Below are 57,671 nucleotides of genomic sequence, written 5' to 3' on the forward strand. Positions count from 1 at the left end.
TACTCGTAATTTTCCATAAATTGCCTTTCTTCTATACTTCAGAATAAAGACAATATGATACTTACAGTTCCATCTTGTATGTGATAGACTTGAATCGTCATTGGATTCTTGCCATGACTTATCCTCCTATATTCTGAATTTTGGTTGTCTGCCTTATTCATTATAGGAGAACTTTTTTATTCTGTTCACCGCTTAAGCTCTTTGATTCCATACGCATAGCGTATGGTTTTTATAGCTAGACTTTGTCTAGCTATAATAAGAAACCCTAGCTGCTCGCTAGGGCTCTTTCCATAAAGCTATGCAATTAAACTGAGCATTTCTTCTGCATTGGCTAAGGCGCTTTCGGTAACTTTGGTTGAGCCAAGCAATCTGGCTAAGGCTTTCACACGCTGTTGCTGAGAAAGTGCGGTCATTTTTGTTTCAGTTTTTCCGTCAATGGTTTGTTTTTCTACGCAAAAATGTTGATGTCCGCAGCACGCCACTTGCGGCAAGTGGGTAACACAAATCACTTGGCATTTTTGCCCTAACTTGCGTAATAATTTCCCTACCACACTTGCGGTAGCTCCGCTGATTCCTACATCAATTTCATCAAAAATAAGCGTTGGAATGGCGGATTTATCAGAGGTCAGCACCTGTAACACTAAAGCGATACGAGAAAGCTCACCACCCGATGCCACTTTTGCCAAAGGCTGAGCAGATTGTCCAAGGTTCGCTTGTAGAATAAATTGCACCTGATCCATTCCGTGAGCGGTCAGTTTATTTTCCGCTTGTTCCACGCGAATAGAAAATTCAGCATTTTCCATTGCCAGTTGTTTAATCCCTTTGCTAACTTGCGCTGAGAGCTTTTCTGCCCCTTTTTGGCGGCTTGCACTCAAAGCTTGCGCATTTTCTAACAGCTGTGCATAAGCCTGTTTTTCCTGTTCAATGAGTGCATCTTCGCTATCCGCAAAATCTACCAGCTGATCGAGTTTCTGTCTTAAGGAGCGATGTAACGCAACCAATTCTTCGGCTTTTACATTGTGTTTACGCGCAAGTTGAAGGGCTTGGCTCATTCGGCTTTCTACTTCTTGTAATCGATAAGGATCCGGTTCTATGTTGCTAGATAGATGTTGGATCTCAGAACTGGCTTCTTGCACTTGGATCAGCGCTTCTTGCAACATTGTGAGTGCATCGTTGTAGTGTGGATTAAGTGCGTGTAATTCTTCTAAATTTTGCACCGCACGATAGAGTAGGCTATCTACGTTCAGCTCATCATTTTCACTCAATAAATTCAACACGGATTGAGAAAGGGCGGTAAGCTCTTCACTGTTGGCAAGGCGGTTGTATTCTTCTTCTAATTCAGCAAATTCATTTTCTTGTAAATTGAATTCATCAAGTTCTTCTACCTGATATTGCAAAAGTTGTTTTTTCGCTTCATTTTCGGCGCATTTTTGTTGGAAGTTTGCCACTTGTTGTTGTAGATCTTTCCATTGGCGATAGTGCTTTTGCACTTTGGTAAGGAGATCATTATGAGCGCAATAGTGATCCAATAAAGTGAGTTGATAGTCATTTTTTAGTAAACGCTGTGAGGAATGTTGTCCGTTCACTTGGATTAAAAACTGACCCAGCTCTTTCAGCTGGCTGGCAGAAACGGGAATACTATTAATAAAGCCTTTGGAGCGCCCATCTGCGCTTATCACACGGCGTAAAATACAGTTTCCTGGATTATCTTCATCTTGCAATTCTTGGGCTTTGAGCCATTTATCCGCTGGGCTGTTTGACTCAATGTGGAATGTGGCACAAATATCCGCACGGTTTTGCCCCTCACGCAGCATTGCGCTTTCTGTCCGTTGCCCTAAACACACGCCAAGAGCGTCAATGGCAATGGATTTTCCCGCACCCGTTTCACCCGTGATGACAGACATTCCCTGTGCTAATTCAATATCAAGATGATGAACAATGGCAAAATTATTGATTGTAAGTTGAGTAAGCATAATACACTCCCATTTAACTGTATGTATATCAGTTTATAACTGTTTTTATATACAGTAAAGCGTTTTGTGCAAATTTTTTATGCAGAATTTCTCAACCAACCTAATTTTGTACTTAACACATTGTAATAATTGTAATTTTTTAAGTGCAATAAACGCAGTTTATGTTTGCTTTTATAAATATGCACCACATCATCAGGGGTGAATGGCAGGGCAACTTGGCTATCACAACCCACTTCTAATTGCGGCGTGTTGTAATCGGCAAAGCGAATGGAAATCTTACTTTCGCCGTCAATAACCAAGGGGCGAGAAGAAAGCGTGTGCGGAAACATTGGCACAAGGGCAATGGCGTTTAATTGTGGGGTAAGAATAGGGCCACCAGCAGAAAGGGAATAAGCCGTTGAGCCAGTTGGGGTGGAAATAATCAAGCCGTCAGAACGTTGTGAAAATGCCAGTTTATCATCAATATAAACGTGGAAATCGATCATATGCGCAATTTTGGCAGGGTGAATCACCGCTTCATTTACCGCATTACTGGTGGCAATAATTTGCCCTTCGCGTTCAATCGAGGTTTCCAAAAGAAAGCGTTCTTCCACGAAAAATTCGCCACGATCTAAACAGGCTTCCAGCTGCGCATAAGCATTTTTTGGATCAATATCCGTGAGAAAACCTAAATTGCCACGGTTAATGCCAATTAAGGCAATATCATATTTTGCCAAGATTCTGGCTCGCCCAAGCATATTGCCATCACCACCAATCACGATAGCTAATTGCGCACGTGTACCAATTTCATCTAACCCTGCGAGATGTTGCGCAGGCAAGTCTAAACGCTCACCAACCCCTTTTTCTACTAGCACTTGATAGCCTTTTTCGGACAGCCACTGAAATAAATTTTTGTGCATTTGCAAATTCACATCATTGCGCGGACGCCCTACCAAGCCAATGGTATGGAAAGAATTATGCAAGGTTTTATTGTCGATTAAATGAGTTGTGGACATAATATTTATTTTTATGCGAAAAACAGACCGCACTTGAATTCAAGAAATTAGGGGCTATATTACACATAAACTGTGTCAGTGGCTAGTCTTAGGGTCTGTTGATAATTCATTTTGTATTTGAGTTATCAACAGACCCAGCAACTGTCAATTTTTATGTTTTTTGTTACAATAACGCAAACTTTTGAACAGATGGAGAAAACAATGTCAGAACAAGAACAACAAGTGGAAAAAAACGAATTAGATCAAGAACAAACGGAACAAGTGGAACAAGCAGAGAACGCACAAGAAACCGCTGAGCAGCAGGAAAACGCTGAAAATCTTGAGGGTGATGCCTTAGAAGAAGCCATTGCCCGCGTGCAAGAGCTTGAAGAACAGCTCGCTGAAACAGCAAAAAAAGAGCAAGACATTTTGTTACGCAGCCGTGCGGAAATGGATAATATCCGCCGCCGTGCTGAGCAAGATGTGGAAAAAGCGCATAAATTTGCTTTAGAAAAATTTGCTAAAGATCTGCTTGAAACCATTGATAACCTAGAGCGTGCGCTAGCAACGCCAGTTAGTACAGAAGATGAGAGCTTAAAAGGCGTGCTAGACGGTGTCGAATTAACTTTAAAAGGTTTATTGGCAACGGTTGCACGCTTTGGCGTGGAAGCTGTGGGCGAAGTGGGTGAAACTTTCAACCCAGATTTGCACCAAGCCATTTCAATGCAGCCGACAGAAGGTTTCGCAAGCAACCAAATCACCGCCGTATTACAAAAAGGCTATTTGCTAAACGGCAGAGTGATTCGCCCAGCAATGGTGATGGTGGCAGCGTAATAAAAGGTCATCATAATAAACAAATAAAAATAGGCGAGTGTATCGCCTATTTTTTTTCGTCTAAATTTTCGTTGATATTTTTCTGCGCGAGTTTTTCTTGCTTTTTTTGTTCACGCCGTTTTTGAAAGAAAGCGCTGAGCTTTTGGCTACATTCTTCTTGCAGTACCCCCCCTGTAATTTCAAGGCTGTGGTTCATTTTATAATCATCAAAAAAATGAAAGCGTGAACCCACTGCGCCAGTTTTTAGATCATAAGCCCCGAACACTAACCGTTTGATTCGGCTATGTAAAATCGCCCCTGCGCACATTGTGCAAGGTTCAAGGGTAACGTATAGCGTGGTGTTGAGCAGGCGGTAATTTTGTTGCGCTTGCCCCGCTTGACGCAGTGCTACAATTTCAGCGTGCGCGGTGGGATCGTGCTGAATAATGGACAAATTCCAGCCCTCTGCCACAATCTTTCCTTCATCATCAACTAGCACAGCGCCCACAGGAATTTCCCCTAAGGCTTCCGCTTTATCGGCAAGGCTTAGGGCGTAGCGCATCATTTTTTCATCAAAATCCGACCGCACTTTTGTTTTCCTTATATGCTGAAAGAATGTGAAAAATCAGCCATACATTGGCTGATTGAGAGAATAAAGTGCGATGCTTTTGGGCGCAATTTTTTCATTTTGCTCTTTTTATCTTACACCGAGAAAGGATATTTAATCGCAGGGTGAGATTCATAGCCAATGACCTTGAAATCATCCATTGTTACCCAAGTTTCTAGATCCTCAAGGGTTTTGATGTCAGGATTAATTTCTAACTTCGGTAGTGGCAATGGTTCACGCTTGAGTTGAACATTTTGCATAAGCTCAAGCTGATCTTCATAAATATGCGCATTGACGATTTTATGATACGCCATTCCTGCTTTTTTCCCTGTAATCTGCGCCATTAATGCTAAGAAAGTAAACACTTGAATTTGATTAAAATTCAGCCCGAGTGGCACATCGCAAGAACGCTGATAGCTGGTTAAATAGAGTGTATCACCAAGCAAAGAAAAGGTGTGGGTGTGCATACAAGGACGCAAACAGCCCAGTTCAATTTCACCTGGGTTATAAAAGGTGATGATTTCACCACGATCATCTAACCCTTTGGTTAAGTCATTCACTACCTTACGCAATTGGTCGAGGGTTTCACCGTTAGGTTTACGCCAAGCACGCCCTTGTACACCATAAACACGTCCCATATCGTCTGTACCTTTGCGATGCGGATTATTCAACCAAGCCTGATTTTCATTGGCGTTGGCGTCCCACGTTTTTGTGCCAAGCTGGCGGAAATCTGCGGCGTTGTCGTAGCCACGAATGTAGCCTAAAAATTCCACAATCGCCGCTTTCCAGTAGCTTTTTCGCGTAGTGATTAGCGGAAATTCATTGTCCGCCACATTGTAGGTCAGATCAGCGTTAATTAGGGTTAAACAGCGTTTTCCAGTACGTTCATTTTCCACCCAAGTGCCGTTATCAATGATGTTTTTGCATAAATCTAAATATTGACGCATTGTAAATTTCCCCTATTTTTTCACCGCACTTTTGTAAGCTATAAGCATAATCAGCGCACCGAGTAAAATCATTGGCAATGACAGAATTTGCCCCATTGAAATATGCTGTTGGAAGAATAAGCCGAGTTGCGCATCAGGCTCACGAAAATATTCAATAATAAAGCGGAATGTGCCGTAGCCGACTAAAAATAATCCTGCCACAGAGCCTGCTGGACGTGGCTTTTTGATAAACAGATTAAGGATAATAAATAGCACCAAGCCCTCTAACACTGCTTCGTAAAGTTGTGAAGGGTGGCGCGGTAAATAACCGCCAGAAGGGAACAATACCGCCCAAGGTACGTCCGTTACACGCCCCCAAAGCTCATCATTAATAAAGTTACCAATACGCCCCATTCCTAAGCCAAAAGGAATAAGTGGCGCAACAAAATCTGCTGTCGCCCAAAAGCCGCGATGTTGTAATTTTGCGGTGATAAACATTGCCAAAATCACCCCAATTAAGCCACCGTGGAAAGACATTCCCCCTTCCCACACGCGGAATAAATACATCGGATCTTGCAAGAAATAATCGAACTGGTAGAACATCACATAACCGATACGTCCACCAAGAAATACACCAAGAAAACCGTTAAATAATAGGCTGTCCACTTGTTCCGTTGTCCAGCCGCTATTTGGACGGTTAGCACGGCGAACCGCAAGCCAGCGTGCAAACACAAAGCCGATTAAATACATTAATCCATACCAACGCAAGGCAACAGGACCAAGTTGGAAAATCACGGGATCAAATTGGGGAAAAGTTAAAAATTGTGAAGTCATACAGTTCCTTTTATTTCATTAACATATTGATCGCAATACAGATCAATAGCACGGCAAAATAACGTTTTAGGGTTTTCACTGGCAATTTATCTGTGGTGCTAGCCCCGAGTTTTGAAGTAAAAAATGAGGTTGCCGTAATCCCCACCACAGCAGGTAAATACACATAACCTAATGAATAACTTGGCATATTTGCTTGTCCCCAGCCGCCCACAATAAAGCTTAGCATTCCTGAAAGTCCAAGCAACATTCCGCAAAATGCTGATGAGCCGATGGCTTTTTTCATTTCAATACCACGCCCATTCAAAAATGGCACAATAAAACCACCGCCGCCAATGCCTGCAATGCTGGAAGCTATCCCAATTAAGATTCCGCCAATCACAGAGGAAGTGGTAGTGAGCGCTTTTTTCACTTCTTTCGGTTTAATCGAAAGCAACATTTTCACCGCGAGATACACTACCAAACAGGCAAATAATTTGCTTGATACGCTTTTATCTAAATTACCGACAAAAAGCCCTGAAATAAAGGTGGTCACCATAATTACAGGGGCAAGCACTTTCACCGCGGGCCAAACAATATTGCCGAGCTTGTGATGACGCTGTGCCGAAGAAAACCCTGTTACTACGATGGTAGCGAAAGAGGTTCCCAATGCCGTGGACATCAAAAGTTCGCTAGGCACATCAACCATTGGCAATAAATAAACCAACACGGGAACGATAATCAGCCCGCCGCCAATGCCAAATAAGCCCGCTAAAAAGCCGACCACACAGCCGACAATTAAATAAATAAGAAAAAAGCTCAACATTATGCCCCCCTTGTTCGATGAAATGAACGTTTATGGAATTTGCCTGATGAATATTTTTTACCAGAATACTTGTTCGCCGTATTTGTTGCAGAATGGTTTGGCGAAGATTTCTGTTCTTGAGAATAGGAATTTGGCTGATTTTTCCCATTAAATAATACCGCTGCAAATTCCTTCATTGCCTTGCGGTACACTTCTTTTTTGAAAGGCACAACCTGACGCACAGGATACCAAAAACTCACCCAACGCCAGCCATCAAATTCTGGCGATTTGGTGGTTTGCATATTAATATCTTTTTCGTCCGAAACTAATTGCAATAAGAACCAACGTTGTTTTTGTCCGATGCACATTGGTTTGCTGTCGTAGCGTAATAAGCGTTTAGGAAGTTTATAGCGCAGCCATTGTTTTGAAACATAAAGCAATTTAACATCTTTACGGGTTAAACCCACTTCTTCAAAAAGCTCACGATACATCGCCTGCTCAGCCGTTTCATTATCGTTTATGCCGCCTTGCGGAAACTGCCACGAGTTTTGCCCATAGCGTTTCGCCCACAAAACCTGACCTTTACGGTTACAAATGACAATTCCCACATTCGGACGGTAGCCATCGAAATCGATCACTATCGTTCACCTTAGTTTTAAAAATTTTAAATTCTGAATTGGTGAATTGTTTCACAAACTCAAGGTTTTAACAACCCGCAAACACGCTTTTAAGGCGGTTTTCTATCAGAATTTGACTAGATAAAATCTTCCTACCTGTTAATAAATTGAATAAAAATCACAACGCTGTGTATAACATTGTGAAAAGTGCGGGAATAAAATCAAATTATTTGTGTATAAGGATAAAAAATGCTTTATTTTAAAATAAGTTAAAACAGATCCTTGTTGATCATTAAGATCTAAAATCAAGATCCAAGATCGCATTTTTTTACTCCAATTACCGCCTAGAAAAAAATCATACTGTATTTTTATCAGGATTTTCACCGCACTTTTATTGCCAAACTGTGAGTTATTCAGCATTTCTGTGGATAAAATTGTGGTTTTATACAGAATAGGTGGGAATTAAATGCTAAGTTTGTCATAAGCATAATGAGAAAAAAGAATAAAACCATTAAAAATCAAAAAGATAGCGCAATAAAAAAGCGTTTTCGCATTGTGAGTTAAAGGCTCAAAAAGGACTGATTATTAATTAATCGAAGATCAAAGTGCGGTGCTTTTTTCTCGCATTTTTTATAAAACCAGCCCCAAAACTTGACCTTTACCACCTGTTAAACCTATACTATGGCAAATTTTTATTTAGGATTATTTATGCACCATCACCAGCACGATCACGGCTCACAAAATCAACGCATTTTAGCTTTCAGTTTTGCCATTATCACCGCTTATATGGTGATCGAATTTCTTGGTGGCTATTATTTCAACAGCCTAACTCTAATGGCGGACGCAGGCCATATGGCAAATGATAGCCTCTCTTTATTACTTGCCTTTGTCGCCCTGTTTTTCAGCCATAAAACACAGAAATATTTTGCTCTGCTCAATGCGGTTTCTTTAATTATTGTGGCGATTTGGATTTTATGGGAAGCCCTTGAACGCTGGCAAAATCCTTTGCTAATTAATGCGTTACCAATGCTAGCCGTGGCGATTGTGGGGCTGTTAGTCAATATGATTGTGGCGTGGTTAATGCTAAAAAGTGATCACGAAAATCTAAATATTCGCGCCGCCTATTTACACGTTCTGGCTGATTTATTTGGCTCTGTTATCGCGATCATTGCGGGGCTAAGCGCCTGGCTGTGGCAAATTCAGTGGATAGATATTGTCGCCAGCGCTATTTTAAGTATGTTTATTTTGCGCAGTGGGCTGAGCATAATGAAAGCCACAATAGCGGGGCAGCATTTAGGGCATTCTCATTAAGCGAAATGTCAGCAGAATAGAAATTTGATGAAAACAAAGTGCGGTGGAAAAATTCAAAAAATTTCCACCGCACTTGTGTTTATAGGCTGTTTAAATATTTTTCCCAATCAAAATATTGCCCGGGGTCGATTTTTCTGCCGGGGGAAATGTCGCTATGCCCCACAATGCGATCTTTACGAATTTTGGGATAACGTTGCATTATGCTTTGCGTGAGCGTTGTTAGTGTTGCATATTGCTGCTCTGTGAAGGGCTGATTGTTGCTCCCTTCTAATTCAATGCCAATCGCGAAGTCATTACATTTTTCACGTCCTTGAAAGCAGGATACGCCCGCGTGCCAAGCACGATCATTGAAGCTGACATATTGCGTAATTTTTCCCTCACGATTAATCAGGCAATGCGCTGACACGCGGAGATCTTTGATTTCTTCAAAATAAGGGTGCTGGCTTGGATCTAAGCGCCCTTGGAAAAAGGCATCAATAAAATTTCCGCCAAATTGTTCGGGGGGAAGACTGATGTAATGAATGACGAGCAACGAAATATCTTGCGGATCGAGACGTAAATCATAGTGGGGCGAGGGGCAATGTTTTTGTTTTGCCAACCAGCCTGATTGATCAATGGAAAATGTCGATTTCATAGTTTTTTTGCGATCGTGATCGAGAAAAAGTGCGGTGCTTTTTGGCTTTATTTTTAATTTGCGCCACACTTATTCGCACGGGTTATTCATTGCCCATATTCTATCGAAAATTAATGTTAAGAGAAATCAACAAGGACAGCTTATGAACAGATTTTCTACTCGTTTGAAGAATCAAGAGGGTTTTACGTTAATTGAATTAATGATTGTAATCGCCATTGTGGCAATTTTGGCAACAATCGCCGTGCCGGCTTATCAAAACTATACGAAAAAAGCGGCAATTTCAGAGCTTATTCAAGCTGCAAGCCCTTATCGCTCTGAAGTGGAACTTTGTGTGTATAACACAAATTCAACCAACAAATGTAATGCGGGAACAAATGGCATTCAGAAAAAATTAGCCAATAAGGGCAAAGTGGGCTCGATTGATGTGCAAAAAGGGAAAATTACCGTTACAGGCAGAGAGAACTTGGCGGGGATAAGTTATTCTTTAAGCGCAAGTGGTGATGCTGCCAAAGGGGTTACTTGGACGGTGAAATGCGATAAATCTGCCGAATTATTCCCAGCGGGATTTTGTGGCTGATGGGGATAAATAATGGCAGAATATGCGTTACAGTCGCAAATGACGGTTTGTGCGGTAGATGGAAAATTTTTTGAAATTCCACCGCACTTATGGCAGCAAAACCAACAGCAAAAAGCCCTGCTAATTCGCTATTTTGCTGTGCCATTGCAAGAAAATGCGCAAACGCTTTGGTTAGGCATTGATGATTTGAATAATCTTTCTGCTTGCGAAACCTTTTCTTTTTTAACAGGAAAAGTGGTTGAACCCGTGTTGTTGCAAGGGCAAGATTTGAAATTGCTCTTGCAAAGCCTTGCACCAAATGTGGCGGAAGAACCTGCTGTACCCGATTTTTATCGCCCCACTGAGCAGATTAAAACGGAAAATGTGCAAGAAAAAGCCGATGAGCCCGTTATTCAACTCTTAGATCGGCTTTTTGAAAAGGCGTTGCAACTGAATGCCTCAGATATTCATTTAGAGCCGCAGCGCGAGCAGTTGCAAATCCGCTTTCGTATTGATGGCGTATTGCAGTGCCAGACGCCATTATCTACGCAAATTAGTCAGCGCTTAATTTCTCGCTTAAAATTGCTCGCTCGCCTTGATATAAGCGAAACACGTTTGCCACAAGATGGACGTTTTCATTTTAAAACCACCTTTTCTGATGTGTTAGATTTTCGCCTTTCCACCTTGCCCACCCAGTATGGCGAAAAAGCGGTGTTACGTTTGCAGAAAAACAAGCCTGTCAGCTTAGCGTTTTCACAGTTGGGAATGAACGCAGCGCAGCAAAAGGCTTTGCAGCAAGCCCTTTCCCAACCTCAAGGCTTGATTTTAGTTACAGGCCCAACAGGGAGTGGAAAAAGTATTACCCTTTACACCGCACTTGAATGGTTGAATCAGTCGGAAAAGCATATTCTCACCGCCGAAGATCCCATTGAAATAGAACTGCCGGGCATTATCCAAACGCAAATTAATCCACAAATCGGGCTAGATTTTAACCGATTGTTACGCACATTTTTACGCCAAGATCCTGACATCATTATGCTTGGCGAAATTCGAGATGCAGAAAGTGCAGCGATTGCTTTGCGTGCAGCACAAACAGGGCATTTAGTGCTTTCTACGCTGCATACCAATAATGCTCATTCAGCAATTTCTCGCTTATTGCAGCTCGGTATCCAACAGCACGAAATTGAAAGCAGTTTGCTGCTCGTTATCGCCCAGCGTTTAGTGCGCAAAATTTGTACGCATCACACCGAAAATTGCGATTGCTATCAAGGTTATAAAGGGCGTTGCGGAATTTATCAATTTTTACAACCGCACTTTAATAATGGGGAAATTTCCTATCAAACGGATTATGCTTCTTTACGAGAAAGCGGATTGGAAAAGGTAAAGCAAGGAATAACCGATTTCGCTGAAGTAGAAAGGGTGCTGGGGAGATTGATGGAGAGCGAATAAAAAGTGGGAGAAAAATAAATTATCTCCCACTTCAAAGGTGAGTTGATTAGAAACGATATTCTAATTTACCCGCAAAGTAAGTTTGTTTTAGTCCATAGTCAGAAAGGGATTTTCTATGGCTAATTTGGGCACTGATGTTTAGGTTTGGCGTAATATCATAACCTGCGCTGGCAGAGAATAATAAGGCATTGCCTAATTTACCCGTTTTGTATTGCTGGGTTGTTCCATCATTGAGAGTTAAGACAGGGGTATTTCCTGTATTGTGTTCATACATTGTACGGAATTTCAATGATTTCCACGCAATTTCACCCCCAATTTGTTGAGTGAAAATATATTGTCGATCATTATTGATATTCCAACTGAAGGTATGATCCTCAATATTGGCTTTGCTACTTTGATATTGCAACGCAATAATTGGCGTTAAACGGACTTCATTTAGCAAGAAATGATAGCCTGTTTCTGCACCAATGCCCCAAGAATGGCCTCTCACTTTGGCTAAATCTTTATGTTGTGAAGTGGAAATTTTACCGCGCACATATTGATAGTTTCCACTGAGATTAATATAGCTTTGTTCGGTCAGTTGATTTTCTAATGTGAATAATACCCCTACAGATTTATATTTTGCCGAGCTGCTGCCTTCAATTTCTGTGGTTTTTGGTTCAACCGAGAATTTGCTGAGAGCAAGCCCTAAGTGAAGACGCTGTTTATCGTTGAGATCAAGGCGACCACCAAATAAGGTACTATTCGTGGTGGATTTGTAGCTATAGCCATAATCACTAAAGCCAAGGTTGCTATCATAAGTGGCTTTACGATGTTGTTGTAAAACATAGAAATTTTTCGTGCCTTGCGTAATGTTTTGGGCAAAGGTTTGAGCCTGCATATAACTATGTTCTAACAAGGCTAAATTCGTCACCAAATAGGCTGGAACTTGGCTATTTAATGCTGGGCGATAGGTTGAGGCACTTGTGGCTGTCACATTTCCTGCTAATGGCGTAACTGTTGCATTACCTGTATTTGGATTGGTAGGTGCTGCTACCACCACAGCATTATCTACTGGGGAAGAGGTTTCACTGCTGTTATCCGTATTTTCTGCATTTGGATTGGCAGGTGGTGTTACAACTGCATTATCCACAGGGGACGTGGTTTCTGTGCTGTTATCCGTATTTTCTGCATTTGGATTGGTAGGTGGTGTTACCACAGCATTATCTACTGGGGAAGTGGTTTCTGTGCTGTTATTGGCATTTCCTCCATTTTGATCTGAAGGTGGTGCTACCACTGCATTATCCACAGGAGCGGTAGTTTCACCGCTATTGTCAGTATTCCCTTCATCTTGGTTTGCTGGAGGGGTTACTGTCGTGTCCGCGGTTGGTGGAGTCGGTGCAGCCGTGTCATCAGCTTTAGGGCTTTCCTCTTTTGGTGGTGTTGTTGGAGCTTTAATAATTGGTGATAACGGTTCGCCATCTTCATTAATTAGCAAGGTTTGCAAGCGGTAATCGTTGAAATTACTGTTGTTCTCACCAAAACTATTTTCACTTGCCGTAGTTGCTCCTTTTTCAATGCTAACTAAGGTGTAGCGATTAATATAGCTTTCATCATTATGAACAGCTTTCGCCAAATTGAACGCATCTATGCGGCTGGTTTCACCTTTCACTTGAATGAGTGAAATACCCTCATCAGCATCGTAGCGTTCGTTTTTATTCGTGTCTGAATTACCAATCTGGCTATTGAGTAAGTTTATATTTACCGGAATAGGTTGGGTGGTGGTTAAATCTCCATTAATCAGCACGCGATCCGCACGCCATTCTGTCATATTTTCGGAAACGTTATCCACATTTAATGTAATATCCGCCCCCTCGTTGGTTACACTCCCAAAGGATAGGGTTTTAGGTTGGAAACTGGCATTTCTGGATTTGCTGCCGTTTGCCGTATGATTTAAGTGTGGGGTATTATTCGGTGCAATATGGGCATTGGCTTGCCAATAAGTATGTGAATGAACGATCCCATTTCCTGTCAAACTCGCATTTTCTTTGATATATAACGGCGAATGGTTTAATTCCCCTTCTAAAATGGTTACCCCTTGATTTAACAAGGTTTTTCCTGTGTGATTGAATTGCCCAATTAAATATAATGTACCCTCTCCATTTTTGCTTAAACTACCTTGCCCTTGCGTATCAGCAAATAAACGGCTTGTTTGGTTGGCACTAATATCCGCATTAATTTGGCTTGTGTCATCAAGTGCAAGGGTATCAAAGCGAGCAATCACATTATCTTTTATGCTTAATGTGGCATTATTCGCTAAATTTGCATTTTGCGTTAAATGTGAAGTATCTGGTGCATAAATTATTTCACCTTGGTTGATGGTAAGCTCGTTTAAGGTTGAATTTGTTTCTAAGGTTAAGTGGTTATTATTAAGTGCGGTCGGTTTATAGGCAAAATTTAATTTACCTTGATCATTGCCAAGCATTTCACCCTTAATTTTTCTTACCCCAGATTGCAAATAGTTAAGCGTGCTAGCTTCGGTGGCATTGCTATTAATAATATTGCCGTTAATTGTTGCCGCTTGCAGCCCTTTATCTTCGCCATTTTCAATGGTGAAATTATTGCCATTTAAGTCAAACGTTCCTTTATTCAAGCTGAGATTTTCGGCTTTAATTTGGTTTTCACCGTATAATTTTACTGTGCCTTCAGGGTTTACAATAATGTCGGAATAGGCTTGAACTTGACCATCTTTTTCTTGCTGTTTTAAACCTAATGTGCCTTCATTAACCACCATTTTGGCAGGGTTTACCCCTTCACCGATTTTAATAATTTCCCCATCACCAATTTTATAGAATGTTTCAGCAACGGTGCTATTACGATCATATTCAAATGGCGTGTTCCGTTTATCACGATGCAAGATATTGTCTTGCCATACAAGCTCTTGAATATTTAAGCGAACAAAATCAATTTTTCCTTCCGCCCCTTCATAAAGCAAGCCAATATCGCCATTTGGCAATTCAGTTAAGCTGCTATAGGCGTAATTATTTGGTGTAATTGTGGTGGTATATTTCCATTCAATAGAACCATCTTCTTGCACTTCACCAAGCCAGACTTTACCATTGCTGCGCCCGTTAGAATGCGGATTGGCAAAAAGGATATGTTCTTTGCCATTAATACGTTTGGAATATTTAATTACTGAAAGTTGACAATAAGGTTCTAGTAACACGTCATCTAAAATAACGTCTTTTTCCCAAGTGTAACCACCGTCATAACTGGTGGAAATATGCACGCGATTATGTGGTGTTACACGAGAAAAGAGTTTTAATTGTCCGTTGTCTAATTCAATCACTTGGGATTCAGTAATTTCATAGCCATAAGTGCCGTTAAGCAGACGTGATCCACCTTGTGTCGCAAATCTGCTATCAATTGGTGATTCACCACGTTCCCAAGTTTTGCCACCGTCTTTACTAATGATAACCGCTGCTACTTGTTTATTATTGTTATTGGTGTAGTAAACCGGCATCACTAAAGAGCCGTCTTTAAGCTGAATCCCTGTTCCGGGGCCTGTTCCCATAAAACGCATCCAATCGGCTTTCACTTGAGAGTTAATGTTGACTGGGTTAGACCAAGTTTCACCGTCATTATCACTATAAGTGAGCCATAAATTGCTGGTGATGGTTGATTTAAGTGGGGCGCTATCATTATTTGGATTTTTCGTTTGTAAATAAATATTTCCTAAACGTGTATCGCCTTGATATAAATCACCGAGATCGTTAAATGCCAATTCAGGATTACCATTAATAACAACCCGATAATCTGTTGGTTTATTTTTATCATTATAAACAATGCCGTTTTCACGAATGGTGTAGCGATTATTATATTCGTCAGTTAATAATTGATAATATTTCCCACCGATATTTTTATAACCTGAACCTTCGGCATTTTGATTTTTGATTCCAAAGAAACCTTGCGTTTCAGGGAACATATCCACAATCATAAAGACACGCCCATTGCGTTTGTCTTGCACCATTAGGGGATCGATTAAGAACGCAGAGTTTTGACTGCCATAAGATTGGCTGGCAAGATCAATCACTGTTTGGCTTTTTTGCCAAGTTAAGCCACCATCAAAACTGCGGCGGATCGCGGTATCAATATTTCCCCAGTCAGCAGAATGTTGCCAGCGCTTGTCGATAGCGGCGATAACAACGCCGTTTTGCGTGGTGAGTAAGGAAGGAATACGGTAGTTTTTTGCGCCATCTTGATTTGGTTGAAAGAGCGATTCTTTTTCCGTTAGCATTGCCCCTGAAGCGCGATGTTTATCCGCATTCTCGCTTTCGTTTCGGCGATAGGTTTCCGCTAATTCTTGGTGTAGCGCTTTGATTTTTTCTTCTGACAATACTTGTTCGGTAACTCCCGCCGAATAAATATTTCCACTAAAACGCATTTCATTGCCAGAGCTTCTTGGCGTTTTTCCTAAATAAGCAATATTTAAGTTCTCAATATCTTTGAAGAATTTAGAATTATTATGTGTTTGTTTTAATTCGCCATTCACATAAATTTTAATTTGGTTATTTGTTTTATCAAACGTATAGGTAATGGTTTGATAATCTTTATTTTGATTATCAACATTTGCGGTAAGTGCTGAATTATTAATTAAATAGCTATTCTTATTTCTTAATTCTAAGCCAAAGGTATCCGTGCCTTGCTTCCTTAACATATAGAAATTAATATAGTGGTTGGTGTGTCCACCTAGGGTTGAAGCACCTAAAAGAGAATAAACATTATCACCACCATTGGTTTTAAAGCCAAAAGTTAAAGAACCGTTTTCTAAATTAAAAACATCATTTTTAGTGAAGGTTTCAGTGATATTAAGTGGCTTGAAAAATTCGGTATTTGATTTGAAATCTAAGATTCCTTCGCTACTCGCCATGGCATATTGGCTGATAAGACACGAGGAGATTAAAACTGCCAATGCTGTTTTTTTCATAGGGCATCCTTTGTTTGATGTGAAATTAGGAGTATCTCAGCGCTGATGATATTTTTGCTCCATAATGGAGTAAATAATGATAATTTCACTTCGTGATATTCTTCACAGAATCATTCTCATTTTCTATCAAAAATGAGAGATTTCTCGCATTTCTACAAAAAGAGAATTTCTCAAAGAGCATTAGAGCCTGTATTTAAAACGTGATAAGATGCCCACCAACAATCAAATGATTCTGGCAGTAGCAGGAAAAACCAAAATAAAAGGAACACAACTTGTCCAACCCAATGAGCGAACTAAGCGAAACCTTTACTCTTGAACCGCAAGATAATGCCCGTTTGCAGGCATTGTGCGGAGCATTTGATGAAAATATCCAGTTGATTGAAAAAGAATTTTTCTTGGATATTGCACGGCGTAATTTTACGTTTACGCTGAAATCGAAAGATCCCAATCCGAAATCTCATCACGCGAAATTGTTAAATAAAGTGGCGGCGTTGATCCAAACATTATATTTGGAAACCGCTCCCGTGCGTGGCGTGGTTAAGGAAATTGATTTGTCTGATGTGCACTTAGCCATTCAGGAAAATCGAATGTTATTACAACAAGATACTGAACAAGCAGAACAAAATGCGGTGCCAAAAGTGTATCAAACCACAATTAAAACCAAGCGTGGTTTAATTAAACCGCGTGGTGCAAATCAAATTCAATATTTGCATAATATTTTGCGTTATGACATCAGTTTTGGTATTGGGCCAGCTGGCACAGGGAAAACCTTTCTTGCTGTGGCCGCAGCGGTGGAAGCCTTAGAGCGACAAGAAGTGCGCCGCATTTTGCTCACTCGTCCTGCGGTGGAAGCAGGGGAAAAATTGGGCTTTTTGCCGGGGGATTTAGGGCAAAAAATTGAGCCTTATTTACGACCGCTCTATGATGCGCTTTTTGAAATGCTAGGCTTTGAAAAAGTACAGAAATTAATGGAACGCAATGTGATTGAAATCGCACCGCTGGCTTATATGCGTGGGCGCACGCTGAATGATAGCTTTATTATTTTAGATGAAAGCCAAAACACCACCACTGAACAAATGAAAATGTTTTTAACCCGTATTGGGTTTAATTCTAAAGCGGTGATAACGGGCGACATCACGCAAATTGACTTGCCACGTAGCCAAAAATCTGGTTTACGCCACGCCATTGAAGTGCTAGAAAATGTGCCAGAATTGAGCTTTAATTATTTTGACAGTAAAGATATTGTTCGCCACCCAGTGGTTGCCAAAGTGGTGCAAGCCTATGATAAATGGGACGAACAGGAAGAAATTCGCCGTCAAGAACGTGCCTTACAGCGTCAGCAAGAACAGGCCAAACAACAAGCCTTAGAACGAGAAGAAATAGAATGAAAGATGTCATCGTTGATTTACAAATCGCAGCAGAAAATAGTGAAAACTTGCCCACAGAACAACAATTCCAACAATGGGCAACCGCCGCTGTGCAAGCAGAGAACCTGCAACCTGAGATCACCATTCGCGTGGTGGACGAAGCGGAAAGCCAAAGCTTAAACGCCACTTATCGTGACAAGGATTACCCAACCAACGTGCTTTCCTTTCCTTTTGAATGCCCTGAAGAAGTGGAATTGCCGCTGCTCGGTGATTTAGTTATTTGCCGCCAAGTGGTGGAACGAGAAGCGCAGGAACAAGGCAAACCCTTAATGGCACATTGGGCGCATATGGTGGTACACGGCTGTTTGCATTTGCTGGGCTACGATCATATTGAAGATGATGAAGCGGAAGAAATGGAAAGCCTTGAAACGGAAATAATGCAAGATCTTGGCTTTGCCGCCCCTTATTTAGCGGAAAAAGCCTAGCCTTGCAGCCACGTCAGCTTTGTATCTTAGTAGGGGAAAATGCGTGGTTACAAACTCAACTTTCCCCCTTATTTTCTGGCTTAGATCGCTTTGAAAAACAAAGTGCGGTGCTTTTTTTTGATGAAAATTGCACCGCACTTTTTCCTGAGCAAAACATCACGCCAATTCCCTTTAGCAAAGCGAAAAATCAGCTTGGGCGCGAACATTCCCTGATTATTTACGATGCCAGACAAAGCCTAAATCTTGATGCCCTTGCCATTGCCGCAGGCGCTTTACAAGCGGGTGGAGAACTCTATTTACTGTTTAATCATTGGGCAGACTTGGCTTATCAAATTGATATGGATAGCCAGCGTTGGAGCGGTGTGCCGCAAGGCATTTGCACACCGAATTTTGTGCAATTTATACAGCAAAAAGTGCGTGAATATGGCTTTTCTATTTATCAGCAACAAAATGGCGATAGCTTTTTGCCAGCACCGCATAACTCAGCCATTGATCCGATAAAGCCCTTTCATTCTGCCACGCAGGATCAACAACATATTTTGCAGCAGCTATTAAATGCTCCGAAAGAAATTAATGTGATCACCGCCAAGCGTGGGAGGGGAAAATCCGCTTTGGCAGGATTATTTGCCGCCCATTTAGACAAGGTGATTCTCACCGCACCAAATAAAAGTGCGGTGCAAATTTTGCAAGATTTTGCTGAGAAAGAGCTGTTTTTTATTGCGCCCGATGATCTCGCTCAACAAGTGCAACAAGATCCCGATAAATTTAATGATCATTGGCTGATCATTGATGAAGCGGCGATGATCCCGCTACCTTTATTAATGCAGCTCACAGCGCATTTTCGGGCGATTTTATGCACCACCACGATACAAAGCTATGAAGGAACAGGGCGCGGTTTCTTGCTTAAATTTATGCAAAAAAATCACCGCACTTTGCAACATTTTGAACTCAGCACCCCGTTGCGTTGGCGAGCTGATGATCTGCTCGAACCTTTTATTTCTGATTTGCTTTTATTAGAGGCGGAAAACCAATTAGCTCAGCCTAATTTCGTCCCGAATACAGACTTGCATTTTCATTGGCATCATAGCCACAGCCTTTTTCAGCAAGGGGAATATGAAGATTTTTACGGATTGCTGACTCTCGCCCATTATAAAACGTCCCCTGTGGATTTACGCCGTTTGCTCGATGGCAAGCATCAGCAATTTTTACTGGCAAAATCCAATCAGGATTTATTGGGCGCGCTTTGGTTGCTGAATGAGGGGGGAATGCAAGATAGCGCGTTAATTGAAGGCATAATGCAAGGTGTTCGCCGTCCGAAAGGCAATTTAGTGGCGCAAATATTGTGCCAAATAAGCCTAAATGAAACGGCGTGCAAGCTGAGTTCAGCGCGCATTTCTCGCATTGCTGTGCAACCCAAATGGCAACATCAAGGAATAGGGCAGGCGCTAATGGCAGAAGTGAATGAGCCAAGTTTGCTGAACCAAGATCGCACGCAAGATTTTTTATCGGTGAGTTTTGGCTACACGCCTGAGCTTGCTCAATTCTGGCAAAAGTGCGGGTTTAATTTGGTTTATTTAGGCAGCCATAAAGAAGCCAGCAGCGGTTGTTATAGCGCGATTAGCGTAAAAGGAATAAGCCATGCAGGGCAAGATTTTTGTACAAAATTGTTAGCACAATTTGAGCGGGATATGCCTTTATCTTTTCACCCTTTAGTGGAGCAGCTTTGTCTACATAGGCAACAAGAAAGGGATTTTTCAGTTAATGGGCAAGACATAAAAGCGCTACATTATTTTGCTTATTATCAACGAAATTTAGCCAGCACGATTCCAGCTATCCGCCGTTTATTATGGGGCAATCAAGGGGAAACATTGCCTTTATTGTCGGCTTATTGTGAACAAAAAATCTTACCAAGCACGGGCAAGAAACAATGGTTGCAAGCTTGTCGCGAAGAAGTAAAACGATGGTTACAAAAGCAAAAAATTCTTTTATGATAAGGAATACATAAGGCAAAGAATAAATCGCAAAATAGGGGGAAATAATGGCAAATCAACAAAAAGGTGTGCTGCGCAGATTATGGGATAAATACAGCGAATTTTGCAAAGAATTGGGGATCGATCAAGGTGCTTGCCGTAGCTGTGTGCCAGTAGTGAAATTTGATGAAGATCCACCGAAAAAAGCGGAGCAAGAGAAAGCGGCTAAATCTTAGGAAATCTTAGGATCAGATCGCGATCTTTACATTTCTCATTTTTTAATCATTCCTTACAAAGCCATTTGGCGTGTTGCTCAAATGGCTTTCTTTTTGGGCAAAATATACAAATCTTTACATAGGATCCAGATCAAATTGCTTGCAACTTAGTCAAACTAATACTAAACTTACGAATAAGTGGTAAAAAGTGGTGTTTTGTGGTAAAAATTGCAAAATTCTGTAAAAAATAACCGCACTTATTTTTAACAAGAGATCTCAAACAATGTTTCGTGGCGCATCATCGGTAAATTTGGATTCAAAGGGACGGCTTGCCATTCCCACCCGTTACCGTGCCGAGATCCTAGAGAAAAATAATGGGCAGATGGTTTGCACGGTGGATATTCGCCAACCTTGCTTGTTACTTTATCCCTTAGATGAATGGGAAATCGTTGAGCAAAAATTATTAAGTTTGTCGAATTTTGATCCTGTGCAACGTAGTTTACAGCGTGTGATGCTCGGTTATGCCACGGAATGTGAGCTGGATAGCGTAGGGCGAATTTTAATCAGCGCGCCATTACGCCAGCACGCGAAACTAGAAAAAAGCACAATGTTAGTGGGCCAGCTAAATAAATTTGAAATTTGGAGCGATGTGGAGTGGCAGGCTCAAATTCAACAAGATATGGCTCTCGGTGCAAGTGGTCAGCTTGCCCAATCTCCTGAATTAATCACGTTGTCTTTATAAGAGAAGATTAACTTCCACCAAGACAGCGGCACTAGCAGAGATAAGCGGTGTACTTAGGTACACCGCATTATCTCATTTTAACATTTAATTTTTATTATTTAATAACGACTTATGAACGCGCAGAACCTTTTTTCTTCACCTGAACATTTCACCGTTTTATTAAATGAGGCGGTGGACGCTTTGGCGTTGAAAGAAAAAGGCATCTATATTGATGGCACTTTTGGGCGCGGCGGTCATTCTCGTCTGATTTTATCTCGCTTATCCCAAGATGGCAGATTAATCGCCATTGATCGCGATCCGCGTGCGATTGCGGCGGCAGCGCAAATTCAAGATCCGCGTTTTCAGATCGAACACAATAGCTTTTCTGCGATCCCTGAGATCTGCGAAAAATTAGGTTTAGTCGGTAAGATTGACGGTATTTTGCTCGATCTTGGTGTATCTTCCCCTCAACTAGATGAAGCTGAACGTGGGTTTAGCTTTATGAAAGACGGCCCGCTTGATATGCGAATGGATACCACCCAAGGTTTATCGGCGGCCGAATGGTTGCAACAGGTTTCAGAGCAAGATTTAGCTTGGGTGCTGAAAACCTTTGGTGAAGAGCGCTTTGCTAAACGCATTGCGCAAGCCATTGTTAATTATAATAAAAATGCACGTCAAAATGGCACAGAACCACTTAATCGCACCTTGCAATTAGCTGAGCTGATTGCGCAATCGGTTCCTTTTAAAGATAAACATAAACACCCAGCTACGCGTAGTTTTCAGGCAATTCGTATTTTCATTAATGCTGAATTGGAAGAGCTAGAACGCGTCTTGCAAGGGGCTTTACAAGTATTAGCACCGCAAGGACGTTTGTCGATCATCAGCTTCCATTCCCTTGAAGATCGTATGGTAAAACATTTTATGCGTAAGCAAAGCAAGGGCGAAAGTTTGCCGAAAGGCTTGCCATTGCGTGAAGATCAAATTCAGCGTAGCCAAACTTTAAAAACCATTGGCAAGGCGATTATGCCAAGTGAACAAGAAATTGCCCAAAATGCCCGCTCAAGAAGTGCGGTGCTGCGTATTGCGGAGAGAGTATAAAAATGGTTGAAAATTCAGAACGTTATCCATTGCGTAGCATTATTGCTGAAGATCTCTTTGCCTCAAATAAATTAGTGATGGCGTTAATGGTATTGGTGATTGTGAGTGCGTTAAGCACTATTTGGATTACTCACAAAACGCGTGGCTTGATCGCAGAAAAAGGTGAATTAGTGTTACAACACCAAGCCTTGGAAAATGAATTTTTAAATCTTAAGTTAGAAGAAGCAACCCAAAGCGATAATACCCGTGTTGAGGCGATTGCTACGGGAAAATTACAGATGAAACGTGTTGTGCCAGAACAAGAAGTTTTGTTATTGGAATAATTAATAGACCCTAAGGTGCAAAATGATCAAGAAGAAAAATCACAGAACAAAGCGTAGCACCAGCACAGGCAGTGCAATTAAACGCAATAAACCTAAAATTTCCTACCATAATAGTTTTTTGAAAGGTCGTTTTTATTGGTCGATCGCCGCTGTTGTACTTGGGTTAAGTGCCTTGATTGCACGCGCGGCTTATATACAAGTGGTAAATGCTGATCCCCTGGCTGATGAGGCGGATAAACGCTCAGTGCGAACTCAGCAAGTGCTTTCTGTGCGTGGTTCTATATTAGATCGCAATGGACAACTTCTTTCTGTTAGCGTACCGATGTATTCTGTGGTGGCTGATGCTAAATTCGTGTTTGAAGAAAATTCTTTGCAAGATAAAGAACGTTGGCAAGCACTCGCCAAAGCTCTTGGCGTTTCTTATAGCAATTTAATTAAGCGCGTGGAAAAAGATCCTTCTTCTCGTTTCGTGTATTTATCTCGTCAGGTTTCCCCAACCGTTGCTGATTATGTTAAGCAGCTGAAAATCAAAGGTGTAGTGTTAAAAACAGAAGCACGCCGTTTTTATCCAAGAGTGGAAGAAACCGCCCATTTGATCGGCTACACCAATATTGATGGTGAAGGCATTGAAGGCATTGAGAAAAGTTTTAACTCATTATTGGTGGGTAAATCAGGCTCTCGTACCTATCGCAAGGATAAATTTGGACACGTTGTGGAAGACATTGCCGATGTTAAAAAATATGACGCACACGATGTTACCTTGAGTATTGATGAAAAACTGCAATCAATGGTTTACCGCGAAATCAAAAAAGCGGTGGCAGAAAACAAGGCAGAATCAGGCACAGCGGTGTTAGTGGATATTCGCACAGGCGAAGTGCTCGCAATGGTCAATGCCCCTTCCTACAATCCAAATAACCGTGCTGGTGTAAAAGCTGATTTAATGCGAAATCGTGCCATTACCGATACCTTTGAGCCGGGTTCAACAGTAAAACCTTTCGTGGTTTTGACCGCACTTCAAAATGGTGTAGTAAAACGCAACGAAGTGATTAACACAGGGCCGCTAGTGCTAAATGGACACGAAGTCAAAGACGTTGCACCAAGAGATCGCCAAACCCTTGATGAAATTTTGGAAAACTCCAGTAACCGCGGGGTGAGCCGCTTGGCTTTGCGTATGCCACCAAGCGCGTTAATGGAAACTTACCAAAACGCAGGTTTAGGCAAACCAACAGATTTAGGCTTGATTGGTGAACAATCAGGGATCTTAAATGCAAATCGTAAACGTTGGGCGGAGATTGAACGTGCCAACGTTGCCTATGGTTATGGTTTGAATGCAACGCCGTTACAAATTGCACGCGCTTATGTTACCTTAGGCAGTTTTGGGATTTATCGCCCACTTTCTATTACCAAGGTTGATCCACCCGTGATCGGGCAGCGCGTTTTCCCTGAAAAAATCACCCGTGAAGTGGTGAATATGATGGAAAAAGTGGCAATCAAAAATAAACGCGCAATGGTGGAAGGCTATCGCGTTGGGATCAAAACAGGGACAGCGAAAAAGCTAGAAAAAGGTCGTTATGTGGATAAATATATTGCTTACACCGCAGGCATTGCGCCAGTCAGTAACCCACGTTATGCCCTGATTGTTTTAATTAATGATCCGAAAGCGGGGCAATATTATGGTGGGGCGGTTTCTGCACCATTGTTCTCAAATATTATGGGCTATGCGTTACGAATGAACAATATTCCGCCTGATGCGGTGGAGCAACAAAAAGTCGCCAAACGCACCGTTCGTTTAAATACTCAGAAAAAAGATGAAACAACGAACTAATTTTTGATGAAGGAAAAATAATGAAAAAACTCACCGCACTTTTGGGGATCGATCATTTGCCCCAAGAAGTTGAGCTGACCGAAATGACGTTAGACAGCCGCTCTGCAAAGACTGGCTGTCTTTTCGTTGCTATAAAAGGGCATCAAACGGACGGCAGAAACTACATTCCGCAAGCCATCGCTAATGGCGCAAGTGCGGTGCTTTTTGAAGCAGATTTTGCGCAGCAACACTTAACCGTCAAAATAGAACAAGGCATTCCGCTTATTGCCTATTATGAATTACCGCAACATTTATCGCGTCTTGCAGGGCAATTTTATAATGATCCTTCAGACCATTTAACCCTCGTTGGTGTAACAGGAACGAATGGCAAAACCACGGTGGCTCAGCTTGTAGCGCAGTGGGCGAACTTGCTTGGACATAAAAGTGCAGTAATGGGAACCATTGGCAATGGCTTGCTTGGGCAGATTAAGGAAGCGGTAAATACCACAGGTTCAGCCATTGAAATTCAATCCACCCTTGCAGAATTTGTACAGGCTGGCGCAGATTTTGCCGCCATTGAAGTGTCATCACACGGCTTGGTGCAACATCGTGTTGAAGCACTGCAATTTGCCGTGGCCATTTTTACCAACCTGAGCCGTGATCATCTTGATTATCACCACACAATGGAAAATTATGCTGCTGCGAAATACCGTTTATTCAGCGAGTTAAATAGCGCGCATCAGGTGATTAACGCTGATGATCCTGTGGGCGCACAATGGTTACAGCAATTACCCAATGCAATTGCGGTGAGCTGCAAAGCGGATTATCAACCAAACCATAAACAATGGCTCAAAGCAGAACAAGTTCAATTCCATAATCAAGGTGCGATTATTCATTTCACGTCTAGTTGGGGCGAGGGTGAATTACATAGCCCATTGATTGGCGCATTTAATGTCAGCAATTTATTATTTGCTTTCGCCAGTCTGCTTGCCTTGGGTTATTCTTTAGACGAACTTTGTCAAAGTGCGGGGCAATTACAAGGTGTTTGTGGGCGAATGGAACGTTTGAATGCGACAAATCAAGCCACGGCAATCGTGGATTATGCACATACGCCAGATGCCTTAGAAAAAGCGTTGCAAGCGGCACGCTTACATTGTGAGGGCGCGCTTTATTGCGTGTTTGGTTGCGGTGGTGATCGGGATACAGGGAAGCGTCCGCAAATGGCACACATTGCAGAGAAGTTTGCCGATTTTGTGATTGTTACGGACGACAATCCACGCACGGAAGATGCTGAAAAAATTATGCAAGACATTCGAGCGGGATTTGTGGATTTAAGCAAGGTGCAGATTATTCATCAGCGTGATCAAGCGATTCAACAAGCGCTCAAAATGGCACAACCGCAAGATGTGGTGCTGATTGCCGGCAAAGGCCACGAAGATTATCAAATTATTGGCACAACGAAATTGCCATTTTCTGATCAAGCGACAGTAAAACAATATTTTAGTGAAACAAAATGATTAAACTAACCACCCAACAATTGGCTGATATTCTCAATGGCACGCTTTATGGTGATGGGCGTGTCACGATTGAAAATATCAGCACAGATACCCGTCAAGCCAATCCACAAGGACTATTTTTTGCCTTAAAAGGTGAGCGTTTCGATGGTCATCAATATTTAGCCAATGCCGTGGAGCAAGGCGCATTGGCTGTGATCGTAGATCATCAATGTGAAATAGATGTGCCACAAATTGTCGTGGCGGACACTCGCCTTGCTTTAGGGCAGCTAGGTAAATGGCTAAAAGCACAAATTAACCCTTTAACAGTGGCGATCACGGGATCATCAGGCAAAACCACGGTGAAAGAAATGACTGCCGCCATTTTGCAACAAAGTGCGGGGGATTTTTCCCAAGTTTTATTTACCAATGGTAATTTCAATAATGATATTGGCGTGCCATTAACCTTATTACGCCTTACCCCGCAGCATAAATTTGCGGTGATTGAATTGGGCGCAAATCACCTAGGTGAAATTGCTTATACCACGGAATTAGTGCGTCCTAACGTGGCGATGGTGAATAATGTGGCTGCAGCGCATTTGGAAGGTTTTGGTAGCCTTGCAGGCGTGGCACAAGCCAAAGGCGAAATCTATCAAGGGCTTGTGCAACAAGGCATCGCCTTGATTAATTTAGATTGCAATTATCTGGCGGATTGGCAAAAGAATATTGGCGATCACCAAGTGCGGTCGTTTTCTTTAACAAATTCACAAGCGGATTTTTATGCCACGGATATTCAGCTCAACGGGCAAGGATCGCAATTTACCTTACACAGCCCACAGGGCGAGATTGCTATTCAGTTGCCTTATTTAGGCGAACATAACATCAGCAATGCGTTGGCAGCAGCTGCGTTAACAATGAATGTGGGCGCAACCCTTTCTGATGTGAAACAAGGCTTGGCAAAAGGTGCAAAAGTGAAAGGGCGTTTATTCCCGATTCAGCCTTGTGAAAAACTGCTGTTACTTGATGATACTTACAACGCCAATGTGGATTCATTGCAGTCGGCGATTCAAGTGTTACAAAAATATCCCGCTTTTCGCATTTTAATAGTTGGCGATATGGCAGAATTAGGCGAAAATAGTCAGCTTTGCCATCAGCAAGTGGCGGACGCGGCGAAAGCGGCACAATTAGATTTTGTGGCAAGTTTTGGTCAGGAAAGTGCGGTGATTTCAGCCCAAAATGGCGGAACGCATTTTACTGAACAAGCCGCCTTGGCGGATTTTATTACTCGCTTAATTAAAGAAAAATTAGCACAAAATCAATCCGTTGTGGTGTTAGCCAAAGGCTCTCGCCGAATGCAATTAGAAAATGTAATTGAATTATTAAAGGATAATTTCCAATGTTAGTTTGGCTCGCGGAATATCTCCAGCAATATCAAAGTGGCTTTAATGTCATCTCTTATATTACCGTGCGTGCGATCTTGGCATTATTGACCGCACTGTTAATCTCATTATGGATCGGCCCTAAGGTGATCCGCCGTTTACAAATTCTTAAATTTGGCCAAGAAGTGCGTAATGACGGGCCAGAAAGCCATTTAAGCAAAAAAGGTACGCCAACTATGGGCGGAATTATGATTTTATTCGCCATTACCGTTAGCACCTTGCTTTGGGCGAATTTAGCCAATCCTTATGTTTGGTTTAGCTTATTTGTGTTGCTCGGTTATGGCGCAGTGGGCTTTGTGGACGATTACCGCAAAATCACCCGCAAAAACACGGACGGCTTAATTGCACGCTGGAAATATTTTTGGCTATCGGCCATTGCGCTCGTTGCGGTATTTGGTATGTATGCCGTGGGGAAAGACACCGATGCCACGCGCCTTGTCGTACCATTCTTTAAAGAAGTGATGCCGCAGCTTGGCTTGTTCTATATCGTGTTGGCCTATTTTGTGATTGTAGGGACAAGTAACGCGGTGAATTTAACAGACGGCTTAGACGGCCTTGCCATTATGCCAACTGTCTTTGTGGCAGGGGCATTTGCTTTAATTGCGTGGGCAACAGGTAACGTAGAATGGTCAAATTATTTGTATATTCCGCATATTAAATACACTTCTGAACTGGTGGTGTTCTGTACCGCCATTGTCGGTGCAGGCTTAGGTTTCCTTTGGTTTAATACTTACCCAGCGCAAGTGTTTATGGGCGATGTGGGATCGCTCGCACTAGGGGGGGCATTAGGTGTGGTGGCCGTGCTAGTTCGCCAAGAATTTTTATTAGTGATTATGGGCGGGGTGTTTGTAATGGAAACCCTGTCTGTAATTTTGCAAGTTGGTTCTTACAAACTGCGTAAACAGCGTATTTTCCGTATGGCACCTATTCACCATCATTTTGAATTAAAAGGCTGGCCTGAACCGCGCGTGATTATTCGCTTTTGGATTATTTCCTTAATGCTTGTATTACTTGGCTTGGTTACTTTGAAGTTACGTTAAAAAGGTTAAGAGCAAACAATGAATCAATATCAAGATAAAAATATCTGTGTAGTAGGCTTGGGCAAAACAGGGTTGTCTTGCGTGGACTACTTGCTTGCGCAACAAGCTAAGGTTCGCGTAATGGATACCCGCCAATCACCAGCGGGTGTGGAGCAATTACCGCCAAATGTACCAGTGCATACGGGCGGCTTAAACCCACAATGGTTGCTGGAAAGCGATATGATTGTAATCAGCCCAGGGCTTGCAGTAAAAACACCAGAAATTTACACCGCACTTCAAGCAGGCGTTGAAGTGGTGGGCGATATTGAATTGTTCTGCCGTGCTGCCGATAAACCGATTATTGCCATTACGGGCTCAAACGGCAAAAGCACGGTAACCACCTTAGTAGCAGAAATGGCGAAAGCAGCCGGATTAACGGTGGGAATGGGCGGAAATATCGGCATTCCTGCCCTTTCTTTGCTGGAACAACATCACGATATTTATGTGTTGGAACTGTCGAGCTTCCAACTGGAAACCACTTACAGCTTAAAAGCCATTGCCGCGACCGTATTAAATGTGAGCGAAGATCATATGAATCGTTATGTGGATTTAGAAGATTATCGCCAAGCCAAATTAAAAATTTATCATCATTGCCAAACCGCGGTGATTAATGCAGAAGATCCGTTAACCCAACAAGACGGCACAGAGCGAGCGAAGCACCAAGTGAGCTTTGGCGAAACGAACGCAGATTATTGGCTAAAAAGCGAAAACGGTAAGCAATATTTAATGGCTTATGAAGAAATGATTTTACCTTGCGATGAAATAAAATTGACGGGGCGCCATAATTATATGAATGCACTGGCCGCGATTGCTCTTGCACAAAGTGCGGGGATAAATTTGCAAGGTATTTGCACCGCACTTCGTGAATTTACAGGGCTAGATCACCGTTTTCAATTAGCGCATTTTGCCCAAGGCGTGCGTTGGATTAACGATTCCAAAGCGACTAATGTGGGTAGCACCGTGGCAGCGCTCACCGGCTTACAAGTGTCGGGTAAACTTTATTTATTACTTGGTGGTGATGGCAAAGGCGCTGATTTTTCTGAACTCGCCGCGTTGATTAATCAACCGCATATTGAATGTTATTGTTTTGGACAAGATGGCGGAAAATTGGCTCAACTTTCGCAGCAAAGCCATTTGTTTGACACAATGGAACAAGCGATTGAAGCCTTTCGTCCGCAACTCAAATCAGGCGATATGGTATTGCTTTCCCCAGCTTGTGCGAGCCTTGATCAATTCGCCTCATTTGAAAAGCGTGGCGAAGAATTTACCCGCTTAGCCAAATTAAGTTAGAGAATCATCAATGCAGTTTATTGAAAATTTAAAAGCCCATTCAAGAATTACGCCAAATAATTTGCTCTACGACAGAGCATTATTATGGCTCTTTGTGAGTTTGCTCGTGATTGGATTGATCGCTGTATCTTCTGCGTCAATTCCTGTGGGAGCGAGATTATTCAATGACTCTTTCTATTTTGCAAAACGTGATGCCATCTATGTTGTGCTGTCAATTTTTGCTTGCTATACCGTATTAAATATTCCAACGACTTTCTGGGAAAAGTATTATGGCTATATTTTTTGGATTGCAATGATTTTGCTCGTTATGGTGCTTATTCCTGGAATTGGCTCAAGAATTAATGGGGCTAGACGTTGGATTCCAATGATCTTCTTTAACTTCCAGCCAGCTGAATTTGCTAAGTTGGCACTCACTTGTTTCCTTGCTAGCTATTTTACCCGCCGTTATGACGAAGTGCGTAGCCGCAAGCTCAGTGCATTCAAGCCCTTAGTCGTAATGGGATTATTGGGCGGTTTATTATTATTGCAACCCGATCTAGGAAGTACCGTTGTTTTATTTGTGATTACCTTTGGTTTACTTTGGATTGTGGGGGCGAATTTCTGGCAGTTCTTTGCCTTGGCTTGTTCTGGCGTCTTGCTTGTATTATGGCTAGCGATTTCATCGGCTTACCGACTGAAACGTTTAACGGGATTTATGGACCCTTTTAAAGACCCTTATGGCACAGGTTTTCAGCTTTCAAACTCATTAATGGCGTTTGGACGAGGGGAGATCACAGGCGAAGGACTGGGAAATTCCATTCAAAAATTAGAATATTTACCAGAAGCGCATACTGACTTTGTGATGGCTGTGATTGGTGAAGAATTTGGACTAATCGGCATTCTCTTTGTGATCACATTGTTAGCATTATTAGTGTTTAGAGCAATGAAAATAGGGCGAGAATCATTGCAACTAGAACAGCGTTTCAAAGGATTTTTAGCTTTCGGCATTAGTTTTTGGATTTTCTTCCAAGGCTTCGTAAATTTAGGCATGGCATTAGGTTTGTTGCCAACCAAAGGGCTGACTTTCCCATTGGTGAGTTATGGCGGATCAAGTTTGATTATTATGTCTGTCAGTATTGGGATTTTATTACGCATTGATCACGAAAATCGACTAATGCGAAGTGGACACGCACGTTTGCGTGATGATTAAGAAAAAGGACACATTGTGGCACAACAAAAAAAACGTTTATTGGTGATGGCAGGTGGAACAGGCGGACACGTTTTCCCTGCGATTGCAGTTGCACAATATTTACAGCAACAGGGTTGGGAAATCTGTTGGCTTGGCACGCAAGATCGTATGGAAGCACAATTGGTACCAAAACATGGTATCCCGATTAAATTTATCCAAATTTCTGGCTTGCGTGGCAAAGGCATAAAAGCGTTGCTTGCTGCGCCATTTAAAATTGTACGTGCGATTTTCCAAGCGAAAAAAATTATTCAAGAATATCAGCCTAATGCCGTGCTTGGTATGGGGGGGTATGTTTCAGGGCCGGGTGGCGTGGCGGCAAAATTATGCGGTGTACCCATTGTGTTACACGAACAAAATGCCGTGGCAGGACTAACAAATTCTTGGTTAGCCAAAATCGCAACTCGGGTGTTGCAAGCATTTCCTAACACCTTTCCAAATACGGAAGTGGTGGGCAACCCTGTGCGTCAATCCTTGTTTGAAATGCCAAGTCCTGCACAGCGTTTCGCTGAGCGTTCAGGCAAATTAAGAGTGCTTGTGGTGGGTGGCAGCCAAGGCGCGCGCGTGTTAAATCTCACTTTGCCGAAAGTGGTGGAAGCCTTGGGGGATAAATTGACCGTTCGCCATCAAGTGGGGGCAAATATGTCAGAAAAAATCACCGCACTTTATCCGCAAGGCGCTGATGTACAAGTAACGGATTTTATTGATGATATGGCAGAAGCCTATGGCTGGGCGGATATTGTGATTTGTCGTTCAGGCGCATTAACGGTATGTGAACTTGCCGCCGTAGGGACGCCCGCAATTTTCGTGCCATTCCAACATAAAGACAGACAACAATATTTGAATGCGAAATATTTAGCGGACGTGGGCGCAGCCAAAATTATCGAACAAAAAGATCTCACGCCAGAAGCACTGATTGAGATGTTGAACCAATTTGATCGCAGCCAATTATTAACAATGGCAGAGAAAGCCAAGGCAATGGCAACGCCACAATCAGCTCAGCAAGTGGCTGAGGTGATTATGGCAGTAGCAAAATAAGAAGAAAGGCAAGAGGCAGAGCAATGAAAGAATTTCAAAAACGAGTAAGACAAACCGTACCAGAAATGCGTCGTGTGAAACAAATTCATTTTGTCGGCATTGGTGGTGCGGGAATGGGCGGTATCGCGGAAGTTTTGTTGAATGAAGGTTACCAAGTAACGGGATCGGATATTGCGGAAAATGCAGTAACCCAACGCTTAAGTGCGTTAGGCGCAAAAATTTATTTTTCTCACCAAGCTACCAATGTTGATGGCGCGAGTGTGGTTGTGGTATCCAGCGCCATTAGAGACGATAACGTAGAAGTGGTGGAAGCGCACAATAACCGTATTCCTGTGATTCAACGTGCGCAAATGTTAGCGGAAATTATGCGTTTCCGTCACGGCATTGCCATTGCGGGTACGCACGGGAAAACCACAACAACCGCAATGATCTCAATGATTTATGCGCAAGCAGGGCTTGACCCAACCTTCGTAAATGGCGGATTGGTGAAATCAGCTGGCACAAATGCCCATTTAGGCGCAAGCCGTTATTTAATCGCTGAAGCGGACGAAAGCGATGCGTCTTTTTTACATTTACAGCCAATGGTTTCGGTGGTGACCAATATTGAGCCTGACCATATGGAAACCTATCATGGTGATTTTGAAGAAATGAAACAAACCTATGTGAATTTCTTACATAATTTACCGTTTTATGGCTTAGCGGTAATGTGTGCAGATGATCCTGTGCTACTTGAGTTGATTCCAAAAGTTGGACGTCAAGTGATCACTTATGGCTTTAGCGAAAATGCAGATTATCGCATTGAAGATTATCAGCAAACAGGCTTCCAAGGGCATTACACCGTGGTTACCCCACAAGGTGAACGCGTCAATGTATTGCTTAACGTACCGGGTAAGCATAATGCGTTAAATGCAACCGCAGCCTTTGCCGTGGCGAAAGAAGAAGGCATTGGCAATGAAGCTATTTTAGCTGCCTTAGCGGATTTCCAAGGCGCTGGACGCCGTTTTGATCAGCTTGGTCAGTTTATTCGTCCAAATGGAAAAGTGATGTTAGTGGACGATTATGGGCATCACCCAACAGAAGTGGGCGTAACCATTGAAGCAGCGAAAAAAGGCTGGGAAAACAAACGAATTGTGATGATTTTCCAACCGCACCGTTATTCGCGTACCCGTGATTTGTTTGATGATTTCGTGCAAGTGCTATCCCAAGTTGATGTGCTATTAATGCTTGATGTGTATGCCGCAGGTGAAGCACCAATCGCAGGCGCGGATAGCCGTTCGTTATGCCGCTCTATTCGTAATTTAGGCAAAGTTGATCCGATTTTTGTGGCGGAACAAGAAAGTCTTGCGGAAATTTTGGATCAGGTTATTCAAGACGGTGATTTAATTTTGGCGCAAGGCGCTGGCAATGTGAGTAAACTATCCCGTCAATTAGCAGATAAGTGGACAGAAAATTAATTGGAAGCAGTATGAAAAAAACATTAAAACAAGAAAAAATTGCCGTATTACTTGGCGGAACGTCTGCCGAGCGTGAGGTTTCACTTAATTCAGGTGAAGCCGTACTTAATGCGTTAAAAAGCTTTGGTTATGACGCGCATCCAATTGATCCAAAAACCTTTCCTGTGGCGGAATTAAAACAACAGGGCTTTGATCGTGCTTTCAATATTTTGCACGGACGTGGAGGGGAAGACGGCACAATGCAAGGCTTGCTTGAGCAAATTGGTATTCCTTACACAGGCTGTGGGGTAATGGCATCTGCGTTAACAATGGATAAAATGCGGACTAAAATGTTGTGGAAAGCTTTTGGCTTGCCAGTGGCGAATATGGAAATCGTAACAAAATCAACAGTATCCGAACTAAATCCTGCCGCAGTTGTCGAAAAATTAGGTCTGCCGTTAATGGTAAAACCTTCGTTAGAAGGTTCAAGTGTAGGGTTAAGAAAAGTCAATCAACTTGATGAATTACAAAGTGCGGTGGAATTTGCCTTAGGTTTTGACGATACCATTTTGATTGAAGAATGGCTTGCCGGTGATGAATTTACCGTGCCAGTTTTAGACAATGAAGTGTTGCCAGCGATCAAAATTGTGCCTGAAGGTGAGTTTTATGATTATGAAGCGAAATACGTTTCCGACAATACGCAATATTTTTGTCCAGCAGGTTTAACTGAGGAACGCGAGCAAGAATTGCGTCAATTAGTGAAGCGTGCTTATGATGCCGTAGGTTGTCGTGGTTGGAGCCGTATTGATGTGATGATGGACGGTGAAGGGCAATTCCGCTTAGTGGAAGTGAACACGAACCCAGGAATGACCAGCCATAGCTTATTCCCAAAATCAGCTGCAACCGTGGGCTATTCTTTCGAACAGCTTGTAGAGAAAATTTTGGAGCTTAGTGTTTAATGAAGTTATGGCGACATAAAGCGACACAAAGCATACGCACTGGAGAGCCAAGATCTCGCTTTTTTATGCAGGTCAAGCCATTAATTGTGCTATTATGTCTAGGGTTAATGTTTTATGTTTACTCAAATTGGCAAAATTGGCTCGAAAAACTAGATTATCGCCCTATTAGTGCCTTTAATCTCGTAGGAACACCAGCATTCACCACTGATGAAGATGTGCGTGATATGCTGATAAAAATGGGCGATCTTAAAGGTTTCTTTGGGCAAGATGTGAGTTTAGTTCGCGAGCAAATCCAAAAAATGCCTTGGGTGAAACAAGCCGTAGTGAGAAAAATTTGGCCTGATAGACTAAATATTTTAGTGAGTGAATATACCCCTGTCGCCGTTTGGAACGATAATGAATTTTTATCCAGCGATGGCGTGGTATTCAAATTGCCGATGGATAAATTACAGGATAAAAATTTACCGCACTTAGCAGGACCGGATTATCAGAGTTTAGTGGTGCTAGAGGCGTGGAAAAAGATTTATCAAGATCTAAAAACGAAAGGATTAACATTAAAATCCGTCGCCATTGATGATCGAGAGGCTTGGCAATTAGAACTTGATAATGGCGTATTATTAAAATTGGGACGGGGAGAGTGGAAAAGCAAACTCGATCGTTTTGCCACCATTTATCCGCAAATTGAAGTTCCTGAAAATAAAAAGTTATCCTATGTCGATCTCCGCTATAAAGTAGGGGCTGCCGTAGGAATGGTTGATATAAACGAATAATTTTACCTGATAAGAAGTTAGAAAATGGCAAAGATTGTGGAATCAAAAACGATTGTTGGATTGGAAGTTGGTACTTCTAAAGTCGTCGCTGTTGTGGGTGAAGTGTTGCCAGACGGCGTAGTGAATATCTTAGGCGTGGGAAGCTGCCCTTCCAAGGGCATTGATAAAGGTAGCATTACTGACCTAAACGCAGTGGTTACCTCAATTCAACGAGCAATCGAGGCGGCGGAATCTGTGGCAGATTGTCAAATTATAAGCGTTACCTTGGCCATTACGGGTGATCACATTCAAAGCTTAAATGAAAGCGGTTTTGTGCCGATTGCTGAAGGCGAAGTTACGCAAGAGGAAATTGATTCCGCAATGCATACAGCCAGTTCAGTGAGAATGGGCGAAGGGCTTTCTTTATTGCATATTATTCCGCAAGAATATGCCGTAGATAAACAGGTAAATATTAAAGATCCTCTAGGCTTACAGGGCGTTCGTTTAAAAGCGCAAGCGCATTTGATCGCCTGCCATCAGGATTGGCAAAACAACCTTAAAAAAGCGGTAGAACGCTGTAAATTAAAAGTAGATAAAATCGTTTATTCGGGCGTGGCATCAGGTTGCTCCGTGCTAACGGAAGATGAAAAAGATCTTGGCGTGTGCTTAATTGATTTCGGTGCTGGCACAATGGACATTGTGGTTTACACCAACGGCGCATTGCGTTTTAGTAAAGTAATTCCTTATGCAGGAAATCGTGTTACCGATGACATCGCCTATGCCTGTGAAACCTCAAGAACAGAAGCTGAACGCATTAAAGTGAATTACAGCAGTGCGTGGAATCCGCCATCTTCACACCCAGAAAAACGAATTGAAGTGGCAGGTATCGGTGGACGAGCACCGCGCGTGCTAACAAAAGAACAATTATCGGTTGCGACTTCTGCGCGTTATGAAGAATTATTAGGCTTAGTTCGCCAAGAATTAAACCAATTACAGTACGAACTTGAAAGCAAACAAATGAAGTTTGAATTAATCGCAGGTATTGTAATTACCGGTGGTGGCGCACAGATTGAAGACTTAAAACAATGTGCAACGAAAGTGTTTGGAATGCAAGTGCGTATCGGTAGCCCATTAAATATTACAGGCTTAACTGATTATGTAAATAAACCACAATATTCTACTGTTGTGGGATTATTACAATATAATCATAATGATGAAGATGAAAGCCCAATTAACGAACAATATGGCTCAGAAGAGAGTTTTTTAGGGGCATTTTGGTCAGGATTGAAAAAAGTTGTAAATAAAGTGCGGTCAGAATTTTGAGAATTTTTATTTTTCATCTACAATAAGAGCAATTTAAGTTTTAATTTTGTGCCAGCAAAACTCTGGCATTAACGGAGAATAACTATGTTTGAACCAGTGGATTATGATCTTGGTGATATGAACGGCGCACTGATTAAAGTCGTTGGTGTTGGTGGTGGTGGCGGTAACGCCGTAAACCATATGGTTGCTAATATGATTAAAAATGATATTGGCGGCACATTAGTGGGTGCTGATGAATTAGCTTTCCCAACAACAAATGACGAACACGATAGAATTATTTTCTATGCAGTGAATACAGATGCGCAAGCATTGCGTAAAAGCAACGTGCAACAAACGGTTCAAATCGGTGGTTCAACAACCAAAGGGCTTGGTGCTGGCGCGAACCCAAATGTAGGGCGTAAAGCCGCAGAAGATGATCAAGATGCTATTCGTGCAATGCTTGAAGGGGCTGATATGGTGTTTATCGCCGCAGGTATGGGTGGTGGTACAGGAACAGGTGCTGCCCCAATCGTTGCGCAAATTGCAAAAGAATTAGGTATTTTGACTGTTGCCGTAGTAACAAAGCCTTTCTCATTTGAAGGTAGAAAGCGTATGCAATTTGCTGAAATGGGAATTAAAGAGCTTTCTAAACACGTTGACTCTTTGATCATCATTCCAAATGAGAAGTTATTAAAAGTATTAGGTAAAAACATCAGCTTAGTGAATGCTTTTGCTGCTGCAAATGATATTCTCCGTAATGCAGTAACAGGTATTTCCGATATGATTACTTCTCCAGGTCTAATCAACGTGGACTTTGCAGACGTTCGTACCGTAATGTCTGAAATGGGGCGTGCAATGATGGGATCGGGCGTTGTTCAAGGTGAAGCTGGTGATGGACGTGCAGAAAAAGCGGCACAAGAAGCGGTTGCTAGCCCATTATTGGAAGATGTGGATTTAGCTGGCGCAAGAGGGGTGCTTGTTAATGTTACCGCAGGTTTTGACCTAACCTTAGATGAATTTACTGTGGTGGGGGATACAATCAAAGCCTTTGCTTCAGAAGAAGCTACTGTTGTGGTGGGAACAACCTTAGTGCCTGATATGACAGACGAATTGCGCGTAACGATTGTAGCAACAGGTATTGGTGATATTGATGAGCCAGATATTCAAATTGCACCGCGTACAGCACCATTAGGTCAGCCGATGCAAAAAGCAAATCCAGAACCATTTGGGCAACAGCCGGCAACAGGCTATCAGCCACACAATCCACAACAAGGACAAATACCAAATCGCCCTGCGGATTTGACTAATCGAAATATTTTAGATACGCCAATTACTGATCGCTTAAATTCTCTTAAAAGAGAAGATGGTTTAGTGAATGCGAACAGTTTTATGCGTAAACCAGAAGATAAATAAAGGAATAAATCTTATTGTTATTCAATGGATTTAGAAAACATTATGATTAAACAAAGAACCTTAAAACAGAGTATTAAAGTAACAGGTGTAGGGCTACATAGTGGCAACAAAGTAACCCTAACCTTACGCCCAGCAATGGCAAATACTGGGGTGATTTATTGCCGTACGGATTTAAACCCACCAGTAACGTTCCCAGCCAACGCAAATACCGTGCGTGATACAATGCTTTGTACTTGTTTGATAAATGAAGAAGGCATTCGTATTTCAACGGTAGAGCATTTGAATGCTGCCTTAGCAGGCTTAGGCATTGATAATGTGATTATTGAAGTGGACGCGCCAGAAATTCCAATTATGGACGGTAGTGCAAGCCCATTCATTTATCTTTTATTAGATGCAGGCATTGAAGAACAAAATGCAGCAAAAAAATTTATTCGCGTGAAGAAGCCAATTCGTGTGGAAGACGGTGATAAATGGGCTGAATTTAAGCCTTACAATGGTTTCCGTTTAGATTTCACCATTGATTTCAATCATCCTGCCATTGGTAAAGATGTGCGTAATTATGTAATGGATTTCTCTGCGCAAGCGTTCGTGCAACAAATTAGTCGCGCAAGAACCTTTGGTTTTATGAAAGACATTGAATATTTGCAATCACAAGGTTTAGCGTTAGGTGGCAGCCTAGATAACGCCATTGTGCTTGATGATTATCGCATCTTAAATGAAGATGGTCTTCGCTTTAAAGATGAACTAGTGCGCCACAAAATGCTTGATGCTATTGGTGATTTATATATGTGTGGTTATAACATCATCGGTGATTTCAAAGCCTATAAATCAGGACACGGCTTAAATAATAAATTGTTAAGAGCCTTGCTTGAAGATCAAGAAGCGTGGGAGTTTGTTACCTTTGAAGATAAACAGCAAGTACCACAAGGTTATCTCGCGCCAAATCAAGTATTTATCTAAATCGTAAAACGAATAAAGCCATATTAAAAAATATGGCTTTATTTTTCACCGCACTTTATTTTATTCACTTTTTTCCATTTCTATCCGTTTCACAATATCTTGCAAAATCGTTTTTAATCTTTCAAAAACAAATAATACTCGCTCACTCACCACGCTTTGATAAGGACGATATAAATAAAGCTGCCATTTTTGTTTTTGCACCTCTGGAAACAGTTCTACCAATTTCCCTTGATCGATATAAGGCTGGCATAAAATGTCGATCAACTGTGAGCAAGTTCGCCCCGCCAAGGCAGATTGCAATTCACTATACATATCGGAAGCCAAAAATTTCGGGTGAGTTGGAATAAAATGCTGTTGAGTATTAATTTGCCAGTGCCAAATGCGTTTTAGTTTCGGGTTAATCAAGCCACTAAGCGGATAGTTTAACGCCAGATCTTGCAGGCTCTCAGGCGTGCCTAAACGTTGCAATAATTTTGGTGCAGCAACAATTTTTTCTTGCAAGGTAAAGATATGATGGGCTATCCAATCTTGTTCAGGCTCAAGGCACACGCGCAGCCCAATATCAATTTGATCATCAATGGTTTTCAGCTTATCTAGAGAAACACGCCAATCAATGACCAAATTAGGATAGGGTTCAAGTGCGGTCAATAATTCATACAAAACCTGATCATTATAGGGCATTGGCGGCAGGGTAATTCGCACAATGCCTTGCATTGCTTTATCATTAATTTTTTGCGAAGAAAAAAGCCGTTCGCTATCGACCAATAATTGTTGTGCTTGGGGCAGAAATTGTTCGCCAAATTCGGTGAGTTTAATGCTACGCGTATTACGTTGAAACAAGCGTTCACCCAGCAGATTTTCTAGCTCGGCAATCATTCGGGTGACCACTTGTGGCGATACCGCAAGGCGTTGTGCAGCCTCGCGAAAATTTAAGGTTTCACTGGCAACACTAAAATAACGAAGTGCATCAAGTTTATTCATATTATTCCTTTTTTGCGAATAGTCTATTCCGATTTTATCCCTTTTCAATGTAATTATCTAGGGATAAAATGCACGCCAGAAAAAACGCTAAAACGGTTTTTCATAGTGAACTTTATAAAATAAAAACTTTTGGAGAGTAAAATGACAGATTTAAGTAAAAACCCCGTGGCGGATCGCGCTGAACACAATGCGTTCTTCCCATCAGAATATTCTTTAACCCAATATACCAGCAAAAAAACGGATTTTGACGGTTTCAAATTTGATAAACCTTATACTGGCGGTAAACACAAAGTATTAATGATCGGTACAGATGAGCGTTATATCGAAATGCAAAACGGTAAATTATTCTCAACGGGTAACCACCCCGTTGAAATGTTATTACCTATGTTGCATATGCACCACGCTGGTTTTGAAATTGATGTGGCAACCTTATCAGGTAACCCTGTTAAATTAGAAATTTGGGCAATGCCAGAAGAAGATAAAGCAGTAATGGATTTATATAACCAATACTTGCCAAAATTAGTGAATCCGAAAAAATTAGAAGACATTTTACCTGAAGTGTTAGCGGAAGATTCACCTTATATCGCCGTATTTATCCCAGGCGGACACGGTGTATTAGCTGGCGTACCACACAGTAAAGACGTGAAAAAAGTGTTAGATTGGGCATTAAATAAAGATAAACACGTGATCACTTTATGTCATGGTCCAGCTTCTTTATTAGCGGCTGGCGTAGGTGAAAAAGCGGAAGATTTCCCATTCAAAGGCTATGAGCTTTGCGTATTCCCAGATTCATTAGATGAAGGTGCAAACCAAGCAATCGGTTATATGCCAGGTAAATTACAATGGTTAGTGGGTGAAAATCTTGCTAAATTAGGCGTGAAAATTATGAACGAAGGCATCACAGGTCAAGTTCACAAAGATCGCAAATTGCTTACTGGCGATAGCCCATTAGCATCAAATAACTTAGGGATTTTAGCTGCGGATGAATTATTGAAAGCAGTGAAATAACCCCAAGAGCGGTGTAAAATTGAGAAAATTTTCACCGCTCTTTTTTTATCTAATAAAATCAATGAAATAAGGAACAATAATGAGCAATAATATTCAAGGCAAAGTGGTCTTAATCACAGGGGCGTCAAGTGGATTAGGTGAAGAAACTGCGCGCCATTTAGCCTCATTAGGAGCAAAAGTGGTGTTGGGCGCAAGACGCTTAGGGCGTTTGCAAGCCCTTGCTGAGCAAATTCAACAGCAAGGTGGCGAAGCTGTTGTGGTGCAAATGGACGTGTCAAAACGTGAAGATGTAGAAAAATTGGCACAAGCCGCGTTACAACAATTTGGTCGCATTGATGTGTTAATCAACAACGCAGGCATTATGCCGGGCGCGGTGATGAGTGCATTAAAAGTGGACGAATGGGATCGAATGATTGATGTGAATATCAAAGGCGTGCTATACGGCATTGCGGCGGTGTTGCCAACAATGCTTGCACAAAACTCAGGGCATATCATCAATCTTTCTTCTGTGGCTGGCTTAAAAGTGTCATCAGGCGGCGGCACGGTCTATAGTGCTACAAAATTCGCTGTGAAAGCCATTAGCGAAGGGTTGCGTGCTGAAATGGCAGGACATAATATCCGCGTAACCACCCTTTACCCAGGGGCGATTGAAAGCGAATTAAAATTCAGCAGCAGCGATCCAGAATCTCGCGAACGCGTGCAAAAATTCTATGCTGCCCACGAAATTCCAGCGAGCTCCATTGCCCGTGCCATTGCTTATGCGGTGGAACAGCCAGACAACGTTGCCGTGAACGAAATCACCGTTCGCCCAACGGTGCAAGAGTTTTAATTCACACTCATTTTTATCACAGAATGCCGTTTTTGAACGGCATTTTCATTGGAGAAGACAATGAAAACAGCATTAATTGTGGGCGCGACTGGCGTGGTGGGTAAGGCCTTAGTGGAATTATTATGCGAAGATCCGCGCTATCAACAGATTATCCTTTGGGTTCGCCGAGCGGTAACCTTTTCTCACCCCAAAATTCTTGTTCAACAAATTGATTTTGATCAGCTTGAAAACATAACAATGCCTACTGTGGACGAAGTCTTTTGCGCCCTTGGCACTACCTTGAAAAAAGCGGGTAGCAAAGCACAGTTTCTGAAAGTGGACGTGCAATATCCCATCGCCTTGGCAACCTTAGCCAAACAAGCGAATGTACCTTGTTTTGTTTTTGTATCAGCGATCGGCGCCAATGCTCAGTCAAACTTGTTTTATTACCAAGCCAAAGGAAAAGCGGAACAGGCGCTCACAGCATTACAACTAAATTGCTTGCAAATTGCACGGCCTTCATTAATTCTAGGCGAACGTGCTGATTTTCGCTTAGGAGAAAAGATCGCCGCGTGGCTGTTTAAGTTTTTACCAGCCAGTGTCCTTGCGGATTATCGCCCAATGACAGGGCAGCAAATTGCGGAAAAATTAATTGAACAAGCGCAAGATCATCAAGAAAAGGTAAAAATCTATTATCCAAGTAAAATGTAAGGAAAATAAAATGCCACAAACAACACCACACACAATGCAACAAATTAATATGCGAGAAGCGGGCGCACCCGATGTGTTATTTATAGAACAAGCCGCCATTCCCACACCGCAAGCAGGTGAGCTGCTGGTTAAAGTGGCTTACGCAGGGGTAAATCGCCCTGATATTATGCAGCGCCAAGGGCTGTATCCAATGCCTAAGGGCGTTACGCCAATTATGGGTTTGGAGCTTTCGGGCACAGTGGTTGCGGTTGGTGAAGGCGTGAGTGAATTTCAGCTAGGCGATAAAGTTTGCGCTTTAACGGACGGCGGTGCTTATGCCGAATATTGCCTTGTGCCAGCTAGCCAAGCCTTGCCAGTTCCTAAAAATTATTCGTTGCTAGAAGCTGCCGCACTGCCCGAAACGCTGTTTACCGTTTGGGTAAACTTATTTATGCAACAACAGGTTAAAGCAGGGGAGAGCCTATTGGTTCACGGCGGAACAAGTGGCATTGGGCTAACAGCACTCGCGATTGCACAAAGTGTAGGCATTAAAACCTATGCCACCGTAGGTAATGCGGAAAAATGTGCTGTTGTTGAACAATATGGCGCGATTGCGATTGACTATAAAACGCAAGATTTCACTGAAGTTATTCAAAGTGCGGGCGGAATTGACGCGATTTTAGATGTGGTGGGGGCGAGCTATTTCCAACGCAATTTAGCTTGCTTAAAGCAAAATGGCAGATTGTTTTTAATCGGCTTTATGGGCGGGACAGTGGCACAAGATGTGGATTTATTGCAAATCGCCTTAAAACGCGCTCATATCACGGGGTCAACAATGCGTAGTCGCACAAAAGCTGAAAAAGCGGAAATTGCCCAATCGCTAAAACAAAATGTATGGAATAAATTAGAAAACGAACAAATCGCCAAGCCAATTATTCATCAAGCCTTTGATTTTAAAAATGTGCAACAAGCACATCAAGAAATGGATAAAGGCATGCATATTGGCAAAGTGATGTTGAGGTTTGATAAAGAAGAATAGGGAGATTTATTTTTTAGGCTTATTGGTTTTCTTTGCGATAAATGGGTAATTAGCCAAACAATAAAGTGCGGTGATTTTTTAAGGAATTTTAAAAACTCAAAAAATTTCCACCGCACTTTAAAATGACTCTCAACCACATTCCCAGTTTAAATTAGTCGAAAGAAAAAGAAACACGCACATTCATTTGATCTCACTAGCAATCTTGTTTATCCTAACCCAATTTCAAATAAATGAGATAATAAAATGGCATTAGATTTATCCGAGATTCGACAACAAATCACCCAAATTGACCGCAGTTTATTAAAACTGCTTTCGGAGCGTCATCGTTTGGCTTATGATGTGGTGCGTAGCAAGGAAATCACACAAAAAGCCTTGCGTGATGTTGAGCGTGAACAGCAGTTATTACAAGAACTTATTCAATATTCTGAAAATGAAAATTATCAGCTTGATCCACAATATATCACGCAAATTTTCCAGAAAATTATTGAAGATTCTGTGCTGACTCAGCAAGCCTATTTGCAAAAGAAACTCAATGAACAGCGTGAGCAAAATAGCCATATTGCTTTCTTAGGCAAACGCGGATCTTATTCTCATCTTGCGGCACGCAGTTATGCAACCCGTTATCAAAAACCGTTCATTGAGCTGAGTTGCAGTTCTTTCGAGCAAGTGTTTGAAAAAGTGCAAAATGGCGAGGCGGATTACGGCATTTTGCCGCTGGAAAACACGACTTCAGGTTCAATTAATGAAGTCTATGATTTGTTGCAGCATACAGATTTATCGCTCATTGGTGAGTTGGCATACCCGATCAAACATTGTGTACTCGCAACAGAACACAGCGAGTTAAGCCAAATTGATACCCTATACAGCCATCCGCAAGTGATCCAGCAATGCAGCCAGTTTATTCGCAGCCTTGATCGTGTACATATCGAATATTGCGAAAGTAGCTCACACGCAATGCAGTTAGTGGCAAGCCTGAATAAGCCGAACATCGCCGCACTAGGCAATGAAGATGGCGGGCATTTGTACGGGTTACGCGTGTTGAAAACGAATATTGCCAATCAAGAAAACAACATTACTCGGTTTATTGTGATTGCCAAAGAACCTGTGGTGGTATCGCCGCAAATTCACACTAAAACCCTGCTATTGATGACGACAAATAAACGCCAAGCAGGCTCACTGGTGGACGCCTTATTGGTGTTCAAAAAGCACAATATTAATATGACGAAACTGGAATCCCGCCCGATTTATGGTCAGCCGTGGGACGAAATGTTCTATCTTGAAATTGATGCCAATATCAATAACCCAGAGGTGCAACAAGCATTGGAAGAATTACAAGAACATAGCAACTACCTAAAAATTCTCGGCTGCTATCCAAGTGAGATTGTCAAGCCTGTGGAAGTTGTTTAGAAGAAATAAGAAAAAACTGCGTAATGAAATATTACGCAGTTTTTTATATGTGATCCATTATGCAAACGGATCGCGTAAAATCATTGTTTCAACACGGTCTGGGCCAGTTGAAAGAATATCCACCGGTACACCCGTTACTTCTTCAATCCGTTTAATGTACTTGCGCGTGTTTTCTGGCAATTTATTCACATCGGTTACGCCAAAAGTGCTTTCTTTCCAACCAGGGAGGGTTTCATAAATAGGCTCAACACCTTCCCAATCTTTTGCCGCGAGCGGAGCAAATTCAGCGATTTCACCATTTGGCATTTTGTAACCAACACAGATTTTGATTTCATCAAAACCATCTAGCACATCAAGTTTAGTCATACAAAAACCTGAAATGGAATTCACTTGAATGGCACGGCGCATTGCCACGGCATCAAACCAACCACAACGGCGTGGACGGCCAGTTACTGCGCCAAATTCATTCCCTTTGCGTGCAATTTCAGCGCCCACCTCATCAAATAATTCTGTTGCAAATGGGCCACCACCAACACGGGTGCAATAGGCTTTGATAATCCCTAACACATAATCAATATGGCGTGGGCCAAAGCCAGAGCCTGTGGAAACCCCGCCAGCCGTAGTATTTGAGCTGGTTACATAAGGGTAGGTGCCTTGGTCAATATCAAGCATTGTACCTTGTGCGCCTTCAAACAGAATGTTATCGCCATTTTTGCGCGCTACATCAAGAATTACGCTAACATCAGCAACCATTCCAGTAATAATTGGCGCAACTTCTTTGATTGCAGCTAAGGTTTTTTGGTAATCAACTGGCTCAACTTTATAATAATGTTCAAGTTGGAAGTTGTAGTAATCTAAAATATTTTTGAGCTTTTCAGCGAAACTTTCAAGATCGAAAAGATCGCCAACACGCAATCCACGGCGTGCCACTTTATCTTCATAGGCAGGGCCAATACCACGGCCGGTTGTGCCAATGGCTTTTTTCCCCAATGCAGCTTCACGGGCGTGATCCATTGCAACGTGATAAGGCAAAATTAGCGGACAGGCTTCTGAAATTAGCAAGCGATCGCGCACATTAATGCCACGCCCTTCTAATTCGCCCATTTCTTGCATTAAGGCTTCTGGTGAAAGCACCACACCATTACCGATTAAACAGGTTACGTTTTCACGCAAAATACCCGATGGAATCAGACGTAACACGGTTTTTTCACCGTTAATAATCAGGGTATGCCCTGCATTGTGTCCGCCTTGATAACGCACTACATATTTTACGCGATCCGTTAATAGATCAACGATTTTCCCCTTACCTTCATCGCCCCATTGAGCGCCTAAGATAACAACACTTTTTCCCATAGATTCCGCCTTGTATGCTGAGTTGTAATGAATGAAGAAACAGTGGGTTACTTTACTATTTTATGTGTGTAATCTCAATGGAAAATCTATTTTTCTTTTTGATCTTCCTCATTGAAAGTGCGGTTAAAAATGGGGAATTTTTTGTGATCTCGCACAGAAAATCAGATTTAATAAATTGAAAATTTTCGTAGGCTATGCTTTAATTCAGGCACTTCCCAAATAATCGTATTAAGGTTTAATCGATGTATTCAGGTTTTCTTATCGGCCTATTGTTTGGCTTTTTGTTACAACGTGGGCAATTCTGTTTTGTGTCTGGCTTTCGGACGCTTTATACACAAAAAAATATCCGTTTTTTGACCGCACTTTTTATTGCCATATCGATTCAATCTGTGGGATTTTTTACCCTTGTGCAGTTTAATCTCATCACTATTCCTACAAGCCAGTTGCCTATTTTCGCCACGCTGTTAGGGGGATTGTTGTTTGGTATCGGAATGAGTTTGGCGAATTGCTGTGGTAGCGGTGCGTGGTTTCGTAGTGCTGAAGGGGCAGTGGGGAGTTATTTGGCGTTGCTGAGTTTTGCCCTTACAATGGCGGCCACGCAATCGGGAATTTTAAAATATCAAATTAATGCCCTGTTAGAAAATCCTATCTCGTTGGATAATATTTATCTCACCTTCAATCTTTCCCCTTGGATTTGCGTGATTTTGCTAATTTTTATTACTGCACTTTTGCTTTATTACTATATCAAACACCCGCGTTATCAATTTCCGCAAGAGCCTAGTGCCGCGTTGATTTTGCCTAAAATTTTTGCCCGCACTTGGCACCCTTTTATCACCGCCGTTGCTATCGGATTGTTAGGCATTGTGGCGTGGTGGTTGAGTGCAAAAACAGGGCGAAATTTTGGTTTTGGCATTTCTGTGCCTTCTGCTAATGTGGTGCAATATGTGGTAACAGGGCAGCAGCGTTACTGGAACTGGGGAACGCTTTTTGTGCTAGGCATTCCAGTGGGGGCGTTGCTAAGCGCTAAATTAGCAGGCGAATTGCATTGGCGTTTTCCTGAGCCAAAAGGCGTGCTGCAACGGATTTTGGGCGGTGTCGTAATGGGCATTGGCGCCGCTTTAGCAGGTGGTTGTACCGTAACCAATGCGTTAGTTTCCACCGCCTATTTTTCTTGGCAAGGCTGGCTGGCAACTTTGATGATTATGCTGGGTTGTTGGCTCACTTCTGCTGTTATCAAGCCCACAAAATGTGGCGTTTAACTCTAATCAAAAGGAAATCTTATGAAAATGAAACCCATCTTATTGGCGGTCGCTGTGAGCGTGGCGTTGTCTGCTTGTGATGATCGCACGGTGAAAGTGATTGATACCCCTGAATTGCTCAAGCAGCTTGAGAATCCTGATTTTGTTATTGTGGATACAAGGCAAGACAGTTTATATAACGGTTTCAAAGATAAAAACGCCACAAGGGGCGGACACATCAAAGGGGCAGTGCAATTTAGCTGTGATTGGATTGGCAATATTCAACCTGAAAAATTTGAATCCTTTGCCGCAGGGAAGGGGATTACCAAAGAAAAAAATCTGGTTTTTTATGATAGCAATGTCGACAATTTAGATTGCGTTACCGCCGAGTTCGCCGCAAAAGGCTACAAAGTTCATCGTTTTAACGATTTTATTAGCTATGCCAATGCGGATTATCCGTTAGAATCCTTTGCGAATTTCCAATATAGCGTTTCGCCACAATGGGTGAATGCAGCATTAAAAGGCGAAAAACCAGAAACCTTAACCAATGACAAGGTAATGCTGTTTGAAGTGTCTTGGGGCAGTTTGGAAAATGCTAAATCTTACACCCAGCATATTGTGGGCGCTTATCATTTTAATACGGATTGGGTGGAAAACGATCCCGTATGGAATTTGTCTTCCCCTGACGTGATTGAGCAGAACTTGCTAAAAAATGGCATCACAAAAGACAAAACAGTGATTTTATATTCCGACAACCAGCTCGCCGCATACCGTATTTTCTGGGCGTTGAAATGGGCTGGCGTGGAAGATGTTCGCGTGCTAAACGGCAATCTTGGCACTTGGGTGGACGCAGGTTTACCAACGGAAACGCTGGTCAATATTCCGCAGCCTGAACGTCAATTTGGCACAAAAATTCCTGCCAATCCACACATTGATATTGCCACGCCGCAGCAGGTTATCGATGCGCAAAAACAAGGCTTAAAACTGATCAGTAACCGAGCGTGGGACGAATACACTGGCAAGATCAGCGGCTATGATTATATCCCCGGCAAAGGCGAACCGCAGGGCGCAATTTGGGGCTTTGCTGGCACGGATTCTTCCAACTTAGCGGATTATTACGATCCAGATAACACCTTGCGCAACCCAAATGAAATCTTTGCCTTATGGCAAACGCAAGGCATTCACAAAGGGGATAAATTAGCGTTTTATTGTGGCACGGGCTGGCGTGCAGGCGTTTCTTGGTTTATCACCCAGCTGGCAGGTTGGCAAGATACGGCAATTTATGACGGCGGTTGGAATGCGTGGCAAATGGACAGCAAATACCCTGTACAAAAAGGCGCACCCAATAACCAAAGCAAGCCAGATAGCCAAAATGATTTCGGCAAAGTGATGAAGAAAGGGAATTCTTGCAAAAGCTAGTAAAATAAAAAGGTTCAAAGTTTTAAACTTTGAACCTTGGTCATTATAAGAGATAATTTATTATAAACTTTCAGTGAAAGTACGAGTGATTACATCACGTTGTTGTTCCGGGGTTAATGAGTTGAAACGTACTGCATAACCAGAAACACGGATAGTTAATTGTGGATATTTTTCAGGGTTTTTCACCGCGTCTTCTAAAGTTTCACGGCGTAAAACGTTTACGTTTAAGTGCTGACCACCTTCCACTTTTACTGTTGGGGCAACATTTACTGGTAATTCACGATATTCGATTTGACCAAGTTCGCTTACTGCTACGATTTGATCTTCTGCGAAATCACCTTTTGCACATAAACAACGTGCTTCACCTTTTTCACTGTCTAATAACCAAAATGAATTCAATAAGTTATCATTTGCAGCCTGAGTGATTTGGATACCTTTAATCATAAGAACTCCTAAATTTGTTTGTTAATTAATCATAAGTTGGTAGGAATTTTATCAAAAAATTTGACCAATTCAATTATTTTGATATGGATCAGATTGAATTTATCAAACAAAAATAGCGAAATTGATACATATCAAAAATAAAATAAATTCATCATCTTAAATTTAACAATTGTTTAACATTTTTATAAAGATTGGTTAAACATTAAATTGGAATAGAGGCTGTTAATTTGAGGTGAGGTTATTTATAATCTTAGCCTAGGTTTAACGCTGAGGAAAACAAAATGAAAACGTGGAAAGATGTGATTGGTGGCGAGAAAAGCCAGCCCTATTTTCAGCAAATCTTACAGCAAGTCCAGCGTGAAAAAGCGGCAGGCAAAATTGTCTATCCGCCGAGCAATGAGATTTTCAATGCCTTCAAATTAACCGAGTTTGATCAAGTGAAAGTGGTGATTTTAGGGCAAGATCCTTACCACGGGCCAAACCAAGCGCACGGTTTATCTTTTTCGGTGAAACCCGGTATTGCGCCGCCACCTTCGTTAGTCAATATTTATAAAGAATTAGCCAATGATGTGGGCTTTCAAATTCCTCAGCACGGTTATTTAGTGAGCTGGGCAGAACAAGGCGTGCTGCTGTTAAATACGGTTTTAACCGTGGAACAAGGCAAAGCCCATTCCCATTCAAACTTTGGTTGGGAAACTTTTACCGATCGGGTGATTTCCGCCTTAAATGAACAACGCGAAAATCTTGTTTTTCTCTTATGGGGCAGCCACGCGCAGAAAAAAGGGCAATTTATTGACAGGCAAAAACATTGCGTGCTAACTGCGCCGCACCCTTCACCCTTATCGGCACATCGCGGATTTCTCGGTTGTAAGCATTTTTCGCAAACGAACGCTTATTTACAACAGCATCAATTAGCGCCGATAGAATGGCAACTGCCCTTAACGCTTTAAAGAATTTATAAGGATTTCATTATGTTAGCAATTATCTCTCCCGCCAAAACCCTTGATTTTGAAAGCGCGGTGGAAAAATTTGACGTTTCTCAGCCTGATTTAACGGAATATAGCGAGCAGCTGATTGAGATTTGTCGTCAGCTTGCGCCACACGATGTCGCCTCTTTAATGTCCATTAGCGATAAATTAGCCGCATTAAATGTGGCGCGTTTTGCTGAGTGGAATCAGGATCACAATGAACAAAACGCGCGCCCTGCGATTTTTGCATTCAAAGGCGATGTTTACACGGGCTTAGATGCAGCGCATTTATCCCGTGATGATATTTTATTCGCCCAGCAGCACTTGAGAATGTTGTCGGGCTTATATGGTTTGCTACGTCCTTTGGATTTAATGCAGCCTTATCGTTTAGAAATGGGAACAAAATTAGCCAACCCGAAAGGCAAGGATTTGTATCATTTTTGGGGCAATATTATCACCGCTGCGGTGCAACAAGCTTTGGATCAGCAAGGGGATAATGTGTTGGTCAATCTTGCCTCTGATGAATATTATAAATCCGTTAAGGAAAGTGAGCTGAAGGCGCATATTGTAAAGCCAGTCTTTTTGGATAATAAAAATGGCAAATATAAAGTGATCAGTTTTTATGCGAAAAAAGCACGTGGTTTAATGTGTCGCTACATCATTCAAAATCGCCTCACTCAAGTGGAACAATTAAAAGATTTCGATCTCGGTGGCTACTGGTTTGATGCCACTTCATCAACAGACAAGGAATTCGTGTTTAAACGCGATTTAAGTGAATAAAATGAAACAATGGATTGAAAGAAACCAAAGTGCGGTGCAAAAAATTGCCGTTTTTCTCACCGCACTTATTTTGACAGCTTGTAGCACTTCACCGCAATTAGCGGTGTCTGAGGTAATTGACCACAGTGGGCAAAGCTATTATCTTGCTTCGCAACAAGATTTAGGCACTATTGCTCGTTACGTTTATGTACCAAAAGGCGAAACTGCCGAACAGTGGCATAGCGCAATTGAACTATTGCAAGATAGAAATTGGCAGCAGCGAACCTTGGAGGAGCGCATTGCCTTGCGCAAACGGGTTTATCGAAATACTGGCGTAGAGCATTTTGATATTTATAGTAAAAAAAATGAGCTGTTTGCGTTTGTAATTTACGATCCGACTGAACAAAATCCTGATTGGCAGGTGAACGTGGCGCGGGGTAAAGAGATTCCATTTTGCGGTTTTGTGCAATATCAATATTCCGTTAAAATTGCCAAAGATCGCAAATTAATGAATATGAAACACAACCGCGTAATTCGTTATTTGAAGAAATATGTTGTGGATAAAGAAATGCAGAAATTAAACAATGGGAATTTCACTTGGGGCTGTAATCCCTAATGCAAGAAGTCTATTCTAAACAGGTGAAACGGGCGGCAAATTGTGCCATTTTCACCGCGTTGCTGTTAATTTTAATCAAAGGTTTTGCGTGGTGGAAAACGGATTCCGTCAGTATGCTTGCGTCCATTACGGATTCTACGCTGGACTTATTAGCGTCTTTTATGAATATGCTGATCTTGCGTTTTGCCCTAATGCCAGCGGATCACAACCATTCTTTTGGGCACGGCAAAGCGGAATCTCTTGCTTCGCTCATTCAAAGTGCGTTTATTTCTGGCAGTGCTATCTTTCTTTTATTACAAGGGATTTACCGTTTAACTTCACCGCAGCCGTTAAATCAAACCTATCTCGGCATTATAGTTACGCTGTTTTCCATTGTGGCAACGTTGCTTCTGGTGCTGTATCAAAGCCATATCATCAAGCAAACCGATAGCCCTGCGATTAAGGCGGATCGCTTGCATTACCAGACAGATTTGCTGATGAATATTGCCATTTTATGCTCTTTAGGCTTGAGTTTATGGGGCGTGCTGTGGGCTGATGCAATTTTTGCTATTTTGATTGCCTTATATATTTTATGTAATGCGGCAAAAATGTTTTACGATGCTATTCAGTTATTGCTCGACCAAGCCTTGCCGCCAGAAGAAATTGCGCAAATTGAACAGGTGATTCAATCGCAGCCGAATATTTTAGGCTTTCACGATTTGCGTACACGCCGTTCAGGGGCAATTCGTTTTATTCAATTTCATTTGGAGCTTGATGATCACCTTTCTTTTGTAGAGGCGCATCAAATTACCGATCATCTTGAACAGCGTTTACGCCAATGTTTTCCCCGTGTCGATATAGTAATTCATCACGAGCCTACCAGCGTGGTGCAGATTGAACAAGCTCAAGCTGATAGCTTACAGCCAAATACTTAACCTAAATCAAAATGTGATAGAATTCACGAAATTTTTCTAGAGCGGATTTCTCGAATAGTGTAAGCTACGCACAGTTTTTATATTATTAACTTTGAATAAAGGTATTAACGATTATGATTAAAAAAATTGCCGTATTAACAAGTGGTGGTGATGCCCCAGGAATGAATGCTGCGATCCGTGGCGTGGTTCGTTCAGCCTTAGGTGAAGGCTTGGAAGTTTATGGTATCTATGATGGTTATCACGGGCTTTATCACAATAAAATCAAACAATTAACACGTTATAGCGTATCAGATATTATTAACCGCGGCGGAACATTCCTTGGTTCAGCACGTTTCCCAGAATTTAAAAAACCAGAAGTGCGGGCGAAATGTGCGGAAATTTTACGTTCTCACGGTATTGATGCGCTCGTTGTTATCGGTGGGGACGGTTCTTATATGGGGGCAAAATTGCTTACCGAAGAACATGGCTTCCCTTGTGTGGGTATCCCCGGCACGATTGATAACGATGTAGCAGGAACAGACTACACCATCGGCTATCAAACCGCATTAGAAACGGCGGTAACGGCTATTGACCGTTTGCGTGATACCTCAAGTTCGCACCAACGTATTTCAATCGTGGAATTAATGGGCAGACATTGTAGCGACTTAACCATTTCAGCGGGGATTGCAGGTGGCTGTGAATACATCGTAGCGTCTGAAGTAGAATTTGACCGCGAAGCATTAATTCAACAAATCGAACGTAGTATTTTGAGAGGTAAACGCCACGCAATCATTGCAATGACAGAGCATATTTGTGATGTGAATGAGTTAGCCAAAGAAATTGAAGCCCGTGTAAAACACGAAACTCGCGCAACCATTTTAGGGCATATCCAACGTGGTGGTACACCTTGTGCCTTTGACCGTATTTTAGCTTCTCGTATGGGTGTTTATGCGGTAGATCTGCTTTTACAAGGCAAAGGTGGTTACTGCGTGGGCATTCAAAACGAACAACTTGTTCATCACGATATTATTGACGCAATCAATAATATGCGCCGTGAATTTAAAGCTGACTGGCTCAAAATGGCAGCTCGTTTGGATTAATTTTCTATTTTTTATGCTTATAAAAAAGAGCCAATTTTTATTGGCTCTTTTGCTTTAAAAAAGCACGAAATTACTCTGCTCTTGGGCAAATTTCTTCGCCAGCAAAGAAATAAGCAATTTCACGGGCTGCACTTTCTGGGCTATCAGAGCCGTGAACACAGTTTTGTGTTTTGCTTAAAGCAAATTCTTTGCGCAATGTGCCTTCATCGGCTTCTTCTGGGTTGGTTTTGCCCATTAAAGTGCGGTAGTTTTTTATCGCATTTTCTTTTTCTAGCACAGAAACCACCACTGGCGCGGAAGTCATATATTTCACCAAATCATCAAAAAATGGCTTTCCTTGATGTTCTGCGTAAAACCCTTGTGCTTGCTCTTGAGTTAAATGCACCATTTTCATCGCGATGATGCGAAACCCTTCACTTTCTAAGCGGTTGAGAATTTTGCCAATTAAATTACGCTCTACCGCATCAGGTTTAATAATGGATAATGTCCGTTCCACGCGTTCCTCCTATGAATTTGCTTGGTTGAGTAAAAGATGCGCCAAGGTCTGCACGCCAATGCCTGTTGCGCCTGTTGCCCATAAATCACTGGCTGATTTGCGATAAGTCGCAGAGCAATCAATATGCAGCCAATGGTGTTGGTAATTTTTCACGAAGTAAGATAAGAATGCTGTTGCCGTACTTGCGCCAGCACCCACTGGCACTGTGCCGATATTGGCGATTTGGGCAAATTGAGAGCTGATCTGCGCGCGGTGAAATTCTTCAAATGGAAGACGCCAGAAAGGCTCGTTAGCCGTTTGTGCAGCGTTAAACAAGCTTGCAACGAGTTCGTTATCCATTGAAAGGACGCTGTGATAATCATTGCCCACCGCCATTTTTGCCGCGCCCGTTAAGGTGGCGCAATCAATAATAAATTGTGGATTTTGCTTATCCGCTTCAATTAAGCCATCAGCTAGCACTAAACGCCCTTCTGCGTCTGTATTCAACACTTCAGCAGTTACGCCATTGCGATAAGTGATAATATCGCCCAACTTCATAGCTTCGGCGCTTACCATATTTTCTGCGCAGCAAAGATAAAGCTTCACGCGCTGGTTTAAACCGCCTGCAATAGCCATACCTAATGCACCGGTAACTAAGGCTGCGCCGCCCATATCGGTGCGCATTGTGGACATTGAATCACTTGGCTTTAAGCTATAACCACCACTGTCAAAGGTAATTCCCTTGCCCACTAAACAAGCTAAAACAGGGGCGTTTGGATCTTGGCTTGGATTGAAATCTAATTGCAACATTGCTGGCTTATGGTTGGAGGCTTTGCCCACATTCCAAATGCCTTGATAATTTTTTTCTAATAAGGCTTCGCCAGAAATAATCTCAAAATTCACCGCACTTTCATTGGCGTATTCCGCTGCAAGCTCTGCAATAAATTGCGCCGCGCGTTCAGCTAATTTTTGTGGTGTGATAACATCGGAAGGTAAATTAATGATTTCTCTAACAAAATCACCACACTGAATACGGGCAAATAGCTCTGCTTGCGGTTCGTCATCTAAATGAGGAAACTCAATGGCATAATCCTGTTTTGCAGAATAAAAACCTTGATAAAACGCCCAACAGTTTTCTAAATCCCAATTGTCGCCCACTAATTCCACCTCTTTAATGCCTTGATTACGCAATTTGCGCGCGGCTTTTTGAATTAAAGTGCGGTTGGAATTTGTGGAATTTTGTTTAAGGTGAACCGTGCCTTCGTCATTTGCAAAACTCAATAATGCATTTTCGCCCCAAACTGGGCTGGCAGGTTGTGTTGAAAGGTGAATTAACATAATGCTCTTCCTTATTTAGATTAGGTTTCGTTATCCTAATACAAGAGTGAGAAAAATCAAAATGTTAAATCTCCCCTAGCCCATTTTTTCGGCTAAGGGAAAGGTTAGTAAAACTTAACCAATCGGTTTCGTTTTATAGAATGAGATCATTGCAATTGGCGCAATCACGGTGAACCAAATTGACCATTGCAACGGCATACCTAAATACACGCAGAGTACGCCAAGGAAAGTCGCTGCGATAGCAAGCACAAAACCGATCACGCTGTAATTGGTGTCTTTGTCTAAATACCAACGCAAGAATGCTAAAGTGATGAGATAAACCGCCGAGCAAATGCTTAACACAGTCATTGCAAATAAAGGCGAAACAGAATGTGCGTTTGAACTTGCGTGTTCCACCACTTCTGCCATTGTGCCAAATTCTTTCACGGAGTCCGCTAATAATTCTAAGTCAGAGCCTAACGCGGTGAGCGCGATGAAAATCAATAAATGCCCATAACCATAGACTAAGGCATTATTTAACGTGCGATCGCTGTGCAAAAATTCGCCCCAAGGCATTTTGAAATAAAGCCACCAAAGAGAGAACATTAACGCTGAAATCCCTAAGCCTAATGGGAATGCTTCGGTGAGCATTGCTTCATTGCTGTGGAATAATGGTGTGATGGCGTTAGTTGCGCCTAAAATCCCTTCGCCCAAAACGATAATCACTAATAAGCCGTAACGCTCTGAAATGTGATGTGGGTGCCAAGGGGTTTTGTTGGCGCTTTCCGCCCAGGCCGGCACAGAAAGCTCAAGCAAGGCTAAGAATGGGAATAAGGTGTTGAATAAATAAGGGAATTTTAATGCCACAATAGTCCAACAAATTTGTGCGAAAATAATTCCGAAGGCATAACGTAAGCAGGTGGTGCGGCGCTCTGGATCACCTTTTGCAGCACGAAACCATTGATATGCCATCGCCACACGCATTACGATGTAGCCGATCAAAATCATCACATAATCGTTGTGCTCAAATACATTATTAATGCCGATAGCTAAAATAATCGCACCGAACATTTGCACCATTGTTACGATGCGATAGGTAAAATCATCATTGTCATAAGCAGAAGCAAACCAAGTAAAGTTCATCCACGCCCACCACACACAGAAAAATGAAGTGGCAAAATGGATTAAGCCTTCACTGAAATGATGAGCCGCAAGGGCGTGATGCAAGCCACTTGCAGTCGCCGCAATGGCGATCACAAAAACTAAATCAAAATAAAGCTCTAATGTGGTGGCAACACGATGGACTTCGTGATGATCACGGGCTTTCATTAATTTATGAATCATTCAATACTCCGAATTAAAAAGAAGAATTAGGCTGGTTTAAAAATTCGATTTCTTCCGCGGTTGATGTGCGATTTAAAATTGCATTACGATGCGGATAACGATTAAATTTATCAATAATCGCTTTATGGCGCAGTTCAAAATCTAAGGTGTAATCATCATTGAGTGCGGTAAATAATTCCACCGCTTGCTGATGAATCAGCGCTGATTCACTGTGCATATAAGGCATAATCATAAATTTACGCCATAAGGTCGGCAGGTTCGCAAAATCAGGCTGTTTAATGGCTTCTTGAGCCAACACTAATGCCATTGAATCCTGCGCAAAGGCTGCTGGGGTGCTGCGATATAAATTACGCGAGAATTGATCTAACACGATGATTTCCGCCAAGCGTCCTTCAATAGTTTCACGCCAGTTGGCGCATTCACCTTGTGCGGCCGCTTTTAAAGTGCGGTCAAATTTTTCGCGAATTTTGTCATCAAATTCATCGCTTTTCACAAACCAAAACGGCTGATTCTCTTCGCTAAACCAAAAATCTAGCACCGCTTGTGGCGAGGCAATACTCATAAACATTTCCTTAGTTGAAGATAAAAAATGAAGTGAATTTCACGGCGGCGGATTTTACCACAACTTATTAAATTTTGCCCATTAGGCTAAATTTCTAGAAAAAACTTGGTGAATGCGGGTGAAAAGAGTATAATTCGCCCGTTTTTTGACTTATTTTATTAACATTAGAGGAATTAATGGCTAAAGAAGATTGCATTGAAATGCAAGGCACGATTTTAGAAACCTTGCCAAACACGATGTTCCGTGTGGAATTGGAAAATGGACACGTTGTAACCGCACATATTTCAGGGAAAATGCGTAAAAACTATATTCGTATTTTAACTGGCGATAAAGTAACCGTGGAAATGACCCCTTACGATTTAAGTAAAGGACGCATTATTTTCCGCAGCCGTTAATTATCGCATCATTTTTCTTCTTACCTATTCAAATTTTGCCCTAGCGCTGTC

General features: G+C 42.1%; 52 protein-coding genes and 2 pseudogenes. 37 read left to right on the forward strand and 17 right to left on the reverse strand.

All coding sequences use genetic code 11. From position 1 onward, the window contains the following. From ACLS0A_RS01030 to ACLS0A_RS01040, 3 genes and pseudogenes are all read right to left on the reverse strand, one after another. Window positions 1-105: pseudogene (locus ACLS0A_RS01030) on the reverse strand (transposase); the annotation flags it as partial. 191 nt (window positions 106-296) lie between these two features. Continuing rightward, the gene (gene recN / locus ACLS0A_RS01035; RefSeq protein ID WP_416082058.1) at window positions 297-1,973 is read right to left on the reverse strand and encodes a DNA repair protein RecN; all 1,677 of its coding nucleotides are present in this window, start codon (window positions 1,971-1,973) and stop codon (window positions 297-299) included. Window positions 1,974-2,050: 77 nt separating this feature from the next. Continuing rightward, on the reverse strand, window positions 2,051-2,968 hold the full coding sequence (locus tag ACLS0A_RS01040; protein ID WP_416082059.1) for an NAD(+) kinase: 918 nt from the start codon (window positions 2,966-2,968) through the stop codon (window positions 2,051-2,053). Window positions 2,969-3,169: 201 nt separating this feature from the next. Between ACLS0A_RS01040 and grpE the strand changes: the two genes are divergently transcribed. Then, on the forward strand, window positions 3,170-3,781 hold the full coding sequence (gene grpE / locus ACLS0A_RS01045) for a nucleotide exchange factor GrpE (RefSeq protein ID WP_194751806.1): 612 nt from the start codon (window positions 3,170-3,172) through the stop codon (window positions 3,779-3,781). A 46-nt stretch (window positions 3,782-3,827) separates the two neighbouring features. Here the strand turns inward: grpE and tadA are convergent, their stop codons facing one another. The 5 genes and pseudogenes from tadA to rppH form a co-directional block, all read right to left on the reverse strand. Then, the gene (gene tadA / locus ACLS0A_RS01050; RefSeq protein ID WP_416082132.1) at window positions 3,828-4,364 is read right to left on the reverse strand and encodes a tRNA adenosine(34) deaminase TadA; all 537 of its coding nucleotides are present in this window, start codon (window positions 4,362-4,364) and stop codon (window positions 3,828-3,830) included. A gap of 98 nt (window positions 4,365-4,462) precedes the next feature. Continuing rightward, window positions 4,463-5,314, reverse strand: coding sequence for a thymidylate synthase (locus tag ACLS0A_RS01055; RefSeq protein ID WP_416082060.1), 852 nt, complete (start codon window positions 5,312-5,314; stop codon window positions 4,463-4,465). A 12-nt stretch (window positions 5,315-5,326) separates the two neighbouring features. Continuing rightward, entirely contained in the window at window positions 5,327-6,127 is an 801-nt protein-coding gene (gene lgt, locus ACLS0A_RS01060) for a prolipoprotein diacylglyceryl transferase (protein ID WP_103854038.1), read from the reverse strand. 10 nt (window positions 6,128-6,137) lie between these two features. Further along, window positions 6,138-6,929: a sulfite exporter TauE/SafE family protein gene (locus ACLS0A_RS01065; protein ID WP_416082061.1), complete on the reverse strand. Its 792-nt coding sequence runs from the start codon at window positions 6,927-6,929 to the stop codon at window positions 6,138-6,140. A 148-nt stretch (window positions 6,930-7,077) separates the two neighbouring features. Continuing rightward, window positions 7,078-7,546: pseudogene (gene rppH / locus ACLS0A_RS01070) on the reverse strand (RNA pyrophosphohydrolase); the annotation flags it as partial. A 687-nt stretch (window positions 7,547-8,233) separates the two neighbouring features. Here rppH and ACLS0A_RS01075 point away from each other — a divergent pair. Next, window positions 8,234-8,836, forward strand: a complete 603-nt coding sequence (locus ACLS0A_RS01075; protein WP_416082062.1) for a cation diffusion facilitator family transporter — start codon at window positions 8,234-8,236, stop codon at window positions 8,834-8,836. A 79-nt stretch (window positions 8,837-8,915) separates the two neighbouring features. Here ACLS0A_RS01075 and ampD read toward each other — a convergent pair whose 3' ends face one another. Continuing rightward, window positions 8,916-9,470 carry a 1,6-anhydro-N-acetylmuramyl-L-alanine amidase AmpD gene (gene ampD / locus ACLS0A_RS01080; protein ID WP_416082063.1) on the reverse strand — a complete coding sequence of 185 codons (555 nt, stop codon included), beginning with the start codon at window positions 9,468-9,470 and terminating at the stop codon, window positions 8,916-8,918. A gap of 142 nt (window positions 9,471-9,612) precedes the next feature. Here ampD and ppdD point away from each other — a divergent pair, with 142 nt between their 5' ends. Continuing rightward, on the forward strand, window positions 9,613-10,047 hold the full coding sequence (gene ppdD, locus ACLS0A_RS01085) for a prepilin peptidase-dependent pilin (protein ID WP_416082064.1): 435 nt from the start codon (window positions 9,613-9,615) through the stop codon (window positions 10,045-10,047). Between the two features lie 12 nt (window positions 10,048-10,059). Beyond that, the gene (locus tag ACLS0A_RS01090) at window positions 10,060-11,475 is read left to right on the forward strand and encodes a GspE/PulE family protein (RefSeq protein ID WP_416082065.1); all 1,416 of its coding nucleotides are present in this window, start codon (window positions 10,060-10,062) and stop codon (window positions 11,473-11,475) included. Window positions 11,476-11,521: 46 nt separating this feature from the next. Here the strand turns inward: ACLS0A_RS01090 and ACLS0A_RS01095 are convergent, their stop codons facing one another. Then, window positions 11,522-16,441, reverse strand: coding sequence for an exo-alpha-sialidase (locus tag ACLS0A_RS01095; protein WP_416082066.1), 4,920 nt, complete (start codon window positions 16,439-16,441; stop codon window positions 11,522-11,524). Window positions 16,442-16,725: 284 nt separating this feature from the next. Here ACLS0A_RS01095 and ACLS0A_RS01100 point away from each other — a divergent pair, with 284 nt between their 5' ends. The 20 genes from ACLS0A_RS01100 to lpxC all read left to right on the forward strand — a co-directional run bounded on the left by ACLS0A_RS01100 (window position 16,726) and on the right by lpxC (window position 38,804). Then, window positions 16,726-17,829 carry a PhoH family protein gene (locus tag ACLS0A_RS01100; protein WP_416082133.1) on the forward strand — a complete coding sequence of 368 codons (1,104 nt, stop codon included), beginning with the start codon at window positions 16,726-16,728 and terminating at the stop codon, window positions 17,827-17,829. Further along, window positions 17,826-18,293 carry an rRNA maturation RNase YbeY gene (gene ybeY / locus ACLS0A_RS01105; RefSeq protein WP_416082067.1) on the forward strand — a complete coding sequence of 156 codons (468 nt, stop codon included), beginning with the start codon at window positions 17,826-17,828 and terminating at the stop codon, window positions 18,291-18,293. The genes ACLS0A_RS01100 and ybeY overlap by 4 nt, the downstream gene beginning before the upstream one ends. A 2-nt stretch (window positions 18,294-18,295) precedes the next feature. Beyond that, complete coding sequence (locus tag ACLS0A_RS01110; RefSeq protein WP_416082068.1) at window positions 18,296-20,284, forward strand: tRNA(Met) cytidine acetyltransferase TmcA; 1,989 nt, start codon at window positions 18,296-18,298, stop codon at window positions 20,282-20,284. Window positions 20,285-20,331: 47 nt separating this feature from the next. Next, window positions 20,332-20,499, forward strand: a complete 168-nt coding sequence (locus ACLS0A_RS01115) for a DUF5363 domain-containing protein (RefSeq protein WP_172459084.1) — start codon at window positions 20,332-20,334, stop codon at window positions 20,497-20,499. A gap of 262 nt (window positions 20,500-20,761) precedes the next feature. After that, a complete protein-coding gene (gene mraZ / locus ACLS0A_RS01120; protein WP_115250036.1) occupies window positions 20,762-21,220 on the forward strand; it encodes a division/cell wall cluster transcriptional repressor MraZ in 459 nt (152 codons plus the stop codon). Between the two features lie 111 nt (window positions 21,221-21,331). After that, window positions 21,332-22,297 carry a 16S rRNA (cytosine(1402)-N(4))-methyltransferase RsmH gene (gene rsmH, locus ACLS0A_RS01125; protein WP_115250035.1) on the forward strand — a complete coding sequence of 322 codons (966 nt, stop codon included), beginning with the start codon at window positions 21,332-21,334 and terminating at the stop codon, window positions 22,295-22,297. Between the two features lie 2 nt (window positions 22,298-22,299). Continuing rightward, window positions 22,300-22,620 (forward strand): cell division protein FtsL, encoded by a 321-nt coding sequence (gene ftsL / locus ACLS0A_RS01130; protein WP_103854594.1) that lies wholly within the window; start codon window positions 22,300-22,302, stop codon window positions 22,618-22,620. A 22-nt stretch (window positions 22,621-22,642) separates the two neighbouring features. Continuing rightward, window positions 22,643-24,445, forward strand: coding sequence for a peptidoglycan glycosyltransferase FtsI (ftsI, locus tag ACLS0A_RS01135; RefSeq protein WP_416082069.1), 1,803 nt, complete (start codon window positions 22,643-22,645; stop codon window positions 24,443-24,445). 20 nt (window positions 24,446-24,465) lie between these two features. Then, entirely contained in the window at window positions 24,466-25,941 is a 1,476-nt protein-coding gene (gene murE / locus ACLS0A_RS01140; protein ID WP_416082070.1) for a UDP-N-acetylmuramoyl-L-alanyl-D-glutamate--2,6-diaminopimelate ligase, read from the forward strand. Then, window positions 25,938-27,320, forward strand: a complete 1,383-nt coding sequence (gene murF, locus ACLS0A_RS01145) for a UDP-N-acetylmuramoyl-tripeptide--D-alanyl-D-alanine ligase (RefSeq protein ID WP_416082071.1) — start codon at window positions 25,938-25,940, stop codon at window positions 27,318-27,320. The genes murE and murF overlap by 4 nt, the downstream gene beginning before the upstream one ends. Next, on the forward strand, window positions 27,314-28,396 hold the full coding sequence (mraY, locus tag ACLS0A_RS01150) for a phospho-N-acetylmuramoyl-pentapeptide-transferase (protein ID WP_115250030.1): 1,083 nt from the start codon (window positions 27,314-27,316) through the stop codon (window positions 28,394-28,396). The genes murF and mraY overlap by 7 nt, the downstream gene beginning before the upstream one ends. Window positions 28,397-28,414: 18 nt before the next feature. Beyond that, window positions 28,415-29,725 (forward strand): UDP-N-acetylmuramoyl-L-alanine--D-glutamate ligase, encoded by a 1,311-nt coding sequence (gene murD / locus ACLS0A_RS01155; protein ID WP_416082072.1) that lies wholly within the window; start codon window positions 28,415-28,417, stop codon window positions 29,723-29,725. 10 nt (window positions 29,726-29,735) lie between these two features. Continuing rightward, a complete protein-coding gene (gene ftsW / locus ACLS0A_RS01160; protein ID WP_103854588.1) occupies window positions 29,736-30,914 on the forward strand; it encodes a putative lipid II flippase FtsW in 1,179 nt (392 codons plus the stop codon). 15 nt (window positions 30,915-30,929) lie between these two features. Next, window positions 30,930-31,988: an undecaprenyldiphospho-muramoylpentapeptide beta-N-acetylglucosaminyltransferase gene (gene murG, locus ACLS0A_RS01165; protein WP_416082073.1), complete on the forward strand. Its 1,059-nt coding sequence runs from the start codon at window positions 30,930-30,932 to the stop codon at window positions 31,986-31,988. A 23-nt stretch (window positions 31,989-32,011) separates the two neighbouring features. Continuing rightward, window positions 32,012-33,442: a UDP-N-acetylmuramate--L-alanine ligase gene (murC, locus tag ACLS0A_RS01170; RefSeq protein ID WP_416082074.1), complete on the forward strand. Its 1,431-nt coding sequence runs from the start codon at window positions 32,012-32,014 to the stop codon at window positions 33,440-33,442. Between the two features lie 11 nt (window positions 33,443-33,453). Further along, window positions 33,454-34,380: a D-alanine--D-alanine ligase gene (locus tag ACLS0A_RS01175; RefSeq protein ID WP_416082075.1), complete on the forward strand. Its 927-nt coding sequence runs from the start codon at window positions 33,454-33,456 to the stop codon at window positions 34,378-34,380. After that, on the forward strand, window positions 34,380-35,150 hold the full coding sequence (locus tag ACLS0A_RS01180) for a cell division protein FtsQ/DivIB (RefSeq protein ID WP_416082076.1): 771 nt from the start codon (window positions 34,380-34,382) through the stop codon (window positions 35,148-35,150). Before ACLS0A_RS01175 ends, ACLS0A_RS01180 begins: the two co-directional genes overlap by 1 nt. Before the next feature lie 24 nt (window positions 35,151-35,174). Next, window positions 35,175-36,452 (forward strand): cell division protein FtsA, encoded by a 1,278-nt coding sequence (gene ftsA / locus ACLS0A_RS01185; RefSeq protein ID WP_416082077.1) that lies wholly within the window; start codon window positions 35,175-35,177, stop codon window positions 36,450-36,452. An 84-nt stretch (window positions 36,453-36,536) separates the two neighbouring features. After that, the gene (gene ftsZ / locus ACLS0A_RS01190) at window positions 36,537-37,844 is read left to right on the forward strand and encodes a cell division protein FtsZ (RefSeq protein WP_416082078.1); all 1,308 of its coding nucleotides are present in this window, start codon (window positions 36,537-36,539) and stop codon (window positions 37,842-37,844) included. A gap of 42 nt (window positions 37,845-37,886) precedes the next feature. Further along, the gene (gene lpxC, locus ACLS0A_RS01195) at window positions 37,887-38,804 is read left to right on the forward strand and encodes a UDP-3-O-acyl-N-acetylglucosamine deacetylase (RefSeq protein WP_416082079.1); all 918 of its coding nucleotides are present in this window, start codon (window positions 37,887-37,889) and stop codon (window positions 38,802-38,804) included. Between the two features lie 60 nt (window positions 38,805-38,864). Here the strand turns inward: lpxC and ACLS0A_RS01200 are convergent, their stop codons facing one another. Next, on the reverse strand, window positions 38,865-39,785 hold the full coding sequence (locus tag ACLS0A_RS01200; RefSeq protein ID WP_416082080.1) for a LysR family transcriptional regulator: 921 nt from the start codon (window positions 39,783-39,785) through the stop codon (window positions 38,865-38,867). 141 nt (window positions 39,786-39,926) lie between these two features. Here ACLS0A_RS01200 and hchA point away from each other — a divergent pair, with 141 nt between their 5' ends. The 5 genes from hchA to pheA all read left to right on the forward strand — a co-directional run bounded on the left by hchA (window position 39,927) and on the right by pheA (window position 44,737). Beyond that, window positions 39,927-40,793, forward strand: a complete 867-nt coding sequence (gene hchA / locus ACLS0A_RS01205) for a glyoxalase III HchA (protein ID WP_103854065.1) — start codon at window positions 39,927-39,929, stop codon at window positions 40,791-40,793. A 79-nt stretch (window positions 40,794-40,872) separates the two neighbouring features. Further along, on the forward strand, window positions 40,873-41,622 hold the full coding sequence (locus tag ACLS0A_RS01210) for an SDR family oxidoreductase (RefSeq protein WP_416082081.1): 750 nt from the start codon (window positions 40,873-40,875) through the stop codon (window positions 41,620-41,622). Between the two features lie 60 nt (window positions 41,623-41,682). Next, the gene (locus ACLS0A_RS01215) at window positions 41,683-42,312 is read left to right on the forward strand and encodes an NAD(P)H-binding protein (RefSeq protein WP_416082082.1); all 630 of its coding nucleotides are present in this window, start codon (window positions 41,683-41,685) and stop codon (window positions 42,310-42,312) included. Between the two features lie 10 nt (window positions 42,313-42,322). Further along, a complete protein-coding gene (locus tag ACLS0A_RS01220; protein ID WP_416082083.1) occupies window positions 42,323-43,330 on the forward strand; it encodes an NAD(P)H-quinone oxidoreductase in 1,008 nt (335 codons plus the stop codon). A 243-nt stretch (window positions 43,331-43,573) separates the two neighbouring features. After that, window positions 43,574-44,737: a prephenate dehydratase gene (pheA, locus tag ACLS0A_RS01225; protein WP_416082084.1), complete on the forward strand. Its 1,164-nt coding sequence runs from the start codon at window positions 43,574-43,576 to the stop codon at window positions 44,735-44,737. A 57-nt stretch (window positions 44,738-44,794) separates the two neighbouring features. On the opposite strand, the gene purA is transcribed toward pheA, so the two are convergent. Beyond that, entirely contained in the window at window positions 44,795-46,090 is a 1,296-nt protein-coding gene (purA, locus tag ACLS0A_RS01230) for an adenylosuccinate synthase (RefSeq protein WP_416082085.1), read from the reverse strand. Window positions 46,091-46,332: 242 nt separating this feature from the next. Here purA and ACLS0A_RS01235 point away from each other — a divergent pair, with 242 nt between their 5' ends. Next, on the forward strand, window positions 46,333-47,349 hold the full coding sequence (locus ACLS0A_RS01235; RefSeq protein ID WP_416082086.1) for a YeeE/YedE family protein: 1,017 nt from the start codon (window positions 46,333-46,335) through the stop codon (window positions 47,347-47,349). Window positions 47,350-47,370: 21 nt separating this feature from the next. Continuing rightward, on the forward strand, window positions 47,371-48,747 hold the full coding sequence (locus tag ACLS0A_RS01240; protein WP_416082087.1) for a rhodanese-like domain-containing protein: 1,377 nt from the start codon (window positions 47,371-47,373) through the stop codon (window positions 48,745-48,747). A 60-nt stretch (window positions 48,748-48,807) separates the two neighbouring features. Here ACLS0A_RS01240 and grcA read toward each other — a convergent pair whose 3' ends face one another. Further along, window positions 48,808-49,191 carry an autonomous glycyl radical cofactor GrcA gene (grcA, locus tag ACLS0A_RS01245; RefSeq protein WP_103854707.1) on the reverse strand — a complete coding sequence of 128 codons (384 nt, stop codon included), beginning with the start codon at window positions 49,189-49,191 and terminating at the stop codon, window positions 48,808-48,810. Between the two features lie 281 nt (window positions 49,192-49,472). Between grcA and ung the strand changes: the two genes are divergently transcribed. From ung to pfkA, 5 genes are all read left to right on the forward strand, one after another. After that, on the forward strand, window positions 49,473-50,141 hold the full coding sequence (gene ung, locus ACLS0A_RS01250) for a uracil-DNA glycosylase (RefSeq protein WP_265754984.1): 669 nt from the start codon (window positions 49,473-49,475) through the stop codon (window positions 50,139-50,141). Between the two features lie 21 nt (window positions 50,142-50,162). Beyond that, on the forward strand, window positions 50,163-50,939 hold the full coding sequence (yaaA, locus tag ACLS0A_RS01255; protein WP_416082088.1) for a peroxide stress protein YaaA: 777 nt from the start codon (window positions 50,163-50,165) through the stop codon (window positions 50,937-50,939). Window positions 50,940-50,973: 34 nt separating this feature from the next. Continuing rightward, window positions 50,974-51,534, forward strand: coding sequence for a hypothetical protein (locus ACLS0A_RS01260; protein WP_416082134.1), 561 nt, complete (start codon window positions 50,974-50,976; stop codon window positions 51,532-51,534). Next, window positions 51,534-52,448 (forward strand): cation diffusion facilitator family transporter, encoded by a 915-nt coding sequence (locus ACLS0A_RS01265; RefSeq protein WP_416082089.1) that lies wholly within the window; start codon window positions 51,534-51,536, stop codon window positions 52,446-52,448. Before ACLS0A_RS01260 ends, ACLS0A_RS01265 begins: the two co-directional genes overlap by 1 nt. Window positions 52,449-52,561: 113 nt before the next feature. After that, entirely contained in the window at window positions 52,562-53,527 is a 966-nt protein-coding gene (pfkA, locus tag ACLS0A_RS01270; RefSeq protein WP_103854712.1) for a 6-phosphofructokinase, read from the forward strand. A gap of 70 nt (window positions 53,528-53,597) precedes the next feature. On the opposite strand, the gene ndk is transcribed toward pfkA, so the two are convergent. From ndk to ACLS0A_RS01290, 4 genes are all read right to left on the reverse strand, one after another. Beyond that, complete coding sequence (ndk, locus tag ACLS0A_RS01275) at window positions 53,598-54,023, reverse strand: nucleoside-diphosphate kinase (protein ID WP_416082090.1); 426 nt, start codon at window positions 54,021-54,023, stop codon at window positions 53,598-53,600. A 9-nt stretch (window positions 54,024-54,032) separates the two neighbouring features. After that, window positions 54,033-55,340, reverse strand: a complete 1,308-nt coding sequence (gene pepB, locus ACLS0A_RS01280) for an aminopeptidase PepB (protein WP_416082091.1) — start codon at window positions 55,338-55,340, stop codon at window positions 54,033-54,035. A 114-nt stretch (window positions 55,341-55,454) separates the two neighbouring features. After that, complete coding sequence (locus ACLS0A_RS01285) at window positions 55,455-56,663, reverse strand: low temperature requirement protein A (protein ID WP_416082092.1); 1,209 nt, start codon at window positions 56,661-56,663, stop codon at window positions 55,455-55,457. Between the two features lie 13 nt (window positions 56,664-56,676). Continuing rightward, entirely contained in the window at window positions 56,677-57,225 is a 549-nt protein-coding gene (locus ACLS0A_RS01290) for a DUF924 family protein (protein WP_416082093.1), read from the reverse strand. A 176-nt stretch (window positions 57,226-57,401) separates the two neighbouring features. On the opposite strand from ACLS0A_RS01290, the gene infA reads away from it, so the two are divergent. Continuing rightward, a complete protein-coding gene (gene infA / locus ACLS0A_RS01295; protein ID WP_005627617.1) occupies window positions 57,402-57,620 on the forward strand; it encodes a translation initiation factor IF-1 in 219 nt (72 codons plus the stop codon). Window positions 57,621-57,671: the final 51 nt, after the last annotated feature.

Source organism: Avibacterium volantium (assembly GCF_049366555.1).
Classification (GTDB): domain Bacteria; phylum Pseudomonadota; class Gammaproteobacteria; order Enterobacterales; family Pasteurellaceae; genus Avibacterium; species Avibacterium volantium_A.

Excerpts from the sequence above, each read along its gene's own strand:
- recN (WP_416082058.1), bottom strand. The coding sequence starts at position 1,973 with ATGCTTACTCAACTTACAATCAATAATTTTGCCATTGTTCATCATCTT.
- ACLS0A_RS01040 (WP_416082059.1), bottom strand. The coding sequence starts at position 2,968 with ATGTCCACAACTCATTTAATCGACAATAAAACCTTGCATAATTCTTTC.
- grpE (WP_194751806.1), top strand. The coding sequence starts at position 3,170 with ATGTCAGAACAAGAACAACAAGTGGAAAAAAACGAATTAGATCAAGAA.
- ACLS0A_RS01055 (WP_416082060.1), bottom strand. The coding sequence starts at position 5,314 with ATGCGTCAATATTTAGATTTATGCAAAAACATCATTGATAACGGCACT.
- lgt (WP_103854038.1), bottom strand. The coding sequence starts at position 6,127 with ATGACTTCACAATTTTTAACTTTTCCCCAATTTGATCCCGTGATTTTC.
- ACLS0A_RS01065 (WP_416082061.1), bottom strand. The coding sequence starts at position 6,929 with ATGTTGAGCTTTTTTCTTATTTATTTAATTGTCGGCTGTGTGGTCGGC.
- ACLS0A_RS01075 (WP_416082062.1), top strand. The coding sequence starts at position 8,234 with ATGCACCATCACCAGCACGATCACGGCTCACAAAATCAACGCATTTTA.
- ampD (WP_416082063.1), bottom strand. The coding sequence starts at position 9,470 with ATGAAATCGACATTTTCCATTGATCAATCAGGCTGGTTGGCAAAACAA.
- ppdD (WP_416082064.1), top strand. The coding sequence starts at position 9,613 with ATGAACAGATTTTCTACTCGTTTGAAGAATCAAGAGGGTTTTACGTTA.
- ACLS0A_RS01090 (WP_416082065.1), top strand. The coding sequence starts at position 10,060 with ATGGCAGAATATGCGTTACAGTCGCAAATGACGGTTTGTGCGGTAGAT.
- ACLS0A_RS01095 (WP_416082066.1), bottom strand. The coding sequence starts at position 16,441 with ATGAAAAAAACAGCATTGGCAGTTTTAATCTCCTCGTGTCTTATCAGC.
- ACLS0A_RS01100 (WP_416082133.1), top strand. The coding sequence starts at position 16,726 with ATGAGCGAACTAAGCGAAACCTTTACTCTTGAACCGCAAGATAATGCC.
- ybeY (WP_416082067.1), top strand. The coding sequence starts at position 17,826 with ATGAAAGATGTCATCGTTGATTTACAAATCGCAGCAGAAAATAGTGAA.
- ACLS0A_RS01115 (WP_172459084.1), top strand. The coding sequence starts at position 20,332 with ATGGCAAATCAACAAAAAGGTGTGCTGCGCAGATTATGGGATAAATAC.
- mraZ (WP_115250036.1), top strand. The coding sequence starts at position 20,762 with ATGTTTCGTGGCGCATCATCGGTAAATTTGGATTCAAAGGGACGGCTT.
- rsmH (WP_115250035.1), top strand. The coding sequence starts at position 21,332 with ATGAACGCGCAGAACCTTTTTTCTTCACCTGAACATTTCACCGTTTTA.
- ftsL (WP_103854594.1), top strand. The coding sequence starts at position 22,300 with ATGGTTGAAAATTCAGAACGTTATCCATTGCGTAGCATTATTGCTGAA.
- ftsI (WP_416082069.1), top strand. The coding sequence starts at position 22,643 with ATGATCAAGAAGAAAAATCACAGAACAAAGCGTAGCACCAGCACAGGC.
- murE (WP_416082070.1), top strand. The coding sequence starts at position 24,466 with ATGAAAAAACTCACCGCACTTTTGGGGATCGATCATTTGCCCCAAGAA.
- murF (WP_416082071.1), top strand. The coding sequence starts at position 25,938 with ATGATTAAACTAACCACCCAACAATTGGCTGATATTCTCAATGGCACG.
- mraY (WP_115250030.1), top strand. The coding sequence starts at position 27,314 with ATGTTAGTTTGGCTCGCGGAATATCTCCAGCAATATCAAAGTGGCTTT.
- murD (WP_416082072.1), top strand. The coding sequence starts at position 28,415 with ATGAATCAATATCAAGATAAAAATATCTGTGTAGTAGGCTTGGGCAAA.
- ftsW (WP_103854588.1), top strand. The coding sequence starts at position 29,736 with ATGCAGTTTATTGAAAATTTAAAAGCCCATTCAAGAATTACGCCAAAT.
- murC (WP_416082074.1), top strand. The coding sequence starts at position 32,012 with ATGAAAGAATTTCAAAAACGAGTAAGACAAACCGTACCAGAAATGCGT.
- ACLS0A_RS01175 (WP_416082075.1), top strand. The coding sequence starts at position 33,454 with ATGAAAAAAACATTAAAACAAGAAAAAATTGCCGTATTACTTGGCGGA.
- ACLS0A_RS01180 (WP_416082076.1), top strand. The coding sequence starts at position 34,380 with ATGAAGTTATGGCGACATAAAGCGACACAAAGCATACGCACTGGAGAG.
- ftsA (WP_416082077.1), top strand. The coding sequence starts at position 35,175 with ATGGCAAAGATTGTGGAATCAAAAACGATTGTTGGATTGGAAGTTGGT.
- ftsZ (WP_416082078.1), top strand. The coding sequence starts at position 36,537 with ATGTTTGAACCAGTGGATTATGATCTTGGTGATATGAACGGCGCACTG.
- lpxC (WP_416082079.1), top strand. The coding sequence starts at position 37,887 with ATGATTAAACAAAGAACCTTAAAACAGAGTATTAAAGTAACAGGTGTA.
- ACLS0A_RS01200 (WP_416082080.1), bottom strand. The coding sequence starts at position 39,785 with ATGAATAAACTTGATGCACTTCGTTATTTTAGTGTTGCCAGTGAAACC.
- hchA (WP_103854065.1), top strand. The coding sequence starts at position 39,927 with ATGACAGATTTAAGTAAAAACCCCGTGGCGGATCGCGCTGAACACAAT.
- ACLS0A_RS01210 (WP_416082081.1), top strand. The coding sequence starts at position 40,873 with ATGAGCAATAATATTCAAGGCAAAGTGGTCTTAATCACAGGGGCGTCA.
- ACLS0A_RS01215 (WP_416082082.1), top strand. The coding sequence starts at position 41,683 with ATGAAAACAGCATTAATTGTGGGCGCGACTGGCGTGGTGGGTAAGGCC.
- ACLS0A_RS01220 (WP_416082083.1), top strand. The coding sequence starts at position 42,323 with ATGCCACAAACAACACCACACACAATGCAACAAATTAATATGCGAGAA.
- pheA (WP_416082084.1), top strand. The coding sequence starts at position 43,574 with ATGGCATTAGATTTATCCGAGATTCGACAACAAATCACCCAAATTGAC.
- purA (WP_416082085.1), bottom strand. The coding sequence starts at position 46,090 with ATGGGAAAAAGTGTTGTTATCTTAGGCGCTCAATGGGGCGATGAAGGT.
- ACLS0A_RS01235 (WP_416082086.1), top strand. The coding sequence starts at position 46,333 with ATGTATTCAGGTTTTCTTATCGGCCTATTGTTTGGCTTTTTGTTACAA.
- ACLS0A_RS01240 (WP_416082087.1), top strand. The coding sequence starts at position 47,371 with ATGAAAATGAAACCCATCTTATTGGCGGTCGCTGTGAGCGTGGCGTTG.
- grcA (WP_103854707.1), bottom strand. The coding sequence starts at position 49,191 with ATGATTAAAGGTATCCAAATCACTCAGGCTGCAAATGATAACTTATTG.
- ung (WP_265754984.1), top strand. The coding sequence starts at position 49,473 with ATGAAAACGTGGAAAGATGTGATTGGTGGCGAGAAAAGCCAGCCCTAT.
- yaaA (WP_416082088.1), top strand. The coding sequence starts at position 50,163 with ATGTTAGCAATTATCTCTCCCGCCAAAACCCTTGATTTTGAAAGCGCG.
- ACLS0A_RS01265 (WP_416082089.1), top strand. The coding sequence starts at position 51,534 with ATGCAAGAAGTCTATTCTAAACAGGTGAAACGGGCGGCAAATTGTGCC.
- pfkA (WP_103854712.1), top strand. The coding sequence starts at position 52,562 with ATGATTAAAAAAATTGCCGTATTAACAAGTGGTGGTGATGCCCCAGGA.
- pepB (WP_416082091.1), bottom strand. The coding sequence starts at position 55,340 with ATGTTAATTCACCTTTCAACACAACCTGCCAGCCCAGTTTGGGGCGAA.
- ACLS0A_RS01285 (WP_416082092.1), bottom strand. The coding sequence starts at position 56,663 with ATGATTCATAAATTAATGAAAGCCCGTGATCATCACGAAGTCCATCGT.
- ACLS0A_RS01290 (WP_416082093.1), bottom strand. The coding sequence starts at position 57,225 with ATGAGTATTGCCTCGCCACAAGCGGTGCTAGATTTTTGGTTTAGCGAA.
- infA (WP_005627617.1), top strand. The coding sequence starts at position 57,402 with ATGGCTAAAGAAGATTGCATTGAAATGCAAGGCACGATTTTAGAAACC.